The following is a 57671-nucleotide window of genomic DNA, read 5'->3' as shown; positions in this document are numbered from 1 at the left end:
GGATGCAGCCTGGCGGGCGAGCGCCCCAGCACGCCCCGCCAGTGTTAGCCCCTGCTCGGCGAAGCGTTCGGCGCCGATGTGAAATGGCACAACCGCATAACTGTTAGTCGTGATGATCCGGGCACCGGCCGCAATAAACGCGCGATGAGCCTCCAACACATACTCAGGCGCTTCGATCAGCGCGAGCGCAGACCATTCAGGTTGGCGAAACGGTGCTCCGCTCCGCTGCAATTCGCGGCCCATGCCACCATCCAGCAAACGCAAGGAGGCGTGGCTCATGGGTTGGCACTCACGGTAGGCGCCGGGGCTGCCAACCACTGATCAACCGTGGCAGGGTTGGCCTTGATCCATTCTTTGGCCGCGATATCAGCCGGTACTTTTTGCTTTTCGATCTTCAGGATCAGGTCATTCAACTGCGCCGGGTCAATGGCTACGTTGCGCAGGAACTCGGCAATTTTTGGCGCGCGTTTCTGCAAGGCAGTTGATGCCAGGATATGCACTTTGGCGTCCGGATAAGCGCAGGTGATCTGGCTCTTGTTCAGCCAGTCAGGGTCAACTGTCGGGCTGATGAACTTCCAGCAGCCGTCAGCTTTGTACAGCGGGTCACCCTTTTTGTTGTCCTGGGCATAGCCATCGAACGCAGGTTCTTGCAGGCGGCGCAGGTCAAAGGCCGAGAAGATCCAGTCCGGGGTGTAGGCGTAAAACACCACGCCGCGCCCCGCCTTGTAAGCCGCAGCCAGCTTGGCGTAAGTGACGGAGGCTTCGGTGGACACAGACTCGAACTTGTCAGCAAAGCCATAATCCTTGGCCTTGATCTCACCAATGTAGGTCGACTCCCAACCCGCCGGCCCGACCAACAATTGAGCCTTGCCGCCACCCAACGGTTCGAAGAGCTTGGCGATTTCAGGTTTTTTCAGATCGTAGACGGATTTAACCCCGTATTTGTCCTGCAAATATCCCGGGATATAAAAGCCTTGTTCGCCCGCATAGGGTTTGAGGTTCGGCACCAGTGAGCGCGTACCACCCGTGACATATTTGGCCCAGGCCGCCGACTGGTTCGGCAGCCAGATATCCGTCAGCACGTCCACCGAGCCATCGCCTTTGGCGGCAGCGCTGAACAGCACCGGAACGTCACCGGCCAGGTACGAGACATCGCCATCGAGGCGACTTTTGATCACTTCGCCGAGGATATTCTGAATAGCAATGGCACCGGTCCAGTTCTGCTCACCAATGACAATTTTTTCTTTGGCGAATGCACTGGCCGGAAGAATCAGGGAGGCCAGCAGCGCGGCTGCCCCCAAAGAACGCAACAGAGGTGTCTTCACGATAAATCTCACAGTTAATGGTGCGCGCGATCTTGCTTGCGCAAGCTCGATTGAATGATTCGATCCGGAATTAATGCACACAGAACAATCGCCACCCCCGCGAGGATGCCCTCGCCGCCCTTGATGTTGCGCAGCGCCGTCATCACGTCGTAGCCCAGCCCGCCCGCGCCAATCAGCGCAGCGACCACCACCATCGACAAGCTCATGACAATGGTCTGGTTAATCCCCAGCAGCAGCGAACGGCGCGCCAGCGGCAATTGCACTTTGACCAAGGTTTGCCAAGGGCTGGCACCGTGGGCGACAGCAGCCTCGACGGCATCCTTGGGCACTTCCTGGATACCCAGCGACGCCAGGCGGATCATCGGTGCCAGGGCAAAAATGACCGTGGCAATGACCGCAGGCGTCTTGCCCACAGAGAAGAACGCCACGGCAGGAATCAGATACACAAACGTGGGCAGCGTCTGCATGGCATCCAGCAACGGCGTGACCACCCGACGTATCCGCGCCCGTTTCGCCAGCACAATGCCGGTGGGCACGCCGATGACCAAGGCAATCAAGACCGATGAACCCACCAGCGCCAGCGTGGAGATGGTGCGCTCCCAAAAGCCGAACAGGCCGATGTAGAGCAGTGCAACGCTGCTGGTCAGGGCCAGCCCCAACCCCGCCGAACGCAAGGCCAGCAACACCAACGCCAGTGCCGAGACCGACCATGGCAACCAACCCAAGACGCTCTCTATGCCCTCGATAACAGTGCGCACCGCAACGATCACACCAACAAACGCTCCTTCGAACGCCACTTGGGACCAGCCAATAAATTGGTCGATGCTGTCGGCTGCCAGCAATAGCAACTGCCGGTTCGCCGGGAACTCAAACAACGCGTTGGCCGTATCCGGGGTTAAGACACGCCAGATCACCAACGCCTGACTGACCAGCAGCACGGCCAGCGGTAATCCCCACCCCGACGCATTGCGCCGCACGGGTTGGCGGCTGACCGACAACGCTGTGAATCGGCTGGCAGCGAACACTACAACCGCCGCCAGTACCGCAAGCCACGATGCGCTGAGAATGCCTTGGCCTAAAGTCGCCAAGGCGGCTAGTTCACCGGCAAACGTCAGCCAGAACAAGCCGCCCTTGCCCCGGTCAGCCAGCGCTGCTGGCCCCAGTAACAAGGCTTGCCAGTCGCGCAAACCTGGCGCACCCGGTGATCCCTGCGGCTCATTGCCGGACGCCTGGTGGCTGACACTGGCAGCCGTTTGCGCTACCGAAGGGGTGGGCAGGGAATCACGGAAAAAGTCGGCAACTTCGGCGTCAGCGGGCTGTTTGAGCAACTCCTCAGGGGTCCCCACCTGCACTAAACGGCCATGGCGCAGCACGGCGATGCGATCCGCGAGGCGCAGGGCTTCCGCCGGGTCATGGGTGACAAGCAAGGTGGTAATGCCGCGCTCGTGCGCCAGTGCCAGAAAGTGATTTTGCAGGTCGCGGCGGATAGTCGGATCCAGCGCACTGAAAGGCTCGTCCATCAGCAGGATGTCAGGCTCTGTCACCAAGGCCCGGGCCAGACCGACCCGTTGCTGCATGCCCCCGGAAAGCTCGTGGGGATAATGATCACCCCACCCCTGCAACCCCACCGCCTGTAACTGCAAGGTGGCAGCGGCATGACGAACCGGCTCGGGTTCACCGCGCAGCTCCAGCGGCAGCGCGACGTTATCCAGCACCGTACGATGGGGTAACAGGCCAAAGTGCTGAAAGACCATGCCGATACGGCGCGAGCGCAAATCCCGCAAGCCCTTGTCGTTCAGCCCGCTAATGGCCTGACCGTCAATCAACACATCACCGCTGGTGGGCTCGATCAGGCGGTTAATGTGGCGCAACAACGTTGACTTGCCGCTGCCTGAAGTGCCCATCAGGCACAAGACCTCACCGCGCCGCACTTGCAAGCTGACGTCGCTGACGGCCAGTAATTCAGGGGCGGCTTTTTTCCCCGAGTAGGTCTTGGTGACGCCCCGAAACTCAAGCACCACATCGCCCTGGCTGGCGAATTCGGTGGGCACTTGAAGAGGCCTTTGTGGCGTTGGAGTTCGCTCCGCCGCCAAAGGAAGTTGAATGACTGTCACAGGTGCTCCTGACAAACGCCGCTTGAAAACGGGCATCTGGTTCGCCCACAGGCTGCAAAAGTTGAGCGTCAGCGCATGACCTGAGAACAGTTAGCCTGATGCAAAAAAGCGCCGAACTTAAAGCCCGACGCTGTAGAGAGGCATAAAGCTAAACGATCTTAAAAAGCTAAAATAAATACTATTTAATTATTAGCTTAAGCTTCTTAATTATTTCGGTATGTAACAATCGCGCAGCCACAGTTGATTGTGGAACCGGGCGCCTGAATGTTTGGAATGTGCAGACGATTATCTGAAGGGCTTGGCGCCGTATATTGGCCCTGATCAGCGCCATGGAGCGCTCCACTTCAGAGGTCCCCTAATGAGCATTCTGTTTTCTCCCTACACGCTGTCGGGCATAGAACTGAAGAACCGTGTCGTGATGGCGCCCATGACTCGCGCACGCGCCTTGACCACCGTGCCTGACGCGCTCACGGTGCTCTATTACCGCCAGCGGGCAAGTGCAGGGCTGATCATCAGCGAAGGGGTTCCGGTTTCCCTTCAGGGCCGCGGCTATCTGTTCAACCCCGGCCTGTACACCCAAGAGCAAGTAGAAGGCTGGAAAAACGTCACCAGCGCCGTGCATGAAGACGGCGGCAAGATCTTCGCCCAACTTTGGCACGTGGGCCGGGTATCGCACACCACCTTGCAACCCGATGGCGGCGCCCCGGTGTCCTCCAGCAATAAGTTGGCGGCCAATTCGCTGGCCTATGCCTACGACAAAGACGGTCAGCCCGGACCGATTCAAGCCAGCCCTCCCCGTGCGTTGTCGACCGAAGAAGTCGAAGCGCTCAAGCACGACTTTGTCCTGGCTGCCCGCAGAGCGGTTGAAGCGGGTTTTGACGGGGTGGAGATCCATGGCGCCAATGGCTATCTGTTTGAGCAGTTCATCAATCCAACGGTCAACGACCGTACGGACCGCTATGGCGGCTCCATTGAAAATCGCATTCGCCTGCTACTGGAAACCCTGGATGCGGTCGCCGATGCAATCGGTCGCAGCAAGGTGGGGGTGCGGGTTTCTCCCTTTGGCCGGCTGTTTGATATGGCACCCTTTGATGATGAGGCCGAGACCTGGGTCGCTGTCGCGCGCGAACTCCAAAATCGGCGCATTGCCTACGTTCACCTGAGCGATCAATTGACCATTGGCGCCGAACGCATGCCCGAAGGTTTTGCCCAGACCTTTCGCGATTCGTACCAAGGCACCTTGATTGCTGCTGGTGGCTTTGATCGCGAATCGGCCGAGGCGGCGCTGGCGTCAGGTGAGCTGGATCTGGTCGCATTTGGCCGACCCTTTATTGCCAACCCGGACCTGGTCGAGCGGATGAAAAACGACTGGCCGATTGCGCTGCCTGATCGCTCAACGTTCTACGGCAACAGCGGCGAAAAAGGCTACGTCGACTACCCGTTTTATACGCCAGCCCAGTAACCGTACTCACTTGAAGCGCCCGCCCGGGGCGCTTCAGGTCACTGCTTTAAACGGTCCCAAGGCTTAGGTCCGGTCGAAAAATCACTGCATCACGTTGTGCCAGCGCCAGCAGTTCATCCACGACCATGCGGACCTTGGGCTGTAGATAACGCGTCCGTGGCCAAATCACGTTTATCGGCATTTCAGCCCCAGCATAAGCCTCAAGCACCGGGACCAACAGGCCCTGCTCAACAGGCGTTTGCACCAGCCAAGTGGGCAGTTGTGCCAGGCCGCCCCCGGCAAGGGTCAGGTTTAATAACATCTCCCCATCACCGACCTCATGCTTGACCCGCACCTCATGTTCATGGGTTTGCCCCTTTTCGTCCTTCAACATCCAGGTTTTGCGGGTGCCATTACGCCAGCCGACAATGCAATCGTGATGCAGCAAATCATCGGGTGCCCGGGGTGTGCCATGCGCTTGTAGATAGGCCGGGGTCGCACAAATCAGCAGGCTTTGGCTGCCCAACTTGCGGGCAACTATATCGGCGTCATCTTTCAACACACCGATTCTGACCACCAGGTCGACACCCTCGTTGACGATATCTACCAGCCGCTCACTGAAGCTGACGGACAGATCAAGCTGCTGATAACGCACCGCCATGTCGATCAGCGTCGGCAAAATATGTCGACGGCCAAATGCTGCAGGAAGATCGATGCGCAGGCGGCCAACAGGCGCTTGCTGGCCAGTGGTCAAAAAGCCCTGCGTTTCGGCCAGCTCATCCATCACCCGCAGGCAACTGGCCAGATACGCCTCGCCTTCAGCGGTCAGCACCAGGCGCCGGGTGGTGCGATGCAGCAGCTTCACCCCTAAACGCGCCTCAAGGCGCGTGACACTTTTGCCCACCGCCGAACTGGTCACACCCAACTCAAGCGCGGCAGCCGTGAAGCTTAGTGACTGAGCGGCAGACACAAACTCGCGAATACCGTCAAAAGGGTTTTCAGACATTAGAGGCTCCAGGGCCTGGGGTTGCTTTCAGAATGGGATCGCACCCCTACCAGCTTGATCGTGGCTTATTCACGGGCATTACGCTCAGGCCAGACCACCTCAAGGCGGGTATGGGTGATGCGCCACTCCCCGTCGATTCGCTGGTACTGATCGGCATATAGACCAAGCAACAGCAACGGGTTTGGATCGGGTTTCGAAGCCGTTTCAAAATCGATCAAGTAGCAGCGACCTTGCGCCGTATCAGGCCCGGTCAACTGGATCCAGTGGTTCACAATGGCATGCATAAAGGGATAACTCCCTTGCTTGTCCCGATCGAACAGCGTGAAAGCCTCAGCCAGGCCAGCACGTATGGCGTCGATGCCCTGCATCTTACCGACCGTGACCTCCACCACGGCGTCTGCCGAAAAAACCTGGTCCAGCGCCGCGATATTGTTGCTGTCCAGATGGTGTGCGTAAAGCGTGCGGAGTGCGCGAATCTCTTCGCGATCCAGCAGTGCCTTGAGTTTAATGTCCATGCCAGTGACCTCTTAAAGATGCATGCCTGGAGGTTGGATGCCAACGCCCAATCAGTAGAACTGTCACTGTAGTCAGGATTAGGGGAAAGATAATGCGGGATTAATTCCAAACATTATGGAATTGAAGGATGGAATAGAGCACTGGCGCAACGGCCAAGAGAGATGTAAGCGCACCCGACAACGATGGTTTTAGTAGGTGCGAAGAAACGAAAAAAGGACCCGAAGGTCCTTTTTTCAACGATTTACAGACTTCTGCTGAACTCTGTAAATCTTAATTTGGAGCGGGAAACGAGACTCGAACTCGCGACCCCGACCTTGGCAAGGTCGTGCTCTACCAACTGAGCTATTCCCGCGTTTTGGTGTTGCGCATTCTATAGGTTTCCAAGAATGCGTCAACCCCTTGATTCAAAAAGTTTTATTTATTTTGTCGAGGTGGTCTTCAAATGCGGCCAGGCAGCCCGCAAGTATTGAACCATCGACCACAGCGTCAACCCCGCCGCGACCATCAGTAACCCATAACCGATCAGGACCCAGAAGCTGAAGTCTGACGGGTTGGCCAGCAAGATGACCAATGCCAGCATTTGCGCCGCTGTTTTCCATTTACCCATGTTCGACACGGCAACCTGGGCGCGCGCACCCAGCTCTGCCATCCACTCGCGCAAGGCCGAGATGACAATTTCACGGCCTATGATCACCGCTGCCGGCAAGGTCAGCCAGAAGTTGTGATGTTCTTGCACCAGCAACACCAGCGCGACCGCCACCATCAATTTGTCGGCAACCGGGTCCAGAAAGGCGCCGAACGGTGTGCTTTGTTCAAGTCGGCGGGCCAGATAACCATCCAGCCAGTCCGTTGCCGCGGCAAAGGCGAACACAGAGCTTGCAGCGGCATAACTCCAGCTGTACGGGAGGTAAAACAACAGAATAAAGAACGGAATCAGAAGAACGCGTAGAACGGTGATCAAATTAGGGATATTCATCGGCACAACTGGCTACGAGGTGAGGGAGCATTCTACTCGCTGTGCAGGTTTGCATAAATCAACTCAGCGAGCTTTTTACTGATACCGGGTGCTTTGGCAATTTCTTCGATGCTGGCACGAGACAGCTCTTGTAATCCACCAAAATGTTTCAGCAGGTCACGGCGACGGGTTGGCCCCACCCCCGCAATCCCTTCCAGGGTAGAGGTGTTACGGGTTTTACCACGGCGCGCACGGTGCCCGGTAATGGCAAAACGGTGGGCCTCGTCGCGGATCTGCTGGATCAAATGTAGCGCCGGCGAATCACCTTTCAAGGTGAATTCATGGGCTGCATCGTTCAGGTACAGGGTTTCAAAGCCCGCCTTGCGCGTCGTGCCTTTGGCCACGCCGAGCAAAATCAGGTCCGGTACGGCCAGCTCATTGAGCACGTCACGGGCCATCGAAAGCTGCCCCTTGCCCCCGTCGACCAGGAGGATATCGGGCAGCTTGCCCTCGCCTTCCTTGAGCCGACTGAAACGGCGCATCAAGGCCTGGTGCATGGCGGCATAGTCATCGCCCGGGGTCACACCTTCGATATTAAAACGCCGATAGTCGGATTTGATTGGGCCTTCCGGGCCAAATACCACGCAAGAGGCAACGGTGGCTTCACCGCTGGAGTGGCTGATGTCGTAGCATTCCAGCCGCTGGGGGATTTCATCGAGTTTCAAGACTTGCGCCAGCGCTTCAAAGCGCGCGGCAACATGCAAACGGTTGGCCAGACGCGCGCTCAACGCCTGCTCAGCGTTGGTCACGGCCAATTGCTGCCAGCGCGCCCGGGTACCGCGCACGCGATAACTGATGGCCATCTCGCGCCCGCGCAGAGCTTCAATCGCTTCGCTGATAGCCGCAAAGCTCTCGTGTTCGACGTTAACAATCAGCTCGCTCGGCAAATCGCGCTCGGGGCTGCTGATGTAGTACTGCCCGAGGAACGCGGCCATGACTTCGGCCACCTCCTCCTCGATCCCCACCTGCGGGAAGAAGTTTTTGCTGCCCAGCACGCGACCACCGCGCACATTGATCAAATGCACGCAGGCACCGCCCGGGTTGACGAAGGCCGCGACGATATCCACATCGCCGGTGCCACCTTCCATGCTTTGCTGGTCCTGAACCCGACGCAATAACGAGATCTGATCGCGAATTTCGGCTGCCCGCTCAAAATCGAGGGTGCTGGCGGCCTGCTCCATCTCGTTACCGAGTTCTTCCGTCAACGCACTGCTGCGCCCCTCAAGGAACATCACCGAGTGGCGCACATCCTGGGCATAGACCTCTGGCTCAACCAGACCGACACACGGTCCCTTGCAACGCTTTATCTGGTACTGCAAGCACGGCCGGGTGCGGTTCTTGAAATAGCTGTCTTCGCATTGACGGACCATGAAGGTTTTTTGCAACAGGCTCAAACTTTCACGGATCGCCCCCGCGCTGGGGTAAGGCCCGAAATACTTGCCCTTCTGCTTCTTGGCACCGCGATGAATGCTCAGGCGCGGGTATTGACCATCCGACAGAAACACATACGGATAAGACTTATCGTCGCGCAGGAGAATGTTGTACGGCGGGCGCCATTCCTTGATCAGCGTCTGCTCAAGCAGCAACGCTTCGGTTTCGTTGGCGGTGATCGTGGTTTCGATTTGCGCGATACGGCTAACCAGCGCCGCTGTTTTAGGCGCCAGACCGGTTTTGCGGAAATAGCTGGCCAGGCGTTTTTTCAGGTTCTTGGCTTTGCCCACATAAAGCAGGCGCGCCTCACTGTCGAACATGCGATACACGCCGGGCCTGCCGCTACACGTCGACAGAAATGCACTGGAATCAAACACGTCAGTCATCGTCAGCCAGCATCAACCATGCCATGACGAACGGCCAGCAACGCCAGTTCAACATCACTTTTAACCGAGAGTTTTTCATAAATGCGATAGCGGTAGGTGTTGACTGTTTTAGGCGACAGGCAAAGCTTATCGGAAATGACCTGGACCTTTTGGCAGCCGACAATCATCAACGCGATCTGGATCTCGCGTTCAGACAAGGCATCAAAAGGAGAATCGCTGGCAGGCTGGAAAGACTTGAGCGCCAACTGCTGAGCCACTTGCGGGCTGATATAGCGCTGCCCGGCAAACACCAGGCGAATGGCCTGAACCATTTCGGCCAAACCAGCCCCTTTGGTCATATAACCCGCAGCGCCTGCCTGCAACAAACGCGTCGGGAACGGGTCCTCTTCACACACTGTTACCGCGACGACTTTGATGTCCGGATGGCTGCGCATCATTTTGCGCGTCGCTTCCAGGCCACCAATGCCGGGCATCTTGACATCCATCAGGACGACATCCGGTTTCAACTCACGCGCCTTGGCGAGTGCCTCTTCGCCAGACTCGGCTTGACCGACGACCTGCAGACCATCGATATCCGACAGCATTCGTGTAATGCCCGTACGCACAAGATCGTGATCATCGACCACCAGAACCCGAATCAAGTCGACACCTCGCAAATTGCGTCTAAGTTGGTGCCGCCTACCTTAACAAAAAACAGTCAGCCGACCTACCTATCCATGCATTCATGAATCAATACGCCAGCGCACAGGGCCACTGATCAATCGCTGGACTCTTGACGCTTGCGCAACGGCTGCGCCACCGACATTTTCGCCAGGCTTGAGGTTAGTTGGCGAATGGCATCCTGATCGTCTTTATGCAGTCCGCGATACGTGACCAACACCCGCTCTTCAACTTGGGTAAGGTTATCGACCAGTGTCGGCGTACGGGCGCCCGTCAACACATACAGAACATCAACGCCACGTGCTGCAACACGCGACAAGTAATCAGCTTTTGGCGCACGGTCGCCATTTTCATATTTGCCTTGGGCGTTCGCTTCTACCCCGCCGATTTCGCCAAATATTTTTTGCGAAAGGCCCAGACGCTCTCTTTCTTGCCGTAAACGCGAACCAATTCCATTCATCTGAATATACGACTCCACTTTTAACATCCATTAGGATGGTATAGTCTGCAATAATTGAACAATATTGAACGGTTTTGAACTATGGCCGGAATTCGTACTGCGGCACAAGCCAAGGCTTGGCTTGAACATCAAGGGAAGTCTGTTCAACAGTTCGCGCGTGAAAATGGCGTTGACCCGGCGACAACCTATCAAGTGCTTGCAGGGCGTAAAAAAGGAAAACGCGGAGAAGCCCATAAAGTTGCGGTATTGCTGGGAATGAAAGACGGCATAATTCTCCCTTCTCCTGGCGACTCAACTGAAGACAAAAGCGACGGCCTGATGTGAGTCTGCGCCCAATTTGATTGAGCGACATAAAGAGATTAGCTGCCTCTGGCGATGCAAGCACATAAACCGACAAAACGGCTATAAGCTAAGCATTGCATCCTGACCACCGCTCATGGCAGCTACATTTTCCACATGAAGGTGATAGCAATTTTTAATTGAATCGCGCTACCGCTCTCGAGTAAGCTCCTGACCATTCAGTGGAGAACACACATGTTGCATAACGTACACACAGCTATTAGCAAGCAGATCGCTACCCAGCGCCAAGCTGCTGCTGTGCGCACGCACAATGCACACTCGACTGCACGATTTTATTTTGGGTATTGGTTTAGCCACTGGCGCGCCTGATACCCATCCGGCGGCCACTTTCAAGGGGTCGCCTACCAGAGAATTCTCACCCCCGGTCGGCTACCCGACCGGGGGTTTTGTTTTTTTAGCCCCTGAAAAAATGACTTATTTGAGGAATGCACACATGAACTACACCACTTATTACCGCTTCGACCTTTGCACTGCCTGGCGATTTATCAGCCGCCGTTCGGGACAGCCTGCCGCCTCCGAACGGACCCACATCGGTGGCACGCATGAACTCACAGCCAGTCTGGCCAATTGTCGAACACCCCAGTAGGGCTGAGCGCGCGGGAAAGCCCGCCGCCTGCCCAGGAAGCACACACCATGAACGCATCTGTATCTGCTCTGCCAAACACCGCTCACACCGACACCAAAGCTGCCCTGACCCAGCGCCTGCCCAGCGCCTCACAGCTCAAACAGCAGTTGCCACTGGGCGCAGAACTCAGCCAGTTGGTGAGTCAGCAGCGCCAAGCCATCCGCGCCATCCTCAATGGCGAAGACTCCCGCCTGTTAGTAGTCGTTGGCCCTTGCTCCCTTCACGATCCGGTCTCGGCACTGGAATACGCCAGCCAACTGGCCGCCCTGTCTCGCGACCTGAGCGATGACCTGTTGCTGGTAATGCGTGCCTACGTCGAAAAACCCCGCACCACCATCGGCTGGAAAGGCCTGGCCTACGACCCGCATCTGGACGGCAGCGACGACATGGCCCACGGCCTGACGCTGTCGCGCGAGCTGATGATTGAAATGCTGCGTATGGGCTTGCCCGTGTCTACCGAACTGCTGCAACCCATGGCGGCCGGCTACTTCGACGACGTGCTGGGTTGGGCGGCGATTGGTGCGCGCACCACCGAATCCCAGATCCACCGCGAAATGGCCAGCGGCCTGGACCTGCCCGTCGGCTTCAAAAACGGTACTGACGGCGGCGTGGGCATCGCGTGCGACGCCATGCGTTCATCCGCCCGCGGCCACCGCCACTTCGGTGTCGACAGCCAAGGGCATCCGGCCATCATCATGACCTCCGGCAACCCGGACACCCATCTGGTCTTGCGCGGCGGCCACAGCGGCCCGAACTACGACCGCAGCAGCGTGGCCAAGGCCCGCGCCGGTCTAGAAAAAAACGCCATCCCTGCGCGCCTGATGGTTGACTGCAGCCACGCCAACAGCGGCAAAGACCCTCTGCGCCAGCCGCACGTGTTCAAAGACGTATTGGCGCAACGCCTGGAAGGTGATCACTCGCTGATTGGCGTGATGCTCGAAAGCCATCTTTTCGAGGGTTGCCAAGCGCTGGGCAACGACCTGCGCTACGGCGTCTCCGTCACTGACGGCTGCCTGGGATGGGAAGCCACCGAGCAGTTACTGCGCGATGCGGCAAGCCAACTGCAACAGCAACGCCGTGCGCTGCTGGCCGCCAGCTAAAAATCGTCCTGCCTGACTGAATGCGCACCGCTGGGCCCTGCCCACGGTTGCGCGAAGTCGATCCCGTCTGACAGGCAAGCCGACAGGTGCCGTCTGAAACACTCCCCGCTCTAAAAGATTACCGCCCTCACGCACCTGGAATCATCCAGCACCCGCTCTGCCTGAAGGCCCACAGCCTGGCGCGGCCGACGGTAATACCCTGCAACCCAATCTGCCCGCTTCATGTTGTCGACTAAGGTGTTTTTATGACCTCAAAACACTCTCTGGAGAAACAACATGTACCGCACTCCCAGCACTCGCTACCCCCTTTTATTGGTCCATGGACTGTTCGGCTTTGAACGGATCGGGCCACTGCATTACTTCAACGGCATCAAGCAAGCGCTGCACGATTCAGGCGCCCAAGTATTCACGGCCTCCGTGTCCGCCGCCCACAACAACGAAACCCGTGGCGAACAATTGCTCGCGCACATCCATGACCTGCGCCAGCAAACGGGCGCCAAGCGGGTCAATTTGATCGGGCACAGCCAGGGCGCCCTCACCGCACGCTATGCCGCTGCTGTCGACCCTGAATCGGTGGCCTCGGTGACCTCCGTCAGCGGCCCCAATCACGGTTCCGAGCTTGCCGACCGCCTGCGCCTGGCCTTCACCCCCGGCCAATTGCCAGAGACTGCGGCGGCAGCCCTGATCACCGCCTTCAGCACCTTCATGTCGATACTCAGCGGCAAACCCAAACTGCCCCAGCATTCACTTGAAGCTCTCAATGCCCTGACCTCAAAGGGTGTTGCCGACTTCAACAAAAAATACCCGCAAGGCCTGCCAGCAACTTGGGGCGGTATGGGCGCGGCGCAGGTCAACGACGTGCTCTATTACTCCTGGAGCGGCATTATCAAAGGCTCGTCGCTCTCTGAATCTATGAACCTGTTTGATCCCATGCACAACGCCTGCCGCGTGTTTTCCAGCTTCTTTACCCGTGAAAGCAAAGCCAATGACGGCCTGGTTGGCCGCTTCAGCTCGCACCTGGGCACGGTCATTCAATCGGATTATGAGATGGACCACCTGGACACCATCAATCAAATGGCCGGCATGACTCGCCGCAAGGCCAACCCCGTGGCGCTGTATATCGCGCATGCGCAACGCTTGAAGAACCAGGGCCTTTGAGGCTGAACGCCGGATCATCAGCCCATGGGAACTTTGCCGAGAAAAAAGCCACTGAATCCGGTAGGCTCACCACTTTCTTGAAAGGAGTAACTCCCCATGGCCAAAGCCACTGCCCGTCACATCCTGGTTTCCAGCGAAGCCAAGTGCAACGAACTGAAAGCACAAATCGAAGGCGGCGCTGATTTCGCCGAAGTTGCAAAGGCCAACTCCTCTTGCCCGTCCAGCCGTCAAGGCGGCGACCTGGGTTCGTTCGGTCCAGGCCAGATGGTTAAAGAATTCGACACCGTGGTCTTCAGCGCGCCAATCAACGTGGTGCAAGGCCCGGTTAAAACCCAGTTCGGTTACCACCTGCTGGAAGTCACCAGCCGCCAGGACTAATCCCCCCAGGCTCTGCGTGAAAGCGGCCCACCTTTAGGTGGGCCGTTTCGTATCCGCAGTCGCGAAACGCGTGCTAAGTTTCCTCATCGATGAAATCACCGTGTCTCACCTGAGGAATTGATCATGAGCCTGAAAGGTAAAACCGCCTTGGTTACCGGTTCCACCAGCGGTATTGGTCTGGGTATCGCGCAAAGCCTGGCCAAGGCTGGCGCCGACCTGATACTCAACGGTTTTGGCGACGCCAGCAAAGTCATTGCCGAACTGCAACAGTTTGGCGGCAAGGTGGGACATCACCCGGCCGATGTCAGCGACCCGGCGCAAATCGCCGACATGATCCACTACGCCGAACGCGAATTCGGCGGCATCGACATTCTGGTCAACAACGCGGGCATTCAGCACGTGTCCAGCGTCGAAGAGTTCCCGGTCGAGCGGTGGGATTCCATCATCGCGATCAACCTGTCCTCGGTGTTCCACAGTACCCGCCTCACCCTGCCCGGCATGCGCAAGCGCGGCTGGGGCCGCATCGTCAATATCGCCTCGGTTCATGGCCTGGTCGGCTCGGTCGGCAAAGCCGCCTATGTGGCTGCCAAGCACGGGGTCATCGGCCTGACCAAAGTGGTCGGCCTTGAAACCGCCACCAGCAATATCACCTGCAACGCCATCTGCCCCGGCTGGGTACTCACGCCGCTGGTGCAAAAGCAAATCGACCAGCGCATCAGCCAGGGCATCGACCCGTACCAGGCCCAGCATGACCTGCTGGCCGAGAAACAACCGTCACTTGAGTTCGTCACCCCACCGCAACTCGGCGAGTTGGTGCTGTTTTTGTGCAGTGAAGCCGGCAGCCAAGTGCGCGGCGCAGCCTGGAACGTCGATGGCGGTTGGTTGGCGCAATAGCAGGCGGGCAAACCTGCTTGTTAGCCATGCAAAAATGCATGCCAAGCCTGCACGCATCCGGGTTGTCATCAGCAAATTTGCACTGTTAGCATCGACCATCGTTCGCCCGCGAACACATTCTAAAAATAAAGCACAGCAGGGAGTTAGTGATGACTGCTCAGGTTTCATCCTCGCCGACACAGGATGTCGAGCCGACCCAAAGCACGGTACTGGCCGAGGTCCGCAACCATATTGGCCACCTGACCCTCAACCGCCCCAGCGGCCTCAACGCCCTCGACCTGCCTATGGTCCGCAGCCTGCAACAGCAGCTCGATGCCTGGGCAGGCGATGCCAACATCAAGGCCGTGGTATTGCGCGGCGCTGGCGAAAAAGCCTTTTGTGCGGGCGGCGACATTCGCTCGCTGTACGACAGCTACAAAAGCAAAGACACCCTGCACACCGTGTTCTTCGAAGAGGAATACGCCCTTGACCGCACGCTGCACCACTACCCCAAACCGTTACTCGCGTTGCTCGATGGCTACGTTTTGGGCGGCGGTATGGGCCTGGCACAAGGCTGCGATCTGCGCCTGATCACCGAACGCAGCCGTCTGGCCATGCCGGAAGTGGCCATTGGTTACTTCCCGGACGTCGGTGGCAGCTACTTCCTGACCCGCACCCCCGGCCAGATCGGCACCTACCTGGGCGTCAGCGGCGTGCAAATCCGCGCCAGCGATGCGTTGTATTGCGGGCTGGCCGACTGGTACACCGACAGCAGCAAACTGCCTGAACTGGATCAAAGCCTCGACCACCTCCAGTGGCGCCAATCGCCCCTTGAAGACCTCAAGGCGCTGCTGGCTACCTTTGCCGTGCAAACCTTGCCCAACGCGCCGCTGGCCAACTTGCGGCCCTTGATTGATGAAGTGTTTGCCCACAACAGCGTGCCCGAGATCGTTGCTCACCTGCGCGCCGTGACAGCACCGCAACACCGCGAATGGGCCACCGAGACCGCCAACCTGCTGGAAACCCGCTCACCGCTGGGCATGGCCGTCACCCTCGAAATGCTCCGCCACGGCCGTCAACTGACCCTTGAGCAATGCTTCGAGCTGGAATTGCACCTGGACCGCCAGTGGTTTGATCGCGGCGACCTGATCGAAGGCGTGCGCGCACTGATTATCGACAAGGACAAGACCCCGCACTGGAACCCGCCGACCTTGAGCGAACTGGACCCCAAGCACGTCGCCAGCTTCTTCACCAACTTCAAAAAGAGCGAGGTGTAAGCCATGCAAGACCTCGAACTGACTGAAGAACAAGTGATGATCCGTGACATGGCGCGTGATTTTGCCCGTGGCGAAATTGCCCCCCACGCACAAGCCTGGGAAAAAGCAGGCTGGATCGACGACGCGCTGGTATCAAAAATGGGCGAGTTGGGCCTGCTCGGCATGGTCGTCCCCGAGGAGTGGGGCGGCACCTATGTCGATTACGTCGCCTACGCGCTGGCCGTCGAAGAGATTTCGGCCGGTGATGGTGCAACGGGTGCGCTGATGAGCATCCACAACTCGGTAGGCTGCGGGCCGATTCTCAAATACGGCAGCGAAGCGCAAAAACAAACCTGGCTGGCCGACTTGGCGAGCGGCCAGGCCATCGGCTGTTTCTGCCTGACAGAACCGCAAGCGGGCTCCGAGGCGCACAACTTGCGTACCCGCGCCGAACTGCGCGACGGCCAATGGGTCATCAACGGGGCCAAGCAATTTGTCAGCAACGGCAAGCGCGCCAAACTGGCCATTGTGTTTGCCGTAACCGATCCGGAGCTAGGCAAAAAAGGCATATCGGCCTTTCTTGTGCCCACCGAAACACCGGGTTTTATCGTCGATCGTACTGAACACAAAATGGGCATTCGCGCGTCAGACACCTGCGCCGTCACCCTCAACAACTGCAGCGTGCCCGAAGCCAATCTGCTGGGCGAACGCGGCAAAGGGCTGGCCATCGCCCTGTCCAACCTGGAAGGCGGACGCATCGGCATTGCCGCCCAGGCGCTGGGCATTGCACGGGCCGCTTTTGAAGCAGCGCTGGGCTACGCCCGTGATCGCGTGCAGTTCGACAAGGCGATTATCGAGCACCAAAGCGTGGCCAACATGCTGGCCGATATGCAAACCCGCCTGAACGCCGCCCGCCTGTTGATCCTGCACGCCGCGCGCCTGCGCAGCGCTGGCAAACCGTGCTTGTCAGAAGCCTCCCAGGCCAAACTGTTTGCTTCGGAAATAGCCGAGTTTGTCTGCTCCAAAGCCATCCAGATTCATGGTGGTTATGGCTACCTGGAAGACTACCCGGTGGAGCGTTACTACCGAGACGCGCGGATCACCCAGATCTACGAAGGTTCCAGCGAGATTCAACGCATGGTGATTGCCCGCGAGCTGAAGAACTACCTGATCTGACCCCGCAATGCCCCGTCTGCGATGCCGTGCTGTCGCACAGCAAACAGGACAGCGAGTATCTTCAGCATCCCCCAATCGGTTCCCTCTCCTTCGGGAGAGGGCTAGGGTGAGGGTTGCTCTTGATTTGAGTGCATATCCGTTGCTGCGGTAACGGCCACTTAGGGTTCCGGCCTTACGCCGCGTCACTTTGAAAAGCTGTAGAGACCGGACACATGGTTGACGGGGCCTCTCAGATCAAAGGCCAGATCAAGATCAAAAGATCGCGAGACAAGCTCGCTCCTACAGTGGGTTGCGCAGACGCTTAGCTATTCTTGAACTGCGCTTCGCGCTTGCCGACGAACGCCGCCATGCCTTCTTTCTGGTCATGGGTGGCGAACAGCGAGTGGAAAACCCGGCGCTCAAAACGCACGCCTTCGGTCAGGTTGACCTCAAACGCACGGTTGACGCTTTCCTTGGTCAGCATCAGCACCGGCAGGGATTTCTTGGCAATGGTAGCAGCCACTTTCAGGGCTTCTTCCAGCAACTCATCCACCGGGATTACCCGCGCCACCAGGCCCGAACGCTCAGCCTCGTTTGCATCCATCAAACGCCCGCTCAGGCACATTTCCATGGCCTTGGCCTTGCCCACAGCGCGGGTCAGGCGCTGGGTGCCGCCCATGCCCGGCAATACGCCGAGGTTGATTTCCGGCTGACCAAATTTGGCATTGTCACCGGCCAGAATAAAATCGCACATCATCGCCAACTCACAGCCGCCGCCCAAGGCAAAACCGGCCACCGCAGCAATGATCGGCTTGCGTCGGGTCGATACCCGATCGCTGTCCGAGAACAGGTCTTCAAGGTAGATCTGCGGGTATGTCAGCTCCGCCATTTCCTTGATATCGGCCCCGGCAGCGAAAGCTTTTTTCGAGCCGGTGATCACGATGCAGCCAATGTTGTTATCCGCTTCCAGGCCGTCCAGGGCGTGATTCACTTCGCTTACCAACTGCGCGTTGAGCGCATTCAACGCCTGCGGCCGGTTCAGCGTGATCAGGCCTACTTGCCCGTGAATGTCCAACAAAATGGTTTCGTAGCTCATCGATAACGTCCTCAATTCAAAGATTGCGCGAAATGACCATGCGCTGAATATCGCTGGTGCCTTCGTAGATCTGGCACACCCGCACATCGCGATAGATCCGCTCCAGCGGGAAGTCGTTCAAATAGCCATAACCTCCCAAGGTTTGCAACGCCTTGGAACACACCCGCTCTGCCATCTCCGAGGCGAACAGCTTGGCCTGCGACGCTTCGACCAGCGCCGACTGGCCGCTGTCGCGCAGAGCCGCCGCGTACTGGACCATTTGCCGGGCGACGGCGATTTCTGTCGACATGTCTGCCAGACGAAACGCTACCACCTGATGCTCAACCAGCGGCTGGCCGAAGGTCACCCGCTCACGGGCATAATCACGCGCCGCTTCAAAGGCTGCGCGGGCCATGCCGACCGCCTGCGAAGCAATACCAATGCGCCCGCCTTCAAGGTTGCTCAAGGCGATTTTGTAGCCCTGCCCTTCCTCGCCCAAGCGATTAGCCACGGGCACTTTAAGGTCGGTAAAAAGGATCTGGCAGGTGTCCGAAGCATGTTGCCCCAGCTTGTCTTCTACCCGCGCCACGCTGTAGCCGGGTGAATCGGTGGGCACAATAAACGCGCTGATACCGCGCTTGCCCGCCGACGGATCCGTGACCGCGAACACAATCACCACCCCGGCGTTTTGCCCCGAAGTGATGAACTGTTTGCAGCCATTAAGGACGTAATGATCGCCCTCAAGACGCGCTCGGGTTTTCAGGTCGCTGGCATCAGAACCGGCTTGCGGTTCAGTCAAGGCGAACGCGCCGAGCATGGCACCGCTGGCCAAGGGTATGAGGAACTCGCGCTTCTGCTGCTCGGTGCCGTATTTGAGAATCGGCACGCAGCCCACCGAGTTGTGCACGCTCATGATCGTCGAGCAGGCGCCATCACCCGCGGCGATTTCTTCCAGGGCCATCGCGTAGGCTTGATAGCCGGTGTCGCAACCGCCCCACTCTTCGGGCACCAACATGCCGAAAAAGCCCAATTCGGCCATTTCGCTGACCGCTTCACGGGGGAAGCGATGTTGCTTGTCCCACTCTGCCGCAAAGGGTTTCAAGCGCTCTTGGGCAAACTGCCGGGCCGCTTCGCGAATTTGTATGTGTTCAGATGTAGGCAGCATAAAACTCCTTAATACAGGCATTCCACGGCAATCGCCGTGGCTTCGCCGCCGCCAATGCAGACAGCTGCAATACCGTGCTTCAACTGTTTCTGGCGCAAGGCCGAGAGCAATGTCACCAGAATCCGTGCGCCCGAAGCGCCGATCGGATGCCCCAGCGCGCACGCCCCGCCGTAGACGTTGACCTTGTCATGGGGGATGTCCAGCTCGCTCATGGTCACCAGAGTCACCACCGCAAACGCTTCATTGATTTCAAACAGGTCGACCTCGGACAGGTCCCAGCCAGTCTTGCTCAACAACCGCTTGATCGCGCCAATCGGCGCAGTCGGGAACAGCCCCGGCTCGTCGGCAAACGCTGCATGCCCATGGATCACCGCCAGCGGCTTGAGGCCACGTTTCTGCGCCTCGGAGCGGCGCATCAGCACCAACGCCGCCGCACCATCGGAGATCGAACTGGAGTTGGCCGCTGTCACCGTACCGCCCTCACGGAACGCCGGTTTCAACGTCGGGATTTTCGCCAGATTGGCCTTGGGAGGTTGTTCGTCATCGCTGATCAGACGCTGTTCTTTGCCCACCGTGACCTGCACCGGCACGATCTCGGCGCCGAAGCTGCCGTCCTTGATCGCTTGCTGGGCACGGGTCAGCGACGCTACCGCAAAATCATCCTGAGCCTCGCGGCTAAAGCCATGGGCCTGTGCGCAATCTTCAGCAAAGGTGCCCATCAAGCGGCCTCGGTCGTAAGCGTCTTCGAGGCCATCGAGGAACATGTGATCGAGCACCCGACCGTGGCCCATGCGATACCCGCTGCGTGCCCGGTCCAGCAAATACGGCGCGTTGGACATGCTCTCCATACCGCCCGCAACGATCACCTCGGCACTGCCGGCCAGCAGTTGATCATGGGCCAGAATGGCTGCCTGCATGCCCGAGCCGCACATTTTGTTCAGCGTGGTGCAGCGCGTGCCCTTGTCCAGCCCGGCGCCCAAAGCGGCTTGACGTGCAGGCGCCTGGCCCAGACCGGCAGACAGCACGCAGCCAAACAGCACTTCATCCACGCTGCTCGGCGCAATGCCCGCGCGCTCAACCGCCGCACTGATGGCTACGGCGCCAAGCTGCGGCGAGGTCAAGCCTTTGAAGTCGCCCTGAAACCCGCCCATGGGCGTTCGTACTGCGCAGACAATGACAATCGGATCATTGGCTAAAGTCATTTCTCACCTCTTATTTGGCGGCCATGCGCAAGGCACCGTCGAGACGGATGACCTCGCCATTGAGCATGCTGTTTTCAATGATGTGCCGTACCAGCGACGCGTACTCGGCAGGCTTGCCCAAGCGCGGCGGAAACGGCACACCGGCGGCCAGCGAATCACGGACTTCAGGGGTCATGCCGGCCATCATCGGCGTTTCAAAAATGCCGGGGGCGATGGTCATCACACGGATCCCGAAACGGGCCAGCTCGCGTGCGGCAGGCAAGGTCAGGCTGGCAATGGCGCCCTTGGAAGCGGCATAAGCGGCCTGACCAATTTGCCCGTCAAAGGCTGCCACCGACGCGGTGTTGATGATCACCCCGCGTTCGCCGTCAGCATCCGCAGCGGTTTCGGCAATGGCTGCTGCCGCCAGACGCAGCATGTTGAAACTGCCGATCAGGTTAACGTTAATCACCTGGCTGAAGCTCTCCAGCCCATGCGGGCCGTTTTTACCGAGGATTTTTTCACCGCGTACAATCCCGGCGCAGTTGACCAGGCCATTGACCCCGCCAAATGCCGCAACGGTGGCCTCCACGGCCGCCTGAGCGGCATCCGCCTGGCTGATATCGGCGACCGTACTCTGCGCGCCCAGCGTGCGCGCCTGGGCGGCCACGGCATCGGCATTCAGATCAACCAGCATCACTTTGGCGCCCGCTTTAATCAGCATTTCTGCCGTTGCGGCGCCTAATCCGGACGCACCACCGGTGACGATAAATACCTTGTTTTCAATTTGCATAAGGGTTCCTGACGACTGGATTTCAGGCTGTAACTTTGGCGCTTAGCGCCTGTTCAGCCTTGGCGATTTCTTGATTGCGCAAAATAAAGCGCTGCAACTTGCCGCTCGGGGTCTTCGGCAATTCGCTGACAAATTCAACTTCACGGGGGTAGGCATGCGCCGCCAGACGCTGGCGCACGTGCAAGCGCAAGGTTTCGGCCAGTTGCGCGTCGCCCAGGTATTGAGGGCTCAGCACCACAAACGCTTTGACCACTTCGGTACGCTCCGGGCAGGGTTTGCCGACGACCGCGGCTTCGACCACTGCCGGGTGCTCGATCAAGGCGCTTTCTACGTCGAACGGGCCGACGCGATAGCCCGAGGTGGTGATCACGTCATCGCTGCGCCCGACAAAGCTGATACTGCCGTCCGGGTTCAACTCCACGGTGTCGCCACTCAAGTAGTAATTGCCGACAAACGCTTTGGTGGTGAAACCTTCATAGCCACCAAACCAGCACATCGGCGACTGGCTGCGATCAACGGCCAGAATCCCCGGCTGCCCCACCGGCAGCTCCTGATGGTTGTCATCCAGCACCACAATCCGGTGGCCAGGCGAAGCAAAGCCGGCTGCGCCCATATGCACCGGGTGCTCCAGGCCATGGTGATTGCACAGCACCATGCCGACCTCGGTTTGCCCGTAGTGATCATGAATGGTGACGTTGAGCTCTTCGCCGAACCAGCGAATGACCTCCGGGTTAAGCGGTTCACCGGCGCTGCTGACAGCCCGCAACTGGCCTTTGATCTTGCTTGAAAACGCCTCGCCGGCAGCAATCAGCATGCGGTAGGCGGTCGGGGAGCCCGTGAGGTTGGTAATGCCGTATTTCTTGATGACCCGGCAGGTGCTTTCGACGGTAAACGGCCCGTCGTAGAGCGTGATCGGGTGGCCCATCGACAACGGCCCGGTGATCCCGAAGTAAATCCCGTAGGCCCAGCCTGGGTCAGCGAGGTTCCAGAACGAGTCCTCAGGGCGCAGATCCACCGCATCGCGGGTGTAACTCTGGAATGCGACGATGGCCTTGAGCGGCACCAGCAGCGGCTTGGCCGGGCCGGTAGTGCCCGACGTAAACATCAACAGAAACGGGTCTTCCCCGCTCAGCAGCACCGGTTCACAGACGGCCGGATAATTGTCCAGCTCAGCCCAGAAACTGAAATCGCCGCGGACCAGGCCCTGGCCTTTGGCGCCCGCCACCGTGACGATGGCCGGGCAGTCGTTGACTTCATCGAGTTTGGGCCGGTTGACCGCGTCGGTGACCACCAGCGCAGCACCTGAACTGTTGAGACGGTGCTCAATGGCTTTGGGGCCGAAGGCAGTGAACAGCGGTTGATAGATCGCGCCGATGCGCCAGGTGGCAAAGACCACCACCAGCAACTCGACATTGCGTGGTAACAAGCCCGCCACCTTGTCGCCCTGCTTCACGCCCTGGGCCAGTAAGAAGCTGGCAAAGCGCGCGGCCTTGTCCTGCAAATCGGTGAAGGTATACGTGGCGCTACTGGCGTCGCGCCCTTCCCAGAACAGTGCAATACGCCCTGGCAAAGCGTGCCGGTCGCAGCACTCAACGCAGGCATTGAGTGCAGACAAATGGCCGTTCAGTGCACCAGCCACCGTCCGTTGGTAGTCAAAGTCATTCATCGCGGTCAGATAGTCGCGCATCAGCAGAATCCCTCGGTCTTTATTGTTGGAGTGGGAACCGTGAAAAGTCCCACTGATAGTCGCCTCGGCAAGGCTCTACAACAATAGTCAAACCGCTCAAGCTGGCTGACTGTTTTGGCCAATCAAACACCCGTGCCCTCTTTAAGCCTGCAACAGCGGGCGCAAGCGCTTGCCGGGGATGACCGGCTTGCTGAAAAACGACCCGTCAGTCACATATGTAGTGCCTAAAAATAAACACTACATATTTGTTGACGACACGAATTTCCCATCGCATTATGCAGACGTCTTCCCCACCGGAAGCGCTGGAAAGGGTTGTTGCAAGCATGCTCGACGAGCTGTCGGGCTGTTCCGGGATAGGTACTGCCCACAAGGCAGAATTGATGAAGCTGACCTGGCTTGATCGTCCGAGTTTAAGGCGTGAGAGGCTAGCGAAACGTCCTCAAGAGGCTTGTGGTGATGCGACATGTCGCTCAAGCATCCTGGTTAACGTTGCTCTCCCTCGCTGTAAGCAGCATGTTGTAGTGTTTTATTTCACTACTACATCTGCCGGACTCAAGGCCAGATCTGCTTTAGATGGATATTACGTAGCGCTGCATGTGCAGTTGCGCGAATCAATTAGACAGATCAACGAGTGGTCAAGGAGTTAGCTATGAACCTGAATAATCAACCGACTGTTAACGAGCTGGCTCGACTCTTCGCTGCTCAGAAAGACACGCTGAACGACCACATTCTGTGGGTGTGCAATGAAGGCACTGTACGTATTGAACCGGTTGTTGCGTGCAAGGAAGAAACCCAATTCGAGAAAGAGCGCCCACACATGCGAGCTCATCTCAAGATGTACCGCCGTGGCCAAGGCTACGTGGGCAAAAAAGCCGCTGCCGATAAAGAGTTTATTGCGCGCGTGCTGCAAACATTGACACTGACTTGGGAAAAAGCTCAAACCGAGCAAGCCCTGGTTAAAGTTAACAGCTACAGCTGATAACGTCCGCCCGATAAAACCCCGGATAACCTCCGGGGTTTTTTATGGGTATTAAATAGACGGCGTTTTAATACACGTTTCAGTGCCTCGACCACCAGGCCCATAACCCTCTTGGCTACCGCGCATATAGTCGGGCAGATAATAGGATTTATGCAGAGTCGTCGTGTAATGGCCTTGACTGTCCTGATCGTGGGTGATGACGCCAAGCCCCACGCCACGGTCTGTCGGCGCCTCAGCGCTGTCATTGGCAAAGTAGATCGACAATAACTGCCCTTGCGCAGCGGCATACCCCGAGTAAGTAATGGGTACTTGCTCAGTTCCAACATTGAGCGTTAATCGATAAGTGCCAAAACTTTTCTCAAACTGACTGGCCTCTTCATCAAGCGTCAATACAAGATCCCCCTTTAAAGGGCCGTCATGGCTGTCAAAACCCGCGCACTTATAGTGACCGGCAATATGCAGTGGGTCCGCAGGTGCCGTACTGGCCACACTGCTGGTTGAAACAACGCAAACAAAGCATGCAGCGATAAACGTTTTTCCTGGCGCATTACTCAGCATGTTTAGCCCCTTGAACAAAATAATAGCAATTGGCCTTTAATTTTGTTTTAAGCCAATGCATTAATAACAACGTCGGGCAAACTACACGCTAACTGACAAAGCCACAGCCAGGATCTGACAGCAGATTGTTCCAAAATTTTGCGAGATATACGGGATGTACTTTTATTTAGTTAAGTCTGAATTTTTCACGGTGTAGCATCGCAGCCTTCGTTCCTCGTCAGCGACTACAAGAACGCGCTACCGCGGCATGTAATCACGTTGCCAGCTACGCGGGATTTTTAGCGATACCAGCCCCAGAAACGCCGCCAACCCCGCACTGAACAACAGGGCCCGGATGCCGAATTGCGACTCCAGCGCCGCTCCCGCGACGGCACCGGCCAACATCCCCGTCCACGGCACTACCTGCAAATGCCAGTTGGGCCGCCGCTCACCCAGTATCCAGCGCCCCAGGCTACGGCCAAAACGTGACAACGCCCCCGTCACATAAGTCAGCCCTACCTGCAAGCCATTCACCTGCTCTACCGCCGCATTGACCATGCCCATGGCCAGCACCGCCGTCAGCAATATCGTCACTTGAGACTGCAACGGCAACAAAGCCGCCGTGCACAGCAACGCCGAAATCAGCAGCATCAAGGGCAAAGCCCGGCGGCCACCCCAGCGTGCAAAAACCACTCCCAGCGCATTCCCGGCAACAAACGCCAGTACCGCAAAGCCGAGGCGCAAGATCACCTGGGTATCACCTTGCGCTATGGCCACGGCCAGCCGTGTGGTGTTACCGCTCATAAACGAAATGAAATCACCGACCGCCAGAAAACCGATGGCATCGGTCATCCCCGCCAGCACCGACAAACAGGCGACAAACGTCAAACCCACACGGTTACGCAAGGCCCGCACGCGCACAAACGGGGAGGTTTTCGACGTTTCCAATGGCCCACGAGACATCCACTACAGTCCTTTTAGAAATAGGTGCGGGTTAAATATATGCAGTAAAGCGCTTTACGGAAGCTACCCACACGAAAATTCCGTTTTAATCGTAGGTCTAAGCGAACCAAGTCTGAAAAAGGCGTCTAATAATCACCACTCTCAAGGAGCAGAGGCACGAGCTGAACTGACAGGGAACCGACAGGTAATCAGGCAAGCCACACGCTTGGCCTTGTATATCATTGCGCTTCAATACCCAACGTAGGGTTGGTATAAAGCGCGCTGAAAAAATCGGCCCTTTTTCCATCGCTGATCCAGACGTAGCGTTCAGCGGGCTCAACACTTAATTCGCAGACAGTTCAAGGTACACGTCGTATGAAGATCAGCATTATCGGTTTGCCAGTGGTCATGGTGGCGGTTTTGGCACTGGCTGGTTGCGCAACCCCCACTGTGGTGACCTTGCAAAACGGCACGCAGTATCTGACCAAAGACATGCCCAACACCAAAAGTACCAGCGGCTTTTATGAGTTCGAGGATATCGCCGGCAAGAAAATCAAGGTCAAAGCCGCAGATGTAGCCACCATCAAAGCGAACAAGTAATCCCTCAGCTACCGCTCAAAATCAGACTGCGGTAGTGCCCCGGGTTGGTACCGGACCATTTGCGAAAGGCTTTGTAAAACGAGCTGGTATCGGCAAAGCCCAAACGCAGGGCGATGTCCGCAAAACTGAGGTCCGGTTCAGCCAGCCAACCAATCGCCAACTCTTTACGCACGCCGTCCTTGAGCCCCTGGAAGGTTTGCCCCTCTTCGGCCAGACGTCGCCGCAAGGTAGAAGCCGACAGGTACAGGCTTTGCGCCATGCCTTGGGTTTCAGGCCACTGCTCGGCGGGTAGCTGTCGAAGGTCTTGTTTGATCTGGCTCGCCAGGCTTTGCGGATCGCGGTATTTGACCAGGATATTGGCGGGGGCCTGGGCCAAAAACCGTTGCAACTCTTCGTTATTGCGCTTGATTGGCGCATCCAGGTAGTCCGCCGCAAAGATCATCCGTGTACGCGGCCGATCAAAACGCAGGTTTTCAGAAAACATCACCTCATAGTCGCCACAGTAATCAGGCTGCGCACAGCGCAACTCAATGGCCAGAATCGGGATCCGCCGCCCCGCCAGCCAACAGGTCACGCCGTGCACGATCATCCAGTAGGCAAAGTAGGTGAAGGCACGGCTGGACTGACCTTCAGACTCATGCAAAACAATTTCGGCCACACTTTGCTGGCGTACCAGCCGCGCCGGCAACCGCTCAAGCATCAGCGATAAAAACCCCAAAACCAGTTCCACGCCCTGCGCGAGGGTGGGCTGGGCCATGGCCGAGCGGCACATAAACTCCAGGCTGCCAGCACGCAGTTTGCGCGGGTCCATGCCGAAAAACTCGTCATCCAGGCGCCGCGCCAACAGCCGCCACATGCGTGCATAGGCAATGGCGGGTACGCGCGCGTGCGGCGCGTCGAGCAGCGCCGGGTCAATGCCGACCTTTTGCAGCACTTCGTGCATGGCGCCGGTGGTTGCACAGCTTTGCAACAGCGCTTCGCGCACCAACTGGATAGAGATGGTGTCTTTGTTCAACATTGGCGCCGATCCCAGGCCGATGACAGTCAAGTGTCGGCCATCTTAAGCAGCGCCAGTCAAAAAGCCAGCCCTAGACCAACCGCTGAATCGGTTTATGCCGCCAAACCAGTCGGTAATAAGCGGTCTGCATGATCAGCATCGCGATGTACGTCACCGGAAAGGCCATCCACACGCCCTCCAGCCCGAAGTGTGCGTTGAGCGCATACGCCACCGGCAGTTCAATGCACAGCACGCAAAACACGGTGATGCTCATCGGCACCAGCACCACACCGCTGGCACGCATGATGCCGCCAATGGCCGACTGAAAGCCGAACACCAGAATGCTCCAGAGCATGATGTGCAGCAGGTGCCCGGCACGCATGTGCGCTTGCGCGTCGGTGATGAACAACCCCAGCAACCAGTCGGACAACACATACCCCAGCAGGATCAAGGTGCCGGTCAGGCACAGGTTGATCAGCAAACCGGTGCGCAAAATCGGCCCGATACGCTCGATGCGCCCGGCACCGATCGCTTGTGCGCCAAGAATGGACGCGGTAATGGCAATCGACAGGGCCGGGAACTGCACGTAGTTGACGATTTGTGTCACCGCCCCATACGCCGCTGTGGCTTGCGAGCCATGGCTGTTGACCAGCGCCAGGATCACCAGCTCCGACAGCGACAGCACCACCATTTGCAGGCCCGTCGGCAAGCCGATGCGCAGCACTTTGGCGAGGATTTCGCGGTTCAGGCGCAACGCCAGCCACAACTCGCGATCCGGCGCCATCACGTGGTTTTTATGACGTAAACGCAACACCAAAAACACCATCGCCAGCACGTTACCAAACAGCCCCGCCACCGCCGCGCTCTGGATGCCCATCTGCGGCAAACCGGCCCAGCCAAGGATCAGCGCCGGGGTCAGCAGCAAGCCCACGGCCGTAGAAACCATCAGCGCCAGCAACGGCGACACGGTGTCACTGACCCCGCGCAGCAACTGGGTGAAGAGGATAAATACCAGCAACAACGGCATGATCAGCATCATCACCCGCGCATAGCCAACGGCCTCGTCGAGCACGTCAACCGGCGTGCCCAGCGCCTGCATCGCCGGGCGCGCAAAGAGGCTGCCGAGCACAGCCGCCAGCAACCCGACCAACGCGCCCAAGGTCAGCGTGGCACCGGTGATCTGTTTGACCATAGAGGTCTCACGCGCACCCCAGGCCTGACCGATCAGCACCGAGGCACCGGCGCCCAGGCCGATAACCAGCGCAATAAAGAAAAACACAATCGGAAACATACCCGAGACCGCTGCCAGCGCCTTGGTACCGAGCAATTGACCCACGTAAATCCCGTTGAGGGTGCCGGAAAAACTCTGCAGAAAATTGGACAGCACCATCGGCGCCAGAAAGATCAGATAGATCTGCCACAGCGGCCGTTGCGTGGGGTTTTGCATAACACAGGGTCCTAAGTCAAAAGCGCTGACGGGTTATACCTCAACGCGACAGTGTACGGGCATCAAACACGATCTCGGCTACCCTATCCTGACGCCGGGCTGAACATGAAGAATAATTAAGAAACGTTTCAGCTTTTTGTGGGCAAAATGTGCTCACTGCTGACAAAGGCCAATCAGGTGACGGTATGACCCGCATTTTGACCATCGAAGATGATGCCGTAACGGCGAAAGAGATCGTGGCTGAATTGAGTAGCCACGGGCTGGAAGTTGACTGGGTCGCCAATGGCCGTGAGGGCCTGGTTCGCGCCGTGAGTGGCGATTATGACCTGATTACCCTGGACCGCATGCTTCCCGAGCTGGACGGCCTGGCGATTGTAACCACGTTGCGCACCATTGGGGTCAGCACGCCGATTCTGATGATCAGTGCCCTCTCCGATGTGGACGAGCGGGTACGCGGCTTGCGCGCCGGTGGCGATGACTACCTGACCAAACCCTTTGCCAGCGACGAAATGGCCGCCCGGGTTGAAGTCTTGCTGCGCCGCAAAAGCCCGGTCGACAAGCACGAAACGTCGTTGCGGGTCGCTGACCTTGAGCTCAACCTGATCACCCGTGAAGCCAGCCGCGCCGAGCAGCAACTGAGCCTGCTGCCCACCGAGTACAAACTGCTGGAATTTTTGATGCGCAATACCGGGCAAATTCTCTCGCGCATGATGATTTTCGAAGAAGTCTGGGGCTATCACTTTGACCCTGGCACCAACCTCATCGACGTGCACATTGGTCGCCTGCGCAAAAAAATCGACCCGCCGGGCCTGGTGCCCCTGATTCGTACCGTTCGAGGCTCGGGTTATGTCATTGCCGAACCCCTCTAAGGGCTGGCGCTCCTCCAGCAGCCGACTGCTGGCGCTGTACAGTTTTTTGTTCGTGGCCTGGAGCTGCATCCTCATGGGGGTGCTGTATTACGAGGTCTCGGACTACCTGGGCAACCTGGCCAAGCATTCGCTGATGCAGCGTCAACATCTGTTTGCCCGCTTTAAAGGCGAGCAACTGGATGACGCGCTCGCCACCAGCATGACGTTCGATCTTCGAACAGTAGATGCTTATGGGCTGTTCGATGCGCAACACCGGCCCATCAGCGGGCCGATCCTGGCCATTCCGCCGGACCTGCCCCTCGATGGCCAGATCCACGAACTGGCCAACTGCATCAACTCTGACGACCCTGACCTGCCGCGCGACAGTTGCGACGCGGTAGCCACCCAAACCCAAGATGGCCGCCTGCTGGTTCTGGTGCGCGATAACGGCTCGTTGTTCGCGGTGACGCGGATCATCTTGCACGCGCTGTTCTGGGGCCTGTCGCTGACCATCATCCCCGGCATTGCGGGCTGGCACCTGCTGCGTCGGCGACCGTTGCAGCGCATTCGGGCCATTCAGGCCAGTGCCGAGGCGATTGTCTCCGGCGACCTGACCTACCGCTTGCCGCTGTCCAACCGGCGTGACGAGCTGGACATGCTGGCCGCCATCGTCAACGCGATGCTCGACCGCATTGAGCGGCTGATGCACGAAGTCAAAGGCGTGTGCGACAACATCGCCCACGACCTGCGCACCCCGCTCACCCGCCTGCGCGCGCAGTTGTACCGGATCCAGCAGCAAGCGGCAGAAGGCTCGCCCGAGGCGCTGCAACTGGACGAAGTAATTGGTGAAACCGACACCCTGATGGCGCGTTTTCGTGGGCTGTTGCGGATTTCTGAACTGGAAGACCACCAACGGCGCTCGGGTTTCCTGCCACTGGACCCGCTGGCCTTGCTGCAGGAGCTGTACGATTTTTACCTGCCACTGGCGGAAGAAGGCCAGGTCACGTTGACTCTGGACACCCCGCCCGCGCTTCCCGGCATGACCGGCGACCGCGCCTTGCTGTTTGAGGCACTGGCGAATCTGTTGAGCAACTCGATCAAATTCACCCCGCCGGGCGGCGAAGTGATCTTGCGTGCCGCCAACGAAGACGGCAGCACGCTGATTGAAGTGCTCGACACCGGCCCCGGTATTCCCGAGGCCGAGCGTGAGGCAGTGTTCCAGCGTTTCTACCGCTGTGACGACAAACACAGTGGCTTTGGCCTGGGCTTGTCCATCGTGGCGGCCATTGTCAATTTGCACGGCTTTAACCTTGAGGTCGGCAGCCGCAAAGGCGGTGGCGCCAGACTGACCCTGCACTGCCGGCAAAGCCTGATCAACGTCGGTTGAACAACACTCATAAAACCACTCCTTTCGCAGCCTTCGGCAGCGACTACGGGTGGTTTTTGTTAGCAACGTAACAACTTGGCACATTTCTTTCTTGCGTTTGCGCGCTTGCATTTCTGCGACTACGTAAAGGGAAGTCATGTCTGAGTTTGGTGCTATCACTGTTCCACCTAAACGGCCGGCGGCTTTCGTCTGGCATTACATCCGCCAGAACCCCGGTTGGTACTGGGCCATTGCCTTGCTTCAGGTCGGCGCGGCAATGACCGCCACCCTCATGCCGTATGCCATCGGCCGCATCACCGGCGCCGTCAGTGAAGGGCTGTGGGACCACACCGATTTGTTCCAGGCCAGCCTCCCGGCACTCGGCCTGCTGTTCGGCCTGGCCGTGGCGCAGATGGTGTTTGCCCGCGGCGCGACCTTCTGCATGATCATGGTGCGCCCGCAACAGAAGGTGCAGATCACCCGCGACCTGTTTGCCTACCTGCAACAGCACTCACCGCGTTATTTCGGCGAACACTTTGCCGGCAGCCTGGCCCAGCGCATCAGCGAAGGCAGCATTGGCCTGCTGGATGCCACGTGGGTGTTGATCGTCGAGATGCTGCCGATTCTGGTGGTGCTGACCACCAGCCTGGTGCTGCTCACCCTCGCCTCGCCCTGGCTCGGTCTGGGCTTGCTGGTGTGGGTTGTGAGTTACTCATTGCTCGCATACGTGCTGTCACGCAAAGCCCAAGTGCTGGCCAATGATCACGCCAAGACCCGCAGCGTCACCACCGGCAAAATCGTCGATGCGGTGAGCAACCTCAGCAGCATCCGCCTGTTCGCCCGCCAGGACTTCGAACTGGGCTATTTGAGCCGCTACCAGTCCACCGAAAAAAAGGCTGCGCAACGCTCATTCTTCTACCAGGAAAAAATCCGCCTGCTGCAAGACAGCCTGTCCATTGTGCTGCGCGTGGGCCTGGTGGCACTGGCGCTGTACCTGTGGCACCTGGGCAAGATTGATGTAGGGCAACTGGTGATGGTGGCCACGCTGGGCCTGATGATCGTGGCGCAGTGCAGCTTCTTGAGCATGCAGTTCATGCACTTTTTCGAATTTGTCGGCAACATCGAAAACAGCATCAACACCCTGCTGCAACCCCACGAAATGCCGGATCGCCAAGACGCCCAACCGGCGCTGATCGATAAAGGCTCGATCCACTTTCGCAATGTGGATTTCAGCTACAACCCCGGCAAACCGATTTTCCGCCACTTCAATCTGGACATCCCGGCCGGGCAACGGGTCGGGATTGTCGGCCTGTCGGGCTCGGGCAAATCCACCCTGCTCAACCTGTTGTTACGCTCCTATGATCCGCAGGGCGGCACCATCGAAGTCGATGGCCTGAATGTGCTGGGGATGACCCAGCAATCGCTGCACACGCACATCGCCCTGATCCCGCAAGAGCCGGGGCTGTTCCACCGTTCACTGCGCGAAAACATTGGTTATGGCGACGTGCAGGCCAGCGATGAGCAAATCGCCCAGGCCGCGCAACGGGCCCATGCCCACGAGTTTATTCTGCAAATGCCCGAAGGCTACGACGCCTTGATTGGCGAACGCGGGGTCAAACTGTCGGGAGGGCAACGCCAGCGCATAGCCATTGCCCGGGCGTTGCTCAAGAACGCGCCGATCCTGGTGCTGGACGAAGCCACCGCCAGCCTCGATTCCGAGACCGAAAGCCTGATCCAGAACAGCCTTGACGACATCATGGCCGACAAGACCGTGTTGGTCGTTGCCCATCGCCTGTCCACCCTCGCCCATCTGGACCGTATTGTCGTACTGGATAACGGTTCGATTGTTGAAGATGGCAACCATGCACAACTGCTGGAACAACAAGGTCTGTATTACCGCTTATGGCAACACCAGTCGGATGGTTTATTAAGCGATAGTGATCAACCCGAAACCATTACCGAACTTTAACCCCCTCTGTAGGAGCGAGCTTGCCTCGCGATCTTTTAAACATTCAAAAGATCGCGAGGCAAACTCGCTCCTACCCCCATAGAACCTTTAACACTAACGCTATAACCCGATAACTACACTGTACTCATAGCTGTCAAACAGGTGTTTCAAAGGTGTTCCATTTTTAACAGCAAAGCCACGACCTGCCTGATTGTCAGACAATGTACACGCTACCCGTTCCTGTTTAAAACCCCGCTCAAAACCCTCTGCATACCCCGCACTGCTTATTTATATAAAAAATATAAAAAAGTTCACATGACTCACATCAATTAAACGTATTGGCACACCGGTTGCTTTATCAAAGTTAACAAAACTTAACATTGAGCTGTCATGCCTTAGTTAATAGATCCCGTTGTAACCATGCACTACCAAGGCCGCGTGCGGACGCTGTTTGTCCGCGCTGGGGGAGCGGCTTGCTTGAAAAAAGTGATTTGCCAGGGTCGACACAACCCAACCGGAGTCATGAGGGCCCACAAGGCCATTCCAATAAACATCTAAAAAAGTCGGATGGAACCATGCAGAGTAAGCGTTCTGGTTTTAACGTAAAGCCATTGGTTGCAAGCCTGCAACGGCATCGTTGGGTGCCGTTGTATCTGGTCGCTCTGGGGATGAGCGCTGGCCAGCTTCAGGCGGCAGAAACACCTGCGACAGATGATTCAGCTGCACCCACCACACAACTGCAACGCGTCGAGGTCACCGGGTCGGCCATTCGCCGGGTAGATGCCGAAACGGCAGTGCCCATTACCATTCTCAACATCGAACAACTGCGCAATGAAGGGGTCACCACCACGGCGCAAATCCTGCAACGGGTCACCGGCAACCAGTCGACGATCAACGCGGCCAGTTCCGTGGGTTCCTCATCGGGCGGTGCCAGCTTTGCCGACATGCGCGGCATCGGCTCCAACAAAACCCTGGTGCTGCTCAACGGCCGCCGCCTGGGCAACAACGCCATCGATGGCTCGGCGGTCGACATCAACACCATTCCCTTCGCGGCCATTGACCGCGTAGAGATCCTGCGCGACGGCGCCTCGGCGCTGTATGGCACCGACGCCATCGGCGGGGTGATCAACTTCATCACCAAAAAGTCCCTGACTGACGGCACCCTCACCCTCGGCGGCGAAGCCCCCGGCCACAGCGGTGGTGGTAACAGCCACGACCTGAACGCCAGTTGGGGTTACGGCGACCTGGAGCAAGACCGCTTCAACGTGTTCGGCGTGATCGGCTACAACAAGCAGGACAGCTTGAAAGCCACAGATCGTTCGTTCTCGAAAAGTTACGTCCCCGGCCGCGGCCTGGACCAGACCTCGGGCGTCTCCTACCCGGCCAACTACAGCCAGAATGGCGTGACCACCAACCCGCTGTCCGCCAGCAACTGCGACGGTCCCAACCTGGTCGCGCGCCAGGGTGTGTGCCGCTACAACACGCGCACTTACCTGGACCTGTTGCCTGAAACCGAAAAGACCTCCTTCTTCGGCCGCGCCACCGGCAAGATCACCGATGACGACAACGTCAACCTGGAGTACTTCTGGGCGCGCAACAACAACTCGGTGAACATTGCCCCGGCGAACCTGGTCGGCGTCACCCTGGACCCGACGTCGCCATACTTCCCGGGCAATGGCATCACCCCCGGCTCCACCAGCGCGTCTTTTGACCCCAGCCAACCGGTGGGCCTTAACTGGCGCGAAACCGCTGCGGGCGGGCGCTCAACCAAAGACCAGAACACCAGCCAGCGCGTGGTGCTGAGCTTTGACGGCGTGGCCAAGGGCTGGGACTACAACCTCGGCGCGTCGTACAACCAGAACCAGGTCACCGAAAGCCTCACCGGCGGCTTTGTCAGCGACTCAGCCATGCTCGACGGGATCGCCAATGGCATCATCAACCCGTTCGGCCCGCAAAGCGCAGCCGGCCAGCGCCTGATCGACGCCAGCCAGTACCGTGGTCAGTACATCTCTTCGGTAGGGCGCGTGTCGGGTATCGATGGCCGTGCCAGCCGCGAAGTCGGCGACTGGTTTGGTGCAGGCCCGGCCGGGCTGGCCATCGGTGGCGAATACCGCCACGAGGCTTACCAGCAGAGCTATGCAGCGTTCGCAGACGATCTGGCCAGCCTCGGCGTCGACCCTAACGCCCGCGTCTCGGCAGACCGCAACGTGAAGGCGGTGTATACCGAACTGAACGTACCGGTGCTGGACACCCTGGAACTGTCGGCCGCCGTGCGTCACGACAAATACAGCGATTTTGGCAGCACCACCAACCCGAAATACTCGTTCCGTTACCAGCCCCTCAAGGAACTGGTGGTACGCGGTGCGTACAGCGAAGGTTTCCGCGCGCCCTCGCTGTATGAGCTGTACAACCCCGAATACCTGACCTACACCCAGGGCTTCTACAACGACCCTAAACTGTGCACCAACGGTACCGTGCAACCGGGCGGCGATGCGGGCCGCGATTGCGGCCAGCAGTTCCACCGTCGCACTGGCGGCAACACCAACCTGTCGCCAGAAACCGCGCGCAACCTGACCCTGGGCTTTGTCTATCAACCGGTTCGTGACCTGTCGGTGGGCCTGGATTTCTGGTGGATTCACATCGCCAACCAGATTGCCGAGTTCCCGGAATCAACAGTATTTGACGATCCAAACGCCTATGCCGACCGTTACATCCGTAACCCCGATGGCTCGATCAACTACGTACAAACCGGCAACGCCAACCTGGGTGCGGTTAAAACCAGTGGTGTCGATGTCAGCGCCGACTACAAATTCCCCAACACGCCTTACGGTCAATTTGGCCTGGGCCTGCAAGGGACCTACGTCACTCGCTACGACTACCAGACCACCATTGGCGGCAACTACACCGACAACGTGGGTGATTTCCAGGGTGTCGGCGTAGTCGCGCGCTGGAAACACGTGTTGAGCGGCACCTGGAACCTGGGGCCTTACCGTGGCTCGCTGGTCAACCGCTTCACCAGCGCCTACAACGACTTCGACCCAAGCACCCACAGCCGCGTGGCGTCGTACACCTTGTGGGATATTTCGGCCGGTTACACCTTCGACAAAACCGTCGATCTGGACGTGGGCGTGAAAAACCTGTTTGACCGCGACCCGCCGTTCACCAACCAGGCCTATAACTTCCAGAGCGGTTACGATCCACGCTACACCGACCCACTGGGCCGTACCTTCTTCGCCCGTGCGACTTACCACTTCTGATTCGTTCACGACGTTGATTGTGTGGGAGCCGGGCTTGCCCGCGATGGCATCGACCTGGTGCCGGTTCAGGACCTTATCGCCTGAATCGCGAGCAAGCCCGCTCCCACAGTGACTCCCGCAGCCTTGCCAAGCGCAAGGCTGCGGGTTTATTCAACACAGTAGATGGCTCCACACGCGGCACAAGGAAACCCCATCATGTCTTCATTTTTCATGCCCCTGCTCCGCTCGCTGCTGGTGCCTGCGTTGTCGTGCGTGTGCCTGGCTGTCAGTGCTGCGCCCGGCCCGGCCATGACGGTCTATGGCGAGGCGGCCAAATACCCCGCCGACTTCAAGCATTTTGAATTTGTGAACCCCAACGCGCCCAAAGGCGGCTCACTGAGCCGGGCCGCGATGGAAATCGGTCAGTTCAACCACATCGTGCCCTACGTCGACCAGGGCACCGGCGTCGTGCAGGTTGATCAGTGGGTCTATGAGCCCCTGGCCTTTCGCTCACTGGACGAGCCCTACACGGTCTACGGCCTGATAGCGCAACAGATGGAGCGCGACCCTGACGGCCTTTGGGTGCGTTTTTACCTCAACCCTAAAGCTCGTTTTAGCGACGGCACACCCATCACCGCGCAAGACGTCGCCTTTACCTACAACACCCTCATGACCCAAGGCAGCCTGAGCTATCGCATGCTCTACGGCGAGGTCAAAGACGTGGTCATCGAAGGCCCGAGGCAAATTCGCTTCGACTTTAAAAGCAACCAGAACCGCACCCTGGCGCTGGACCTGGCCAGTCTGCATGTTCTCCCCGAGCACTGGTGGAAGACCCGCGACTTCGCCAATGGCGGCGGCTTCGAACCGCCCCTGGGCAGCGGCCCGTACACCGTGTCCAACGTTGACCCGGGCCGCAGCATCAGTTTTCAGCGCAACCCCGATTGGTGGGCCAAGGATTTGCCCGTGAGCAAGGGCTTGTACAACTTCGACCGCCTGACGGTGAATTTCTACAGTGACACCGACATCGCCCGGCAACTGCTCAAGGCCGGTGCGTTTGATTACAACCGCGAATTCTCGGCCACCGGCTTCAGCATCGGCTACGACAGCCCGGCCCTGACCGACGGGCGCCTGCAACGCGGCGTGTTTGCCAAGGACAAACCGGGCGCGCCCCAGGGCTTTGCCTTCAATCTGCAAAACCCGGCGTTCCAGGATCGCCGGGTGCGCCAGGCGTTGAGCCTGTTGTGGGACTTTGAGTGGACCAACAAACAAATGATGCGCAACTTCTATGTGCGTCTGCAGAGCTACTTCCCGAAAAGCGACATGGCCGCCACCGCCCTGCCCGACGCCCGCGAGCTACAAATTCTTGAACCGCTGCGCGGCAAGATCCCCGATGAGGTGTTCACCCAGGTCTATCAGGCGCCGAAAACCGATGGCAGCGGCTACATCCGCGACAAACAGCTGCAAGCCCTGGCGCTGCTCAAAGAGGCAGGCTGGACGCCAAAGAACAACCAACTGGTGAATGCCCAAGGGGAACCGTTCACGTTCACCTTCCTCGATGGTCAGGGCGGTTTTGACCGCATGGTCATGCCGTACAAGCGCACCCTGGCGCAGATCGGTATCACCATGGAGATTCGCAAGGTCGACTCCGCGCAGTACATCAACCGCCTCAATGCGCGCGACTACGACATGATCGTGGTGGCGTTCCCGCGCAGCGGCCAGCCCATCGTCTCGCCGGGCCGCGAGATGTACGACATGTTCGGCTCAGGCAGCGCCACCCAGGTCGGCTCGTCCAACTCATTTGTGCTGCGCGACCCGGCGGTCGACACCCTGCTCGACGGGCTGGTGCAAGCCAACAGCCGCGAGGAGATGGTGCATTACGCCCGCGCCCTCGATCGCGTGCTGCAATGGGGCTACTACATGATTCCCAACTACTACTCCATCGGCACCCCGACCGTGTACCAGAACCGTTTCGGCCGCCCGACCACCGAACCCAAGTTCGATGAAGGCCTGGACACCTGGTGGGAAGTCAGCAAAACCGCGCAAACCAACGCGCAGCTGAAGGAGCATTGAGATGCTGCATTACATCAGTCGACGTTTGTTGCTCATCATCCCCACCTTGCTGTGCATTCTGGTGGTGAATTTTCTGATTGTTCAGGCCGCACCCGGCGGCCCGGTTGAACAGGCCATTGCACGTTTGCAGGGCTTCAGCGGTGCCGGAGTGGGCGGTGGCGGCGGTGAAATTGCCGCCGGGGGTTCCGGTGCCAGCCGCAGCAGCCGGGGCCTGGACCCGGCACTGATTGAAGAAATCACCAAACATTACGGCTTCGACAAACCGATGCACGAACGCTTGTGGCTGATGCTCAAGAACTACGCGCAACTGGACTTCGGCAACAGCTTTTTCCGTGGGGCCAAGGTCACTGACCTGATCTTGCAGAAACTCCCGGTGTCGATCTCGCTAGGCGTGTGGGCCACCCTCATCACCTACCTGATCTCGATCCCGCTGGGCATTCGCAAGGCCATCCACAACGGCAGCAAATTTGATGTGTGGACCAGCACCGCGATCATCATTGGCTACGCCATGCCCGCGTTTCTGTTTGCCATTTTGCTGATCGTGGTGTTCGCGGGCGGCAGTTATGTGAGCTGGTTTCCGATCCAGGGCATGGTCTCGGACGACTTCGACAGCCTGAGCTTTTTCGGCAAGATCGCCGACTACCTGTGGCACATGGTGCTGCCGGTGAGCGCGCTGGTGATCGGCGGCTTTGCGACTCTGACCATCCTCACCAAAAACAGCTTCTTGAATGAAATCAGCCGCCAGTACGTGGTCACTGCGCGGGCCAAAGGCCTGACCGAAAAACGCGTGCTCTACGGCCATGTGTTACGCAACGCCATGTTGCTGGTGGTGGCCGGCGTGCCGCAGGCGCTGATCGAAGTGTTCTTTGCCGGTTCGTTGCTGATCGAAACCATTTTCAACCTCGATGGCATCGGCCGCATGAGCTACGAGGCGGCGATATCCCGCGATTACCCGGTGGTATTTGGCACCCTGTTTCTGTTCACCCTGTTCGGGCTGTTGATCAAGTTGATCGGCGACATTTGCTACACCCTGCTCGACCCCCGTATCGACTTCTCGGCGAGGAATGCCTGATGTTTACCCTCTCTCCCCTGAGCCGTCGGCGCTTCGCCCATTTCAAGGCCAACCGCCGGGGCTGGTGGTCGCTGTGGCTGTTTATCGGCCTGTTTGTGGTCTGCCTGTGCGGCGAATTGATCGCCAACGACAAACCCTTGGCCATTCACTTCAAAGACCAGTGGTATTTCCCGATTGTCTCCAGCCACCTTGAAACCGACTTCGGCGGCGAACTGCCTTTCGAGCCGGATTACCGCAGCGAATACGTGCAGACACTCATCACCGGGCAAGGCGGCTGGATGCTCTTTGCGCCCATCCCGTTCAGTTCCGACACGGTCAACTACGACCTCAAGGTGCCCTCCCCAAGCCCACCCAGCAGCAGTAACTGGCTGGGCACCGATGAGCAGGCCCGTGACGTGCTGGCGCGGGTGATCTTTGGCGCGCGGATTTCGATCCTGTTTGCCTTGATCCTCACCGCCATCAGTGCGCTGGTAGGCATCACGGCGGGCGCCTTGCAGGGCTTTTACGGCGGCCTGGTGGACCTGATCGGCCAACGCCTGCAAGAAGTCTGGGCCGGGCTGCCGGTGCTGTACCTGCTGATCATCCTCTCGGGTTTTATCGCCCCGAGCTTTTGGTGGTTGCTGGGCATCATGGCGCTGTTCAGTTGGCTGGCCCTGGTGGACGTGGTGCGCGCCGAATTTTTGCGCGGGCGCAATCTGGAATACGTCAAAGCCGCACGGGCCTTGGGCTTGACCAATGGTGCGCTGATGCGCCGGCACATTCTGCCTAACGCCATGACTTCGACCCTGACCTACATCCCGTTCATTTTGACCGGCGCAATTGCCACCCTCACCGCCCTGGACTTTCTCGGCTTCGGCATGCCGCCCGGCACCGCCTCGCTGGGTGAACTGATCGGCCAGGCCAAACGCAACCTGCAAGCCCCATGGCTGGGCCTGACCGCGTTTTGTGTGCTGGCACTGATTTTGTCGCTACTGGTGTTTATCGGCGAAGCCTGCCGTGACGCGTTTGATCCAAGGAGTTGAGATGAGCGACACACTGATCGAAATACGTGACCTGCGCGTCGGCTTTGCCGGGCGTGAAGTGGTGCACGGGGTCAACCTGGATATCCGCCGTGGCGAATGCCTGGCACTGGTGGGCGAGTCGGGTTCGGGCAAGTCGGTGACGGCGCACTCGATCCTGCGCCTGTTGCCGGGTAAAAACGTCGAAACCCAAGGCAGCATCCGCTACAACGGCATCGACCTAGTGAGCGCCAGCCCTGCGCAACTGCGCAGTTTGCGCGGCAACCGCATCGCGATGATTTTCCAGGAGCCGATGACCTCGCTCAACCCGCTGCATACCGTCGAAAAGCAAGTCAGCGAAGTATTGATCACCCACAAGGGCCTGAAAAAACGCGAAGCACGGGCCAGAACCCTTGAACTGCTGGAGCTGGTTGGGATTCGCGACCCGCAACATCGCCTCAATGCCTACCCCCATCAGTTGTCTGGCGGCCAACGCCAGCGGGTGATGATCGCCATGGCGCTGGCCAATGAGCCAGAGTTGCTGATCGCTGACGAACCGACCACGGCGCTGGACGTCACCGTGCAGCAAAAAATCCTCGAGCTGCTGATCGACCTGCAACAGCGTCTAGGCATGTCGTTGCTGCTTATCAGCCACGACCTCAACCTGGTGCGCAAAATCGCCCAGCGCGTGTGCGTGATGCGCGGCGGTGAAATTGTCGAGCAAGCCACCTGCGAGGAGCTGTTCAAAGCCCCGCAACACCCTTACAGCCGCATGCTGATCGAGGCCGAGCCCAGCGGCAGCCCGGTGCCTGCTGACGATCCAGGCAACCTGCTCCAGGTCGACGACCTCAAGGTCTGGTTCCCTTTGCCCAAGTCGTTGTTCAGCCGAGAGCGGCATTACGTCAAGGCCGTGGACGGGGTCAGTTTTGAGCTGAAAAAAGGCCGCACCCTGGGCATTGTCGGTGAATCGGGCTCGGGCAAATCCACCCTCGGCCAGGCGGTGCTGCGGCTGGTGGAATCGCAAGGGTCTATCCGACTCGACGGCCAGCAACTCGGTGCCCTCAACCAAGACCAACTGCGGCCGTTAAGGCGCCACATGCAGGTGGTATTTCAAGACCCGTTTGGCAGCCTGAGCCCGCGCATGTCGGTGCAGCAGATCATCAGCGAGGGGTTGCTGGCCCACAACATCGGCACCGTGCAGGAACGTGAAGCCGCGGTGATCCGTGTACTGCAAGAGGTGGGGCTCGACCCTGAGAGCCGCCACCGCTACCCACATGAATTCTCGGGCGGTCAACGCCAGCGCATCTCCATCGCCCGGGCGTTGATCATGGAACCGGAGTTGATCCTGCTCGACGAACCGACCTCGGCGCTGGACCGCACCGTGCAAAAACAAGTGGTGGACTTGCTGCGTGACTTACAGGCCAAACACGGCCTGACCTACCTGTTTATCAGCCACGACCTGGCGGTGGTGCATGCACTGGCCCACGACATGATCGTGATCAAGGACGGCAAAGTGGTGGAGCAAGGCAACGCACAAAGCCTGTTCGGCAACCCGCAACACCCGTACACCCGCGAGCTGTTACAAGCGAGCAGCGTAACCCCCTGACCCAATCTGTAGGAGCGAGCTTGCCTCGCGATCTTTTGATCGTTGAAAAGATCGCGAGGCACACTTTAATTTTTTACAAAGTTTTACCAAAACTGGCACAGATTTTCCTTGTCATTGGGCGTTAGCAATTCACCGGTTGAAAACACAGCTTCCGGGGTGCGTAACCCGCACCAATTGCGACCGCGGACGTAAAAACTGTCCACATTCAGTGCAACGGCAGACCAAAAGTCATGCCATTGATCAGCTGTACAAAAGGAATAACAACGATGTCTGATGTGCACTCGCTGCAAATACTCCCCCGCCTTTACGCCTGCGCGTTCGCTTCGTGTACCCCGCCCGGCATCGATACATAGCCTGAGCTGCGCTATCACCCGATAGACGCTTTTCACCTGCACGCCCCCTCATTGGCCGTCTCTTCGCGAGCAGCCAACGCGGACCGCTTTGCTTTGAAAAAAGGTCAGACATGTCTGAATTTGACGCTATTACCGTTCCTCCCAAACGGCCTTGGGCCTATGTGTGGCATTACGTGCGCCTGTACCCGCGCTGGTACTGGGCAATCGCGGCGCTGCAAATCGGCGCTGCAATGACCGCCACCCTCATGCCCTATGCCATCGGCCGCATCACCGGCGCTGTGAGTGACGGCCTGTGGGACCACGCCGACCTGTGGCAGGCCAGCTTGCCCGCGCTGGGCCTGCTGTTTGGCCTGGCCGTGGCGCAAATGCTCTGCGCCCGAGGCGCCACGTTGTGCATGATCATGGTCCGGCCGCAGCAAAAAATACGCATCGTGCGTGACCTGTTCGCCTATTTGCAGCGCCATTCGGCCCGCTATTTCGGTGAACATTTTGCCGGCAGCCTGGCCCATCGCATCGGCGAAGGCAGCATTGGCCTGCTAGAGATCACCTGGAACCTGATCGTCGACATGCTGCCGATTCTGGTGGTGCTGATCACCAGCCTGGTATTGCTGACACTGGCCTCGCCCTGGCTGGGTCTGGGCCTGCTGGTGTGGGTGCTGGCCTACACATTGCTGGCGTTTGTGCTGTCACGCAAAGCGCAAGTACTGGCAGCAGATCATGCCAAAGCGCGCAGCGTGACCACCGGCAAAATTGTCGACGCGGTCAGCAACCTGGCCAGCATCCGCCTGTTTGCCCGCCAGGACTTTGAACTTGACTACCTGAACCGCTACCAGACCCAAGAAAAACAGGCCGCGCAGCGCTCGTTTTTCTACCAGGAGAAAATCCGCCTGCTGCAAGACAGCCTGTCGATTGTGTTGCGCGTCGGCCTGGTAGCCGTCGCGCTGTACCTCTGGCACCTGGGCAAGATCGACGTCGGCCAATTGGTGATGGTGGCCACTCTGGGTTTGATGATCGTGGCCCAGTGCAGTTATTTGAGCATGCAGTTCATGCAGTTTTTCGAATCGATCGGCAACATCCAGAACAGCATCGACACCCTGCTCAAGCCCCACGAAATGCCGGACAGCACCGATGCCCTGCCCGCACGCATCGAAAAAGGCGCTATCCGCTTTCGTGACGTGAACTTCGGCTACAGCCCGGACAAGCCGATCTTCAAACACTTCAAGCTGAACATTGCAGCCGGTCAGCGCGTCGGGATTGTCGGACTTTCAGGCTCGGGCAAATCGACGTTGCTCAACCTGTTGCTGCGCGCCTACGACCCGCAAAAAGGTCAGGTCGAAATCGACGGCGTTGATATTCAGGGCATGACCCAGCAATCGCTGCACAGCCACATCGGCTTGATCCCGCAAGAGCCGGGCCTGTTTCATCGCTCCCTGCGGGAAAACATCGGTTATGGCGACGTTGATGCCGACGAATCGGCCATTGTGCTGGCGGCCAAACGTGCCCACGCCCATGACTTCATCCTGCACATGCAAGACGGCTATGACGCCTTGATCGGTGAGCGCGGGGTCAAGTTGTCGGGCGGTCAGCGCCAGCGCATCGCCATTGCCCGCGCCTTGCTCAAGAACGCGCCGATTCTGGTACTCGACGAAGCCACCGCCAGCCTCGACTCCGAAACCGAAAGCCTGATTCAAAGCAGCCTGGACGACATCATGGCGGACAAAACCGTGTTGGTTGTTGCGCACCGGCTGTCGACCATTGCGCATCTGGATCGGATTGTGGTGCTGGATAAAGGCTTGATTGTTGAAGACGGCAGTCATCAACACTTACTGGAACTTAAAGGCCTCTATTACCGACTGTGGCAACACCAGTCCGACGGTTTGTTAAGTGAAAAAGATGCCCGCGTAGATGAATTATTGGTCACGTAACTACCACGGCACTTTTAATGCCGCCTTTTATTAACTTATTAACCCAAAGCCCTCGCCATTAACACGCGGTGCTTTGCACTTGAAAGGACACTCATCATGAGTCACGCACAATCGTCACTCAGACGATTCATGCAAACATGTGCCGATATACCCGGTTTTATTTCATTGCGCCTGGTTGAACAACAAGCGCAAACATTGGGCGTATCGCGCAATGTTATTGAACCTCCTTCACTGCGCCATAGTTGCGGGGTTATGGTCTGCGTCCACATTGACGGCCAACAGGCCTTTGCAGCCACCAGCGATATCAGTCTGTCGGGATTGCAACAGGCACTTGAGCGCGCCCAACATACGGCCCAATCACTGCGGGGCCGGGGTTTACTGCACTACCCTGCCCCGCAAACACGGGATGTACAGGCGCATTACCGCTCACCCGATCTGGACCTGCCGTTGCCGGGCACCGCCGACTGGCTGGCCCTGTTAATGGAAACCTCGCAGAGCGTCCCCGGTGACCCGCGACTGGTGCACTGGTCCGCTCGTTTGCGTGTGGTGCAAGAACAACAGCTGTATCTGGATAACCAGGGCAATGACATTCTGCGCAGCCAGCAGCAGCTGTACCCCGAGGTGGGCGTCAATGCTTTTGACGGCCAGCAAAGCCAGCGCCGCACCTACAGCCTTGCCCAACAAGGCGGCGCCAATGTGGTCACTCAATCGGCACTGAGCGAGCAAGCCCGTCGCGTCGCCGACGAGGCCCTGCAACTGCTGCTGGCCCCGAACACCCCGCAAGGCCCGCGGGACGTGCTGCTGATGCCGGATCAAATGATCCTGCAGATCCATGAATCCATCGGCCACCCGCTGGAGCTGGACCGCATCCTCGGTGATGAGCGCAACTACGCCGGCACCAGCTTTGTCACCCCCGACATGTTTGGCCATTACCGTTATGGCTCTGACCTGCTGAATGTCAGCTTCGACCCCGGCGTGCCCGGCGAACTGGTGAGCTACAGCCACGACGACGAAGGCCTGCCGGCCGAAAAACACTTACTAATCAGCCAGGGGATTTTGCAGCGGCCCATGGGCGGCGCACTGTCCCAGGCCCGCAGTGACTTGCCGGGCGTCGCCAACAGCCGCGCCTGCAACTGGAACCGGGCACCGATTGACCGCATGGCCAACCTCAATATCGAACCCGGCGACCAGTCGATGGAGCAACTGATTGGCGGCATTGAGCACGGCATCCTGATGGCCAGCAACCGTTCGTGGTCGATCGATGATGCGCGCAACAAGTTCCAGTTCGGCTGCGAATGGGGCCAGTTGATCGAAAATGGCGAGCTGGGGGCCGTGGTTAAAAACCCGAATTATCGGGGCATTTCATCGCAGTTCTGGCGCAACTTGAGCGCCGTGGGCGACGCCTCGACCCACCAGATCATGGGCACCCCCAATTGCGGCAAAGGCGAACCCAATCAGGTTGTCACCGTGGGCCACGCTTCTCCGGCCTGTGTGTTCAGTCAAATAGATGTATTCGGAGGCCAGGCCTGATGAGCAATTGCCGATTCGCCAGCGCGTTCAAGGCGCTGGAACACTGGCTCAAGGGCCAGTTGCACACCGATGAACAGTTCACCCTGTGGTTTGAAGCTGAAGACAGCCAGTTCGTGCGTTTCAACCACGGCAAAGTGCGCCAGGCTTACCCGGTGCTACAACTTGAATTGACGTTGCGGCTGATCCGCGGCGAACGCCACAGCAGCGCGCAACTTAACCTGAGCGGCGATTTTGCACAGGATGCCGTCACTCTCGGGCACACCCTGACCGAGCTTCGCGCACTGCTCGATGTGTTGCCTGCCGACCCGTATTTATTACTCGACACGCAAGAATGGAGCACAGAACGGCAAGTGCCGGGGCAGGTTCCCGAGCTGCAACAGGTTATCGACACGATCTGCGACTTGAGCCAGGGCCTGGACATGGTCGGCATTTATGCCGGTGGCACGCTGTATCGCGGCTTCGCCAATAGCTGGGGGGCTTACGGTTGGCATCAATGTGCCAACGCGCTGTTCGACTGGAGCCTGTTTGATGCCAGTGGTGAAGCAGTTAAAAGCACATATGGTTCAGCCACGTGGGATGCTCAAGCGTTAAGTGACGTGTTTGTTCAGGCCCGTGAGCAACTCAAGCACCTGAGCACACCGCGCATCAGCCTCAAACCGGGGCAGTACCGTGCTTATCTGGCCCCTGCGGCACTGGAGGAAGTGCTGGGTTTGCTCAGTTATGACGCATTTTCAGCCAAGGCCTTTGCCAACCGCCAGAGCGCATTGCAGCAGTTGCAACTCGGAAAACAGCAGTTATCACCCTTGGTCAGCCTGCGCGAACAACCGTCCACCGGTTTTGAACCCGGCTTCGGCCCGGACGGCACTGCGCGTCAGGACATCGACCTGATCCAGACCGGAAAGCTGGTTGGGCAACTGGTCAGCTCACGCTCGGCCGCTGAATACGGCATGCAAGCCAATGGTGCCGACCGCAGGGAAATGCCCCACTCGCTGGTCATGGCGCCCGGCGAACTGGCCAGTAACGACGTGCTGAGCGAACTGGGAACCGGCTTGTACATCAGTAACTTGTGGTACCTGAACTATTCGGATGTAGGCTCTGCCAGCCTGACCGGCATGACCCGCTTTGCCACCTTTTGGGTGGAGAACGGACGCATCGTCGCGCCCATCGAAACCATGCGGTTCGATGACAGCCTGTACAACCTGCTCGGCAGCAACTTGCTGGCCCTGACCCGCGAGCAAACGCTGTGCATCGACTCGGGGACTTATGAGCGGCGCAGCCTGAACAGCCATGTACTGCCGGGCGCGCTGGTAGAGCGTTTAACCCTGACCTTATAGGGCGCACTGTTTATAGGCACGCCCTCTTACTTTGGTGCACTTTTTTTGACAACTCTTAACTTTCGTCAGATTGTCAGACAAAGAAATTGATTATCAACGTTTATAACTCAAGTTCAAAACCGCTATTAAGCCGCGTTAATTAAGTTCAGCACTTATTAACGCGGCTTAAGGCACAAAACTGCCTCTTGGCGCTTAAATATCCACCCGACAAAGCGGCTTTTTTTTGACTGTTGGCATAGCCGTTGCAATACATAATTTAACGAATTCTTACAAAAATCCGGATCCGTTGACTTAACCAACAGGAGCTCAACATGACCCTTTATTCGCGCAGTGATTAAGGCCTTTTGACAGGCAAACATTCACCTGTCAGTGCGCCATTGAAACAACCGTTGAACGACTAGTTCTCGTCCCTGCACGCAAGGGCGAACGGAGCCTTATTGCCCTTCATTTTGTCGAGGGACTCTTAATGAGTGACGAGGTAAAACATAAAGAACGGCCAGCCCCTCTATTGGCAGCTGAGCGTGTTCAACAGTGGACACATATCCCCCATGTGCCCAACACCTCACAGCCGGGCGGGCTGAGCAAGCCGCGCATTTTATTGTTGGTGGGTGTGGTTGTGCTGCTGCATGGCAGCGCCTGGTGGTTTTTCCAGCGCGCCAAGGCCGAGCCGGTGATTACGCCACCCGAAATCCCGGAAATGACCGTAGAACTAAGCAGCCCTGCGCCACCGGCCCCGCCGGTCGAAGAGCCGCCTCCACCACCGCCTCCACCACCGCCACCGCCGGAGCCCGTAGCGCCGCCAGAAGATGAAGATGCGCTCAAGCCACCGCCCAAACCCGTGGAGAAGCCCAAGCCCATCGAAAAACCCAAGCCGGTGGTCAAGCCCAAGCCGGTGCAAAAACCGCAACCGGTCAAGCCAGCGCCACCGGCTCCGGTAGCGCCACCAGCACCCGCGGCGCCTGCTGCACCCGCCGCCCCGGCCGCAGCGCCAGGCCCGGCCAAGGAAACAGCGGCCATTTCGGGGCTGGCCAGCCTCGGCAACCCGCCACCGGAATACCCGTCCATCGCCTTGCGGCGTAACTGGGAAGGCTCGGTAGGGCTGCGGATCAAGGTGCTGCCTAACGGCCGCGCAGGCTCGGTAGAGGTCATCAAGTCCAGCGGCAAACAAGCGCTGGATGACGCCGCCGTCGCCGCTGTACGTAACTGGAAGTTTGTCCCGGCCAAACGCGGGGACACGCCCATAGAAGGGTTCGCCACCCAGACCATTGCTTTCAAATTGCCGGAATAACCCCGCCGGGTCCCGACACTTATTAATTAGCGCGTTATTTAACCGCAGTGCGAGGTATAGCCATGAACGAGTCTCTGTCTTCCATGATTGTCCCTGGGGTACTTTGGGCCTTGGTGCTTTTTTCGGTGGTAAGTTGGGCCTTGCTGCTCATCAAGTCATCGCAATACCTGCGTCAAAAATCCCAGAACAACCAGTTCACCAAGGCCTTCTGGGCCGCCCCCGACCTGCTCACCGCCGCCGAACACGCCAGCCAGTACCCCGGCGCCCTGGCGCGCATCGCCAACAGCGGCTTTGAAGCCATGATTGTTGATGACACGCCGCGAACCACCCAGCAACTGGCCAACACCATCAACCGCGCCGATCGCCTGGAGCGCAACCTGCGCCAACAAATCCAGAAAGAACGCCGCGCCCTGGAAAGCGGCCAGGCGATTCTCGCCAGTATCGGCAGCACCGCGCCCTTCATCGGCCTGTTCGGAACCGTCTGGGGGATCATGGAAGCCTTGCAAAGCATCGGCGCCAGCGGTTCCGCCAGCCTGGAAACCGTGGCCGGGCCCATCGGCCACGCCCTGATTGCCACCGGCGTGGGGATTGCCGTGGCCGTGCCAGCGGTGCTGATTTACAACTTCTTCCTGCGTCGCCTGAAAATGGCCTCGGCCACCATGGATGACTTTGCCCATGACTTCGACGCCCTCGCCCAGCGCAGCGCTTTCGCCATCGACCGCCAACCTATTTCCACCAAGCGCACCGCTGTGCGGGAGGCAAGCTGATGTCTTTCTCAACTCAAGACAGCGATGAAGTACTCAGTGAAATGAACGTCACCCCGCTGGTGGACGTGATGCTGGTACTGCTGGTGGTGTTCATCGTGACCACGCCGATGATGACCAATGCCATCAAGATCAACCTGCCCAAGACCGACGCCGTGGCCACCGAGAAAAAGAAAGACCCGGTGGTGGTCAGCGTGGATCAGGACGGCAAGTTCTTCCTGGCCAAGAACGAAGTGGCCCCCGAGCTGCTGGAAAAAAGCCTGCAGGACGTCAAGGCCCAGGACCCGGAAGTACGGGTTCAGCTCCAGGCTGACGAAGGCGTCAATTACGGGCAAGTGGCCAAGGCCATGGCCTCGATTGAGCGCTCGGGCATCACCAAGATTTCGGTGATGACTGCTCGGTAACGCTCACCTCTGCAGCCGCTGCTGAAGGCTGCGATAAGGGCCGAGGGACCTTCAAGCGGGTCGCTTCGCAACCCATCGCAGCCTGCGGCAGCGGCCACAGAGACCGACTTCCCGCTGTAACCATGCCGCGCGCGAACGCTGTCAGTCCGCGCTGGGGAGCGGCTTGCTTGAAAAAAGTGTTTTGCCACGGGTCGACACAACCCAACTGGAGTCATGAGGGCTCACAAGGCCATTCCAATAATCGTCTGAAAAAGTCGGAAATAACCATGCAGATGAAGAGTTCAGGTTTCACCCTCAAACCGCTCGTTGCAAGCTTGCAGCGGCATCGTTTTGTGCCGCTGTATCTGGTTGCTCTGGGGATGAGCGCAGGCCAGTTGCAGGCAGCCGAAGCCACCGTGTCCGACGACGCAGGCAGTGCCGTCAGCAGCGCCGCCGTGAGCGCCGATGCAACGGCGGCACCCGCCCCAACCACGCAGCTGGATCGTGTTGAAGTGACCGGCTCGGCGATCCGCCGGGTCGACGCAGAAACCGCCGTGCCCATCACCATTCTGCGCGCCGATCAACTGCGCAACGAAGGCGTGACCACCACCGAGCAGATCCTTCAGCGCGTCTCGGGCAACCAGTCGATTCGTAACCCGGCCAGTTCGGTGGGCGCCGCCACAGGCGGTTCGAGCTTTGCCGACATGCGCGGTATCGGCGCCAACAAAACCCTGGTGCTGCTCAACGGCCGCCGCCTGGGCAACAACGCCATCGATGGCTCGGCCGTCGACCTGAACACCATTCCGTTTGCCGCCATTGACCGTGTCGAGGTGCTGCGCGACGGCGCATCTGCCCTGTACGGCACTGACGCCATCGGCGGGGTCATCAACTTCATCACCAAAAAATCGTTGACCGACGGCACCCTCTCGCTGGGCGGCGAAGGCGCTGACGCCAGTGGTGGCGGCGGCTCCAAAGACCTCAGCGCCAGCTGGGGCTATGGCGACCTCGACAAAGACCGCTTCAACGTCATGGGCGTGTTCGGTTACAACAAACAGGACGATCTGCGCGCCAAAGACCGTACCTTTGCCACCACCTATGCGCCGGGCCGTGGCCTGGACCAGACCTCCGGCACCTCATACCCGGCCAACTACAGCCAGAACGGTGTCAGCTCCAACCCACTGTCGTCGGGTAACTGCAATGGCCCTAACCTGGTCTCGCGCCAGGGCGTGTGCCGCTTCGACACCCGCAACTACATCGACCTGCTACCCGCCACCGAAAAAACTTCGTTCTTCGGCAAGGCCACCGGCAAGCTCACCGATGATGACAACGTCAACCTCGAATACTTCTTTGCCCGCAACAACAACTCCACCCAAGTCGGCCCTGCGCCACTGACCGGCATGACGATGGACCCGTCGTCACCGTTCTACCCTGGCAAAGGCATTACCCCGGCCTCCACCAACCCTAACTTCGATCCGACCCAACCGATCGATTTTAACTGGCGTGAAACCGCCGCCGGTGCACGCCAGTCCCGCGACCAGAACACCAGCCAGCGTCTGGTCCTGAGTTTTGACGGCACCGTGCAGGGCTGGGACTACAACGCCGGCGCCTCGTACAACGAAAACAAAGTGATCTCCAGCGTGACCGGCGGTTATGTCAGCGACGCGGCCATGATCAATGGCATCGCCGACGGCATCATCAACCCGTTCGGCCCGCAAACCGCCGCTGGCCAGGCGTTGATTGACGCCAACCAGTACCACGGCCAGTACTCCTCGTCGGTCGGCCGGGTGACCGGGCTGGACGGACGCATGAGCCGTGAAATCGGCGACTGGTTCGGTGCCGGCCCTTCTGGCCTGGCCATCGGTGGCGAGTTCCGTCAGGAGAACTTCCATCAGAGCTACGAGCAATACGCGGCGGACATCTCCAGCCTCGGCGTCGACCCGGACGGCAGCGTCAAGGGCGATCGCAACGTCAAGGCGGTGTACACCGAGTTGAACGTGCCGGTACTGGACAGCCTCGAACTGTCGGCCGCCGTGCGTCACGACAAATACAGCGACTTTGGCAGCACCACCAACCCGAAATACTCGTTCCGCTACCAGCCGATCAAAGAACTGGTGGTGCGTGGCGCGTACAGCGAAGGTTTCCGGGCGCCGTCGCTGTATGAGTTGTACAACCCGCAATACACCACCTACACCCAGGGCTACTACAACGACCCTAAACTGTGTACCGGCGGCGTGGTGCAACCGGGCGGCAACGCTGCACGTGACTGCGGCCAGCAGTTCCATAACCGCACCGGCGGCAACACCGACCTGTCCCCCGAGAAGGCGCGCAACCTGACCCTGGGCTTTGTCTACCAGCCAGTGCGCAACCTGTCGATGGGCCTGGACTTCTGGTGGATCCACATCGCCAACCAGATCGCCGAGTTCCCGGAATCCACCGTCTTTGACGATCCGAACACCTACGCCGATCGCTACATCCGCAACGCCGACGGTTCGCTCAACTACGTTCAGACCGGCCTTGCCAACCTGGGCGCAGTGAAAACCAGCGGTGTCGATGTCAGCCTCGACTACAAGTTCCCGAACACCCCGTATGGCCAGTTCGGCCTGGGTCTGCAAGGCACCTACGTGTCGCGCTATGACTACCAGACCACCATTGGCGGCAACTACACCGACAACGTCGGTGCGTTTGAAGGGACTGGCGTGATCGCCCGCTGGAAACACGTGTTGAGCGGTACCTGGAACCTGGGCCCATACCGCGCCTCGCTGGTTAACCGCTTCACCAGCGGTTACAACGACTACGACACCGACACTCACTCACGCGTAGCGTCTTACGCTCTGTGGGACATCTCGGGTGGCTACACCTTCAACAAAACCGTGGACCTGGATGTAGGCGTCAAAAACATGTTTGACCGCAACCCGCCGTTCTCCAACCAGGCTTACAACTTCCAGAGCGGTTACGACCCTCGTTACGGTGACCCAATGGGCCGTACCTTCTTCGCCCGTGCGACTTACCACTTCTAAGTGATAGCCCCCTGTAGGAGCGAGCTTGCCTCGCGATCTTTTGACCTTCAATAAAGATCGCGAGACTCGCTCCTGCAGGGCTCCACACGCGGTACAAGGAAACCCCATCATGTCTTCACTCTTCCTGCCCCTGCTTCGTTCACTGCTGGTGCCTGCGCTGTCGTGCCTGTGCCTGAGTGTGAGCGCCGCGCCCAGCCAGGCGCTGACGGTGTACGGCGAAGCAGCCAAATACCCGGACAACTTCCAGCACTTCGATTACGTCAATCCCGACGCGCCCAAAGGCGGCTCGCTGAGCCGGGCCTCGATGGAAATCGGCCAGTTCAACTACATCGTCCCTTACATCGACCAAGGCACCGGCGTCGCACAGGTGGATGACTGGTTGTACGCGCCCCTGGCCTTTCGCTCACTGGACGAGCCTTACACCGTCTATGGCCTGATTGCGCAAAAGATGGAGCGCGACCCGGACGGCCTCTGGGTGCGCTTCTACCTGAACCCCAAGGCCCGCTTTGCCGATGACACCCCCATCACCGCGCAAGACGTCGCCTTCACCTACAACACCCTGATGACCAAGGGCAGCCTGGGCTACCGCATGGTCTATGGCGAGGTCAAAGACGTGGTCGTCGAAGGCCCGTTGCAAATCCGCTTCGACTTCAAGAACAACCAGAACCGCACCCTGGCCCTCGACCTGGCCAGCCTGCGGGTCATGCCCGAACACTGGTGGAAGACCCGCGACTTCGCCACTGGCGGCGGCTTCGAACCACCGCTGGGCAGCGGCCCGTATTCGGTGTCGCAAGTCGACCCCGGCCGCAGCATCACCTTTGAGCGCAACAAAAACTGGTGGGCCAAAGACTTGCCCGTGAGCAAGGGCATGTACAACTTCGACCGCCTGACGGTGAACTTTTACAGCGACACCGACATCGCCCGGCAACTGCTCAAGGCCGGTGCGTTTGACTACAACCGCGAGTTCTCAGCCACCGGTTTCAGCATTGGCTACGACAGCCCGGCGCTGACCGACGGGCGCCTGCAACGCGGGGTGTTTGCCAAAGACAAACCGGGCGCTGCACAAGGCTTTGCCTTCAACCTGCAAAACCCGTTTTTTCAGGACCGCCGCGTTCGCCAGGCGTTGAGCCTGCTGTGGGACTTTGAGTGGACCAACAAGCAGATGATGCGCAACTTCTATGTGCGCCAGCAGAGCTACTTCCCGAAGAGTGAAATGGCCGCCACCGAATTGCCCGATGCCCGCGAGCTGGAAATTCTCGAACCGCTGCGCGGCAAGATCCCCGACGAGGTGTTTACACAGGTTTATCAGGCGCCGAAAACCGATGGCAGCGGCTACATTCGCGACAAACAACTGCAAGCCCTGGCATTGCTCAAACAAGCCGGCTGGACACCCAAAGACAACAAACTGGTCAACGCCAAGGGAGAGCAACTGAGCTTCACCTTTCTCGACGGCCAGGGCGGCTTCGACCGCATGATCATGCCGTACAAGCGCACCCTGGCGCAGATCGGCATCAACATGGACATCCGCAAGATCGACTCTGCGCAGTACATCAACCGCCTCAACGCCCGTGACTACGACATGATCGTGGTGGGCTTCCCGCGCAGTGGCCAGCCCATTGTTTCGCCGGGCCGCGAAATGTACGACATGTACGGCTCCAGCAGCGCCACCCAGCCCGGCGCGTCCAACGCTTTTGTGCTGCGTGACCCGGCCGTCGACACCCTGCTCGACGGGCTGGTGCAAGCCAACAGCCGCGAGGAGATGGTGCATTACGCCCGTGCCCTCGATCGGGTCTTGCAATGGGGTTACTACATGATCCCCAACTACTACTCCATCGGCACCCCGACCGTGTACCAGAACCGCTTCGGTCGCCCGGCACTGGAGCCCAAGTACGACGAGGGCTTGAACACCTGGTGGGAAGTCAGCAAAACCGCGCAAAGCAACGCGCAGTTCAACAAGGCCAACGCGCCTGCTTCCAATACTCCGGCAGAGAATCATTAAGATGTGGCATTACATCAGTCGTCGCTTATTGCTCATCATCCCCACCCTGCTGTGCATTCTGGTGGTCAACTTTTTGATCGTGCAGGCCGCTCCCGGTGGCCCGGTGGATCAGGCCATTGCCCGTTTGCAGGGGTTCAGTGGTGCCTCCGTCGGCGGCGGTGGCGGCGAAATGGCCGCCCACAGCGCTGGCGCCAGCCGTAGCAGCCGCGGCCTTGACCCGGCACTTATCGAAGAAATCACCAAGCATTACGGCTTCGACAAACCCATGCACGAGCGCTTGTGGCTGATGCTCAAGAACTACGCGCAACTGGATTTCGGCAGCAGTTTTTTTCGCGGCTCCACGGTCACCGACCTGATCTTGCAAAAGCTCCCGGTGACGATTTCGCTGGGGTTCTGGGCCACGTTCATCACCTACCTGGTGTCGATCCCGCTGGGCATTCGCAAGGCCATTCACAACGGCAGTGCCTTTGACATGTGGACCAGCACCGCAATCATCGTCGGCTACGCCATGCCCGCGTTCCTGTTCGCCATTTTGCTGATTGTGGTCTTCGCCGGGGGCAGTTACCTGAGCTGGTTCCCGATACAAGGGCTGGTCTCGGATAACTTCGACAGCCTGAGCTTTTTCGGCAAGATCGCCGACTACTTGTGGCATATGGTGCTGCCGGTGAGCGCGCTGGTGATCGGCGGCTTTGCGACCCTGACCATCCTCACTAAAAACAGCTTTTTGAATGAAATCAGCCGCCAGTACGTGGTCACCGCACGGGCCAAAGGCCTGACCGAAAAACGCGTGCTCTACGGCCATGTGCTGCGCAACGCCATGCTGCTGGTGGTGGCCGGGATTCCCCAGGCGTTGATCGAGGTGTTCTTCGCCGGCTCCTTGCTGATCGAAACCATCTTCAACCTCGACGGCATTGGCCGCATGAGCTACGAAGCCGCGGTGTCACGCGACTATCCCGTGGTGTTTGGCACGCTGTTTCTGTTCACCCTGTTCGGGCTGCTGATCAAGCTGATCGGCGACATTTGCTACACCCTGCTCGACCCCCGTATCGACTTCTCGGCGAGGAATGCCTGATGTTTACCCTCTCTCCTCTGGGCCGTCGACGCCTCGCCCACTTCAAAGCCAACCGCCGTGGCTGGTGGTCGCTGTGGTTATTTGTCGGCCTGTTTGTGCTGTGCCTGGGCGGTGAATTGATCGCCAACGACAAACCGCTGGCCGTGCATTACAAAGACCATTGGTACTTTCCGATTGTGTCGCACTACAGCGAAACCGACTTTGGCGGCGAGCTGCCCTTTGAGCCGGACTACAGCAGCGATTACGTTCGCAAGTTGATCACCGACCAGGGCGGCTGGATGCTTTTTGCGCCCATTCCGTTCAGCTACGACACGGTCAACTACGACCTCAAAGAACCGGCGCCCAGCCCACCGAGCGCAACTAACTGGCTGGGCACTGACGAACAGGCCCGTGACGTGCTGGCCCGGGTGATTTTTGGCGCGCGAATTTCCATTTTGTTCGCCTTGATCCTCACCGCAGTCAGCGCCTTGATCGGCATTACCGCCGGTGCCTTGCAGGGTTTTTATGGCGGCCTGGTGGACCTGATTGGCCAGCGTCTGCAAGAAGTCTGGGCCGGGCTGCCGGTGCTGTACTTGCTGATCATTTTGTCGGGCTTTGTGGCACCGAGCTTTTGGTGGCTGCTGGGCATCATGGCGCTGTTCAGTTGGCTGGCGTTGGTAGACGTGGTGCGCGCCGAGTTTTTGCGCGGGCGCAATCTGGAATACGTCAAAGCCGCACGGGCGCTGGGGCTGACCAATGGCGCGCTGATGCGTCGGCACATTTTACCCAACGCCATGACCTCGACCCTGACGTACATCCCGTTCATTTTGACCGGCGCGATTGCCACCCTCACCGCTCTGGATTTTCTCGGCTTCGGCATGCCGCCCGGCACCGCCTCGCTGGGTGAGCTGATCGGTCAGGCCAAACGCAACCTGCAAGCCCCGTGGCTGGGCCTGACTGCGTTCTGCGTACTGGCGCTGATTTTGTCGTTACTGGTGTTTATCGGTGAAGCCTGCCGTGACGCGTTTGATCCCCGGAGTTGAGATGAACGACACATTGATTGAAATACGTGACCTGCGCGTCGGCTTTGCCGGGCGTGAAGTGGTGCACGGCATCAACCTGGATATTCACCGGGGTGAGTGCCTGGCGCTGGTGGGCGAATCGGGCTCGGGCAAGTCGGTGACGGCGCACTCGATCCTGCGCCTGTTGCCGGGCAAGAGTGTGCAAACCCAAGGCAGCATCCGCTACAACGGCACCGACCTGGTAAACGCCAGCGACAGCCAGTTGCGCAGCCTGCGCGGCAATCGCATCGCGATGATTTTCCAGGAGCCGATGACCTCGCTCAACCCGCTGCACACGGTTGAAAAGCAAATCAGCGAAGTGCTGATCACCCATAAAGGCTTGAAAAAACGCGCCGCCCGCGAACGCACCCTGGAACTACTGACCCTGGTGGGTATTCGCGACCCGCACAAACGCCTCAATGCGTATCCGCATCAGCTGTCTGGCGGCCAGCGCCAGCGGGTGATGATCGCCATGGCGCTGGCCAACGAACCTGAATTGTTGATCGCCGACGAGCCGACCACCGCGCTGGACGTCACCGTGCAGCAGAAGATTCTTGAACTGCTGATCGACCTGCAACAGCGCCTGGGCATGTCGTTATTGCTGATCAGCCACGACCTCAACCTGGTGCGCAAAATCGCCCAGCGCGTGTGCGTGATGCGCGGCGGTGAAATTGTCGAGCAGGCCACCTGCGAAGCGTTGTTCCGCGCCCCGCAACACCCCTATAGCCGCATGCTGATCGAGGCCGAACCCAGCGGCAGCCCGGTGCCCTGCGATTACCGGCACAACCTGCTGGAAGTCGACGATTTGAAAGTCTGGTTTCCCCTGCCCAAGCCCCTGTTCAGTCGCGAGCGGCATTACGTGAAGGCCGTGGACGGGGTCAGTTTTGAGCTGAAAAAAGGCAAGACCCTGGGCATTGTTGGCGAGTCCGGCTCGGGCAAATCGACCTTGGGCCAGGCGATCTTGCGGTTGGTGGAGTCTGAGGGCGACATCCGTTTTGGCAACAAACAGCTCAACCTGCTTAATCAGGACCTGCTGCGTCCGTTGCGTCGGCAAATGCAGGTGGTGTTCCAGGACCCCTTCGGCAGCTTGAGCCCGCGCATGTCGGTGCAGCAGATCATCAGTGAGGGTTTGCTGGCTCACGACATCGGCACCGAACAAG

47 protein-coding genes and 1 tRNA gene (2 of these 48 cut by a window edge) are annotated in these 57671 nt (G+C 58.8%); 29 read left to right on the top strand and 19 right to left on the bottom strand.

The window, feature by feature from the left end:
• The 3 genes in view from TU84_RS14495 to TU84_RS14485 are tightly spaced (at most 14 nt apart) and all read right to left on the bottom strand, a layout consistent with a single transcriptional unit that may run on beyond the window.
• A protein-coding gene (locus TU84_RS14495; protein WP_048370034.1) for a homocysteine S-methyltransferase family protein crosses the window boundary here: on the bottom strand, window positions 1-279 show its beginning. The gene continues 642 nt to the left of window position 1, outside the view; the window shows 279 of its 921 coding nt (coding positions 1-279); it begins with the start codon at window positions 277-279; the stop codon falls past the left edge of the window.
• Window positions 276-1325 (bottom strand): ABC transporter substrate-binding protein, encoded by a 1050-nt coding sequence (locus tag TU84_RS14490; protein WP_088500392.1) that lies wholly within the window; start codon window positions 1323-1325, stop codon window positions 276-278. Before TU84_RS14490 ends, TU84_RS14495 begins: the two co-directional genes overlap by 4 nt.
• A gap of 14 nt (window positions 1326-1339) precedes the next feature.
• Window positions 1340-3376, bottom strand: coding sequence for an ATP-binding cassette domain-containing protein (locus tag TU84_RS14485; protein ID WP_048370030.1), 2037 nt, complete (start codon window positions 3374-3376; stop codon window positions 1340-1342).
• Window positions 3377-3797: 421 nt separating this feature from the next.
• Between TU84_RS14485 and TU84_RS14480 the strand changes: the two genes are divergently transcribed.
• Window positions 3798-4901, top strand: coding sequence for an alkene reductase (locus tag TU84_RS14480; RefSeq protein WP_048370028.1), 1104 nt, complete (start codon window positions 3798-3800; stop codon window positions 4899-4901).
• Between the two features lie 46 nt (window positions 4902-4947).
• On the opposite strand, the gene TU84_RS14475 is transcribed toward TU84_RS14480, so the two are convergent.
• From TU84_RS14475 to TU84_RS14445, 7 genes are all read right to left on the bottom strand, one after another.
• Complete coding sequence (locus TU84_RS14475; protein ID WP_048370026.1) at window positions 4948-5886, bottom strand: LysR family transcriptional regulator; 939 nt, start codon at window positions 5884-5886, stop codon at window positions 4948-4950.
• Between the two features lie 65 nt (window positions 5887-5951).
• The gene (locus TU84_RS14470; RefSeq protein WP_048370024.1) at window positions 5952-6401 is read right to left on the bottom strand and encodes a nuclear transport factor 2 family protein; all 450 of its coding nucleotides are present in this window, start codon (window positions 6399-6401) and stop codon (window positions 5952-5954) included.
• 277 nt (window positions 6402-6678) lie between these two features.
• A tRNA-Gly gene (locus TU84_RS14465) sits at window positions 6679-6754 on the bottom strand.
• 66 nt (window positions 6755-6820) lie between these two features.
• Window positions 6821-7378 carry a CDP-diacylglycerol--glycerol-3-phosphate 3-phosphatidyltransferase gene (gene pgsA / locus TU84_RS14460; RefSeq protein WP_048370021.1) on the bottom strand — a complete coding sequence of 186 codons (558 nt, stop codon included), beginning with the start codon at window positions 7376-7378 and terminating at the stop codon, window positions 6821-6823.
• 32 nt (window positions 7379-7410) lie between these two features.
• The gene (uvrC, locus tag TU84_RS14455) at window positions 7411-9234 is read right to left on the bottom strand and encodes an excinuclease ABC subunit UvrC (RefSeq protein ID WP_048370019.1); all 1824 of its coding nucleotides are present in this window, start codon (window positions 9232-9234) and stop codon (window positions 7411-7413) included.
• A gap of 2 nt (window positions 9235-9236) precedes the next feature.
• Entirely contained in the window at window positions 9237-9875 is a 639-nt protein-coding gene (gene gacA / locus TU84_RS14450; RefSeq protein ID WP_082148726.1) for a response regulator transcription factor GacA, read from the bottom strand.
• A gap of 116 nt (window positions 9876-9991) precedes the next feature.
• Window positions 9992-10354 carry a helix-turn-helix domain-containing protein gene (locus TU84_RS14445; protein WP_048370013.1) on the bottom strand — a complete coding sequence of 121 codons (363 nt, stop codon included), beginning with the start codon at window positions 10352-10354 and terminating at the stop codon, window positions 9992-9994.
• Between the two features lie 81 nt (window positions 10355-10435).
• Between TU84_RS14445 and TU84_RS14440 the strand changes: the two genes are divergently transcribed.
• The 7 genes from TU84_RS14440 to TU84_RS14410 all read left to right on the top strand — a co-directional run bounded on the left by TU84_RS14440 (window position 10436) and on the right by TU84_RS14410 (window position 17280).
• Complete coding sequence (locus TU84_RS14440) at window positions 10436-10678, top strand: DNA-binding protein (RefSeq protein WP_048370011.1); 243 nt, start codon at window positions 10436-10438, stop codon at window positions 10676-10678.
• A gap of 669 nt (window positions 10679-11347) precedes the next feature.
• Window positions 11348-12439 carry a 3-deoxy-7-phosphoheptulonate synthase gene (locus tag TU84_RS14435; RefSeq protein WP_048370009.1) on the top strand — a complete coding sequence of 364 codons (1092 nt, stop codon included), beginning with the start codon at window positions 11348-11350 and terminating at the stop codon, window positions 12437-12439.
• A gap of 276 nt (window positions 12440-12715) precedes the next feature.
• Window positions 12716-13597: an esterase/lipase family protein gene (locus tag TU84_RS14430; protein WP_048370007.1), complete on the top strand. Its 882-nt coding sequence runs from the start codon at window positions 12716-12718 to the stop codon at window positions 13595-13597.
• Between the two features lie 96 nt (window positions 13598-13693).
• Window positions 13694-13975, top strand: coding sequence for a peptidylprolyl isomerase (locus tag TU84_RS14425; RefSeq protein WP_048370005.1), 282 nt, complete (start codon window positions 13694-13696; stop codon window positions 13973-13975).
• Between the two features lie 123 nt (window positions 13976-14098).
• A complete protein-coding gene (locus TU84_RS14420; RefSeq protein ID WP_082148725.1) occupies window positions 14099-14869 on the top strand; it encodes a 3-hydroxybutyrate dehydrogenase in 771 nt (256 codons plus the stop codon).
• 149 nt (window positions 14870-15018) lie between these two features.
• Window positions 15019-16125 (top strand): enoyl-CoA hydratase/isomerase family protein, encoded by a 1107-nt coding sequence (locus tag TU84_RS14415; RefSeq protein WP_048370003.1) that lies wholly within the window; start codon window positions 15019-15021, stop codon window positions 16123-16125.
• 3 nt (window positions 16126-16128) lie between these two features.
• Window positions 16129-17280: an acyl-CoA dehydrogenase family protein gene (locus tag TU84_RS14410; protein ID WP_048370002.1), complete on the top strand. Its 1152-nt coding sequence runs from the start codon at window positions 16129-16131 to the stop codon at window positions 17278-17280.
• A 301-nt stretch (window positions 17281-17581) separates the two neighbouring features.
• Here TU84_RS14410 and TU84_RS14405 read toward each other — a convergent pair whose 3' ends face one another.
• From TU84_RS14405 to TU84_RS14385, 5 genes are read right to left on the bottom strand one after another with little or no spacing between them, the layout of a single operon-like run.
• Window positions 17582-18355, bottom strand: coding sequence for an enoyl-CoA hydratase (locus TU84_RS14405; protein WP_048370000.1), 774 nt, complete (start codon window positions 18353-18355; stop codon window positions 17582-17584).
• Between the two features lie 16 nt (window positions 18356-18371).
• Window positions 18372-19499 (bottom strand): acyl-CoA dehydrogenase, encoded by a 1128-nt coding sequence (locus TU84_RS14400; RefSeq protein WP_048369998.1) that lies wholly within the window; start codon window positions 19497-19499, stop codon window positions 18372-18374.
• 8 nt (window positions 19500-19507) lie between these two features.
• A complete protein-coding gene (locus TU84_RS14395; protein WP_048369997.1) occupies window positions 19508-20701 on the bottom strand; it encodes an acetyl-CoA C-acyltransferase in 1194 nt (397 codons plus the stop codon).
• 10 nt (window positions 20702-20711) lie between these two features.
• Window positions 20712-21473: an SDR family NAD(P)-dependent oxidoreductase gene (locus TU84_RS14390; protein ID WP_048369995.1), complete on the bottom strand. Its 762-nt coding sequence runs from the start codon at window positions 21471-21473 to the stop codon at window positions 20712-20714.
• A 22-nt stretch (window positions 21474-21495) separates the two neighbouring features.
• Window positions 21496-23160 carry an AMP-binding protein gene (locus tag TU84_RS14385; RefSeq protein WP_048369993.1) on the bottom strand — a complete coding sequence of 555 codons (1665 nt, stop codon included), beginning with the start codon at window positions 23158-23160 and terminating at the stop codon, window positions 21496-21498.
• A 649-nt stretch (window positions 23161-23809) separates the two neighbouring features.
• Here TU84_RS14385 and TU84_RS14380 point away from each other — a divergent pair.
• Window positions 23810-24139 carry a hypothetical protein gene (locus TU84_RS14380; RefSeq protein ID WP_048369992.1) on the top strand — a complete coding sequence of 110 codons (330 nt, stop codon included), beginning with the start codon at window positions 23810-23812 and terminating at the stop codon, window positions 24137-24139.
• Window positions 24140-24190: 51 nt separating this feature from the next.
• Here TU84_RS14380 and TU84_RS14375 read toward each other — a convergent pair whose 3' ends face one another.
• Both TU84_RS14375 and TU84_RS14370 read right to left on the bottom strand, forming a co-directional pair.
• Window positions 24191-24697 carry a hypothetical protein gene (locus tag TU84_RS14375; protein ID WP_048369990.1) on the bottom strand — a complete coding sequence of 169 codons (507 nt, stop codon included), beginning with the start codon at window positions 24695-24697 and terminating at the stop codon, window positions 24191-24193.
• Between the two features lie 237 nt (window positions 24698-24934).
• Window positions 24935-25639 (bottom strand): YoaK family protein, encoded by a 705-nt coding sequence (locus TU84_RS14370; RefSeq protein WP_048369988.1) that lies wholly within the window; start codon window positions 25637-25639, stop codon window positions 24935-24937.
• Between the two features lie 354 nt (window positions 25640-25993).
• Here TU84_RS14370 and TU84_RS14365 point away from each other — a divergent pair, with 354 nt between their 5' ends.
• Window positions 25994-26218 carry a YgdI/YgdR family lipoprotein gene (locus TU84_RS14365; RefSeq protein WP_048369986.1) on the top strand — a complete coding sequence of 75 codons (225 nt, stop codon included), beginning with the start codon at window positions 25994-25996 and terminating at the stop codon, window positions 26216-26218.
• 4 nt (window positions 26219-26222) lie between these two features.
• Here TU84_RS14365 and TU84_RS14360 read toward each other — a convergent pair whose 3' ends face one another.
• Together TU84_RS14360 and TU84_RS14355 are read right to left on the bottom strand one after the other, a co-directional pair.
• Window positions 26223-27236 carry an AraC family transcriptional regulator gene (locus tag TU84_RS14360; RefSeq protein WP_048369984.1) on the bottom strand — a complete coding sequence of 338 codons (1014 nt, stop codon included), beginning with the start codon at window positions 27234-27236 and terminating at the stop codon, window positions 26223-26225.
• Between the two features lie 70 nt (window positions 27237-27306).
• The gene (locus TU84_RS14355) at window positions 27307-28662 is read right to left on the bottom strand and encodes an MATE family efflux transporter (RefSeq protein WP_048369981.1); all 1356 of its coding nucleotides are present in this window, start codon (window positions 28660-28662) and stop codon (window positions 27307-27309) included.
• 185 nt (window positions 28663-28847) lie between these two features.
• Here TU84_RS14355 and TU84_RS14350 point away from each other — a divergent pair, with 185 nt between their 5' ends.
• The 19 genes from TU84_RS14350 to TU84_RS14260 all read left to right on the top strand — a co-directional run.
• Window positions 28848-29531 carry a response regulator transcription factor gene (locus tag TU84_RS14350; protein WP_048369980.1) on the top strand — a complete coding sequence of 228 codons (684 nt, stop codon included), beginning with the start codon at window positions 28848-28850 and terminating at the stop codon, window positions 29529-29531.
• Entirely contained in the window at window positions 29509-30897 is a 1389-nt protein-coding gene (locus tag TU84_RS14345; RefSeq protein WP_048369979.1) for a sensor histidine kinase, read from the top strand. Before TU84_RS14350 ends, TU84_RS14345 begins: the two co-directional genes overlap by 23 nt.
• 136 nt (window positions 30898-31033) lie before the next feature.
• The gene (locus tag TU84_RS14340; protein WP_048369978.1) at window positions 31034-32845 is read left to right on the top strand and encodes an ABC transporter ATP-binding protein; all 1812 of its coding nucleotides are present in this window, start codon (window positions 31034-31036) and stop codon (window positions 32843-32845) included.
• A 554-nt stretch (window positions 32846-33399) separates the two neighbouring features.
• A complete protein-coding gene (locus TU84_RS14335; RefSeq protein WP_048369977.1) occupies window positions 33400-36081 on the top strand; it encodes a TonB-dependent receptor in 2682 nt (893 codons plus the stop codon).
• Window positions 36082-36276: 195 nt separating this feature from the next.
• The gene (locus tag TU84_RS14330; RefSeq protein ID WP_048369976.1) at window positions 36277-38130 is read left to right on the top strand and encodes an extracellular solute-binding protein; all 1854 of its coding nucleotides are present in this window, start codon (window positions 36277-36279) and stop codon (window positions 38128-38130) included.
• A 1-nt stretch (window position 38131) separates the two neighbouring features.
• The gene (locus TU84_RS14325; RefSeq protein WP_048369975.1) at window positions 38132-39202 is read left to right on the top strand and encodes a microcin C ABC transporter permease YejB; all 1071 of its coding nucleotides are present in this window, start codon (window positions 38132-38134) and stop codon (window positions 39200-39202) included.
• On the top strand, window positions 39202-40224 hold the full coding sequence (locus TU84_RS14320) for an ABC transporter permease (RefSeq protein WP_048369974.1): 1023 nt from the start codon (window positions 39202-39204) through the stop codon (window positions 40222-40224). Before TU84_RS14325 ends, TU84_RS14320 begins: the two co-directional genes overlap by 1 nt.
• 1 nt (window position 40225) lies before the next feature.
• Window positions 40226-41806: an ABC transporter ATP-binding protein gene (locus TU84_RS14315; protein WP_048369972.1), complete on the top strand. Its 1581-nt coding sequence runs from the start codon at window positions 40226-40228 to the stop codon at window positions 41804-41806.
• A 463-nt stretch (window positions 41807-42269) separates the two neighbouring features.
• Window positions 42270-44084: an ABC transporter ATP-binding protein gene (locus tag TU84_RS14310; RefSeq protein WP_048369971.1), complete on the top strand. Its 1815-nt coding sequence runs from the start codon at window positions 42270-42272 to the stop codon at window positions 44082-44084.
• Window positions 44085-44180: 96 nt separating this feature from the next.
• A complete protein-coding gene (locus TU84_RS14305) occupies window positions 44181-45614 on the top strand; it encodes a TldD/PmbA family protein (protein WP_053225239.1) in 1434 nt (477 codons plus the stop codon).
• On the top strand, window positions 45614-46948 hold the full coding sequence (locus TU84_RS14300) for a TldD/PmbA family protein (RefSeq protein ID WP_048369969.1): 1335 nt from the start codon (window positions 45614-45616) through the stop codon (window positions 46946-46948). The genes TU84_RS14305 and TU84_RS14300 overlap by 1 nt, the downstream gene beginning before the upstream one ends.
• 466 nt (window positions 46949-47414) lie before the next feature.
• A complete protein-coding gene (locus TU84_RS14295; RefSeq protein WP_048369968.1) occupies window positions 47415-48236 on the top strand; it encodes an energy transducer TonB in 822 nt (273 codons plus the stop codon).
• 62 nt (window positions 48237-48298) lie between these two features.
• Entirely contained in the window at window positions 48299-49003 is a 705-nt protein-coding gene (locus TU84_RS14290) for a MotA/TolQ/ExbB proton channel family protein (protein WP_088500391.1), read from the top strand.
• A complete protein-coding gene (locus tag TU84_RS14285; protein ID WP_048369966.1) occupies window positions 49003-49404 on the top strand; it encodes an ExbD/TolR family protein in 402 nt (133 codons plus the stop codon). The genes TU84_RS14290 and TU84_RS14285 overlap by 1 nt, the downstream gene beginning before the upstream one ends.
• A 266-nt stretch (window positions 49405-49670) precedes the next feature.
• Window positions 49671-52400 carry a TonB-dependent receptor gene (locus TU84_RS14280; RefSeq protein WP_048369965.1) on the top strand — a complete coding sequence of 910 codons (2730 nt, stop codon included), beginning with the start codon at window positions 49671-49673 and terminating at the stop codon, window positions 52398-52400.
• Window positions 52401-52509: 109 nt separating this feature from the next.
• Window positions 52510-54399, top strand: coding sequence for an extracellular solute-binding protein (locus TU84_RS14275; protein ID WP_048369963.1), 1890 nt, complete (start codon window positions 52510-52512; stop codon window positions 54397-54399).
• 1 nt (window position 54400) lies between these two features.
• Entirely contained in the window at window positions 54401-55471 is a 1071-nt protein-coding gene (locus TU84_RS14270) for a microcin C ABC transporter permease YejB (protein ID WP_048369962.1), read from the top strand.
• Window positions 55471-56493 (top strand): ABC transporter permease, encoded by a 1023-nt coding sequence (locus tag TU84_RS14265; protein ID WP_048369961.1) that lies wholly within the window; start codon window positions 55471-55473, stop codon window positions 56491-56493. Before TU84_RS14270 ends, TU84_RS14265 begins: the two co-directional genes overlap by 1 nt.
• Window position 56494: 1 nt before the next feature.
• Window positions 56495-57671 carry the 5' portion of an ABC transporter ATP-binding protein gene (locus TU84_RS14260; protein ID WP_048369960.1) on the top strand. It continues 404 nt past the right edge of the window, so only the first 1177 of its 1581 coding nucleotides appear in the window; it begins with the start codon at window positions 56495-56497; its stop codon lies off the right edge, out of view.

Origin of the sequence: Pseudomonas helleri (assembly GCF_001043025.1) — a bacterium.
Lineage (GTDB): Bacteria > Pseudomonadota > Gammaproteobacteria > Pseudomonadales > Pseudomonadaceae > Aquipseudomonas > Aquipseudomonas helleri.
This window is presented reverse-complemented; position numbering and strand designations above follow the sequence as displayed.

Coding starts and splice junctions, on each gene's coding strand:
- TU84_RS14340 (WP_048369978.1), top strand. CDS start 31,034: ATGTCTGAGTTTGGTGCTATCACTGTTCCACCTAAACGGCCGGCGGCT.
- TU84_RS14360 (WP_048369984.1), bottom strand. CDS start 27,236: ATGTTGAACAAAGACACCATCTCTATCCAGTTGGTGCGCGAAGCGCTG.
- TU84_RS14440 (WP_048370011.1), top strand. CDS start 10,436: ATGGCCGGAATTCGTACTGCGGCACAAGCCAAGGCTTGGCTTGAACAT.
- TU84_RS14305 (WP_053225239.1), top strand. CDS start 44,181: ATGAGTCACGCACAATCGTCACTCAGACGATTCATGCAAACATGTGCC.
- TU84_RS14410 (WP_048370002.1), top strand. CDS start 16,129: ATGCAAGACCTCGAACTGACTGAAGAACAAGTGATGATCCGTGACATG.
- TU84_RS14470 (WP_048370024.1), bottom strand. CDS start 6,401: ATGGACATTAAACTCAAGGCACTGCTGGATCGCGAAGAGATTCGCGCA.
- TU84_RS14390 (WP_048369995.1), bottom strand. CDS start 21,473: ATGCAAATTGAAAACAAGGTATTTATCGTCACCGGTGGTGCGTCCGGA.
- TU84_RS14295 (WP_048369968.1), top strand. CDS start 47,415: ATGAGTGACGAGGTAAAACATAAAGAACGGCCAGCCCCTCTATTGGCA.
- TU84_RS14395 (WP_048369997.1), bottom strand. CDS start 20,701: ATGACTTTAGCCAATGATCCGATTGTCATTGTCTGCGCAGTACGAACG.
- TU84_RS14290 (WP_088500391.1), top strand. CDS start 48,299: ATGAACGAGTCTCTGTCTTCCATGATTGTCCCTGGGGTACTTTGGGCC.
- TU84_RS14280 (WP_048369965.1), top strand. CDS start 49,671: ATGCAGATGAAGAGTTCAGGTTTCACCCTCAAACCGCTCGTTGCAAGC.
- TU84_RS14325 (WP_048369975.1), top strand. CDS start 38,132: ATGCTGCATTACATCAGTCGACGTTTGTTGCTCATCATCCCCACCTTG.
- TU84_RS14445 (WP_048370013.1), bottom strand. CDS start 10,354: ATGAATGGAATTGGTTCGCGTTTACGGCAAGAAAGAGAGCGTCTGGGC.
- TU84_RS14310 (WP_048369971.1), top strand. CDS start 42,270: ATGTCTGAATTTGACGCTATTACCGTTCCTCCCAAACGGCCTTGGGCC.
- TU84_RS14285 (WP_048369966.1), top strand. CDS start 49,003: ATGTCTTTCTCAACTCAAGACAGCGATGAAGTACTCAGTGAAATGAAC.
- TU84_RS14405 (WP_048370000.1), bottom strand. CDS start 18,355: ATGAGCTACGAAACCATTTTGTTGGACATTCACGGGCAAGTAGGCCTG.
- TU84_RS14370 (WP_048369988.1), bottom strand. CDS start 25,639: ATGTCTCGTGGGCCATTGGAAACGTCGAAAACCTCCCCGTTTGTGCGC.
- TU84_RS14330 (WP_048369976.1), top strand. CDS start 36,277: ATGTCTTCATTTTTCATGCCCCTGCTCCGCTCGCTGCTGGTGCCTGCG.
- TU84_RS14400 (WP_048369998.1), bottom strand. CDS start 19,499: ATGCTGCCTACATCTGAACACATACAAATTCGCGAAGCGGCCCGGCAG.
- pgsA (WP_048370021.1), bottom strand. CDS start 7,378: ATGAATATCCCTAATTTGATCACCGTTCTACGCGTTCTTCTGATTCCG.
- TU84_RS14435 (WP_048370009.1), top strand. CDS start 11,348: ATGAACGCATCTGTATCTGCTCTGCCAAACACCGCTCACACCGACACC.
- TU84_RS14335 (WP_048369977.1), top strand. CDS start 33,400: ATGCAGAGTAAGCGTTCTGGTTTTAACGTAAAGCCATTGGTTGCAAGC.
- TU84_RS14350 (WP_048369980.1), top strand. CDS start 28,848: ATGACCCGCATTTTGACCATCGAAGATGATGCCGTAACGGCGAAAGAG.
- TU84_RS14430 (WP_048370007.1), top strand. CDS start 12,716: ATGTACCGCACTCCCAGCACTCGCTACCCCCTTTTATTGGTCCATGGA.
- TU84_RS14275 (WP_048369963.1), top strand. CDS start 52,510: ATGTCTTCACTCTTCCTGCCCCTGCTTCGTTCACTGCTGGTGCCTGCG.
- TU84_RS14385 (WP_048369993.1), bottom strand. CDS start 23,160: ATGCGCGACTATCTGACCGCGATGAATGACTTTGACTACCAACGGACG.
- TU84_RS14475 (WP_048370026.1), bottom strand. CDS start 5,886: ATGTCTGAAAACCCTTTTGACGGTATTCGCGAGTTTGTGTCTGCCGCT.
- TU84_RS14420 (WP_082148725.1), top strand. CDS start 14,099: ATGAGCCTGAAAGGTAAAACCGCCTTGGTTACCGGTTCCACCAGCGGT.
- TU84_RS14345 (WP_048369979.1), top strand. CDS start 29,509: ATGTCATTGCCGAACCCCTCTAAGGGCTGGCGCTCCTCCAGCAGCCGA.
- TU84_RS14265 (WP_048369961.1), top strand. CDS start 55,471: ATGTTTACCCTCTCTCCTCTGGGCCGTCGACGCCTCGCCCACTTCAAA.
- uvrC (WP_048370019.1), bottom strand. CDS start 9,234: ATGACTGACGTGTTTGATTCCAGTGCATTTCTGTCGACGTGTAGCGGC.
- TU84_RS14415 (WP_048370003.1), top strand. CDS start 15,019: ATGACTGCTCAGGTTTCATCCTCGCCGACACAGGATGTCGAGCCGACC.
- TU84_RS14375 (WP_048369990.1), bottom strand. CDS start 24,697: ATGCTGAGTAATGCGCCAGGAAAAACGTTTATCGCTGCATGCTTTGTT.
- TU84_RS14365 (WP_048369986.1), top strand. CDS start 25,994: ATGAAGATCAGCATTATCGGTTTGCCAGTGGTCATGGTGGCGGTTTTG.
- TU84_RS14270 (WP_048369962.1), top strand. CDS start 54,401: ATGTGGCATTACATCAGTCGTCGCTTATTGCTCATCATCCCCACCCTG.
- TU84_RS14425 (WP_048370005.1), top strand. CDS start 13,694: ATGGCCAAAGCCACTGCCCGTCACATCCTGGTTTCCAGCGAAGCCAAG.
- TU84_RS14320 (WP_048369974.1), top strand. CDS start 39,202: ATGTTTACCCTCTCTCCCCTGAGCCGTCGGCGCTTCGCCCATTTCAAG.
- TU84_RS14300 (WP_048369969.1), top strand. CDS start 45,614: ATGAGCAATTGCCGATTCGCCAGCGCGTTCAAGGCGCTGGAACACTGG.
- TU84_RS14480 (WP_048370028.1), top strand. CDS start 3,798: ATGAGCATTCTGTTTTCTCCCTACACGCTGTCGGGCATAGAACTGAAG.
- TU84_RS14380 (WP_048369992.1), top strand. CDS start 23,810: ATGAACCTGAATAATCAACCGACTGTTAACGAGCTGGCTCGACTCTTC.
- TU84_RS14355 (WP_048369981.1), bottom strand. CDS start 28,662: ATGCAAAACCCCACGCAACGGCCGCTGTGGCAGATCTATCTGATCTTT.
- TU84_RS14315 (WP_048369972.1), top strand. CDS start 40,226: ATGAGCGACACACTGATCGAAATACGTGACCTGCGCGTCGGCTTTGCC.